General features: G+C 55.9%; 37 protein-coding genes, 1 tRNA gene and 1 other RNA gene. 13 read left to right on the top strand and 26 right to left on the bottom strand.

Annotated features, from left to right (window positions below):
* Nucleotides 1-140 (bottom strand): transposase (locus FLS37_RS15070; RefSeq protein ID WP_198314525.1); only part of this gene is annotated, 140 nt, incomplete at its 3' end.
* A 258-nt stretch (nt 141-398) separates the two neighbouring features.
* Nucleotides 399-2,720, bottom strand: coding sequence for an extracellular solute-binding protein (locus tag FLS37_RS15065; protein ID WP_157670795.1), 2,322 nt, complete (start codon nt 2,718-2,720; stop codon nt 399-401).
* A gap of 420 nt (nt 2,721-3,140) precedes the next feature.
* On the opposite strand from FLS37_RS15065, the gene FLS37_RS15060 reads away from it, so the two are divergent.
* Together FLS37_RS15060 and FLS37_RS15055 are read left to right on the top strand one after the other, a co-directional pair.
* Entirely contained in the window at nt 3,141-4,154 is a 1,014-nt protein-coding gene (locus tag FLS37_RS15060) for a cation diffusion facilitator family transporter (RefSeq protein ID WP_232522636.1), read from the top strand.
* 116 nt (nt 4,155-4,270) lie between these two features.
* On the top strand, nt 4,271-4,780 hold the full coding sequence (locus FLS37_RS15055) for a CNP1-like family protein (protein WP_157670793.1): 510 nt from the start codon (nt 4,271-4,273) through the stop codon (nt 4,778-4,780).
* Between the two features lie 19 nt (nt 4,781-4,799).
* On the opposite strand, the gene FLS37_RS15050 is transcribed toward FLS37_RS15055, so the two are convergent.
* Together FLS37_RS15050 and proB are read right to left on the bottom strand one after the other, a co-directional pair.
* Nucleotides 4,800-6,248, bottom strand: coding sequence for a tetratricopeptide repeat protein (locus FLS37_RS15050; protein WP_157670792.1), 1,449 nt, complete (start codon nt 6,246-6,248; stop codon nt 4,800-4,802).
* A gap of 58 nt (nt 6,249-6,306) precedes the next feature.
* The gene (proB, locus tag FLS37_RS15045; protein WP_157670791.1) at nt 6,307-7,428 is read right to left on the bottom strand and encodes a glutamate 5-kinase; all 1,122 of its coding nucleotides are present in this window, start codon (nt 7,426-7,428) and stop codon (nt 6,307-6,309) included.
* A 195-nt stretch (nt 7,429-7,623) separates the two neighbouring features.
* On the opposite strand from proB, the gene pnuC reads away from it, so the two are divergent.
* Together pnuC and FLS37_RS15035 are read left to right on the top strand one after the other, a co-directional pair.
* On the top strand, nt 7,624-8,181 hold the full coding sequence (gene pnuC, locus FLS37_RS15040; protein ID WP_157670790.1) for a nicotinamide riboside transporter PnuC: 558 nt from the start codon (nt 7,624-7,626) through the stop codon (nt 8,179-8,181).
* Complete coding sequence (locus FLS37_RS15035) at nt 8,178-8,696, top strand: AAA family ATPase (protein WP_157670789.1); 519 nt, start codon at nt 8,178-8,180, stop codon at nt 8,694-8,696. The genes pnuC and FLS37_RS15035 overlap by 4 nt, the downstream gene beginning before the upstream one ends.
* 55 nt (nt 8,697-8,751) lie before the next feature.
* On the opposite strand, the gene FLS37_RS15030 is transcribed toward FLS37_RS15035, so the two are convergent.
* Both FLS37_RS15030 and FLS37_RS15025 read right to left on the bottom strand, forming a co-directional pair.
* Nucleotides 8,752-10,023: an O-acetylhomoserine aminocarboxypropyltransferase/cysteine synthase family protein gene (locus FLS37_RS15030; protein ID WP_157670788.1), complete on the bottom strand. Its 1,272-nt coding sequence runs from the start codon at nt 10,021-10,023 to the stop codon at nt 8,752-8,754.
* 141 nt (nt 10,024-10,164) lie between these two features.
* On the bottom strand, nt 10,165-11,325 hold the full coding sequence (locus FLS37_RS15025; RefSeq protein ID WP_157670787.1) for a GGDEF domain-containing protein: 1,161 nt from the start codon (nt 11,323-11,325) through the stop codon (nt 10,165-10,167).
* Nucleotides 11,326-11,754: 429 nt separating this feature from the next.
* Between FLS37_RS15025 and FLS37_RS15020 the strand changes: the two genes are divergently transcribed.
* The 3 genes from FLS37_RS15020 to FLS37_RS15010 all read left to right on the top strand — a co-directional run bounded on the left by FLS37_RS15020 (nt 11,755) and on the right by FLS37_RS15010 (nt 13,982).
* Nucleotides 11,755-12,702: a carbohydrate kinase family protein gene (locus FLS37_RS15020; protein WP_157670786.1), complete on the top strand. Its 948-nt coding sequence runs from the start codon at nt 11,755-11,757 to the stop codon at nt 12,700-12,702.
* A 188-nt stretch (nt 12,703-12,890) separates the two neighbouring features.
* Nucleotides 12,891-13,316 carry a ProQ/FINO family protein gene (locus FLS37_RS15015; protein ID WP_157670785.1) on the top strand — a complete coding sequence of 142 codons (426 nt, stop codon included), beginning with the start codon at nt 12,891-12,893 and terminating at the stop codon, nt 13,314-13,316.
* Between the two features lie 90 nt (nt 13,317-13,406).
* A complete protein-coding gene (locus FLS37_RS15010; RefSeq protein ID WP_157670784.1) occupies nt 13,407-13,982 on the top strand; it encodes an SRPBCC family protein in 576 nt (191 codons plus the stop codon).
* Between the two features lie 46 nt (nt 13,983-14,028).
* On the opposite strand, the gene FLS37_RS15005 is transcribed toward FLS37_RS15010, so the two are convergent.
* Nucleotides 14,029-14,104, bottom strand: a tRNA-Phe gene (locus FLS37_RS15005).
* A 289-nt stretch (nt 14,105-14,393) separates the two neighbouring features.
* On the opposite strand from FLS37_RS15005, the gene rnk reads away from it, so the two are divergent.
* Both rnk and FLS37_RS14995 read left to right on the top strand, forming a co-directional pair.
* On the top strand, nt 14,394-14,804 hold the full coding sequence (rnk, locus tag FLS37_RS15000) for a nucleoside diphosphate kinase regulator (protein WP_157670783.1): 411 nt from the start codon (nt 14,394-14,396) through the stop codon (nt 14,802-14,804).
* Between the two features lie 66 nt (nt 14,805-14,870).
* Nucleotides 14,871-15,848 carry an SAM-dependent methyltransferase gene (locus FLS37_RS14995; RefSeq protein WP_157670782.1) on the top strand — a complete coding sequence of 326 codons (978 nt, stop codon included), beginning with the start codon at nt 14,871-14,873 and terminating at the stop codon, nt 15,846-15,848.
* A gap of 27 nt (nt 15,849-15,875) precedes the next feature.
* Here FLS37_RS14995 and FLS37_RS14990 read toward each other — a convergent pair whose 3' ends face one another.
* The 4 genes from FLS37_RS14990 to FLS37_RS14975 form a co-directional block, all read right to left on the bottom strand.
* Entirely contained in the window at nt 15,876-16,124 is a 249-nt protein-coding gene (locus FLS37_RS14990; RefSeq protein WP_157670781.1) for a DUF2502 domain-containing protein, read from the bottom strand.
* Between the two features lie 128 nt (nt 16,125-16,252).
* An RNA gene (gene rnpB, locus FLS37_RS14985) (RNase P RNA component class A) lies at nt 16,253-16,685 on the bottom strand.
* A 62-nt stretch (nt 16,686-16,747) separates the two neighbouring features.
* A complete protein-coding gene (locus tag FLS37_RS14980) occupies nt 16,748-17,179 on the bottom strand; it encodes a DUF3362 domain-containing protein (protein WP_157670780.1) in 432 nt (143 codons plus the stop codon).
* Between the two features lie 24 nt (nt 17,180-17,203).
* Nucleotides 17,204-17,542: a hypothetical protein gene (locus FLS37_RS14975; protein WP_157670779.1), complete on the bottom strand. Its 339-nt coding sequence runs from the start codon at nt 17,540-17,542 to the stop codon at nt 17,204-17,206.
* A 98-nt stretch (nt 17,543-17,640) separates the two neighbouring features.
* Here FLS37_RS14975 and FLS37_RS14970 point away from each other — a divergent pair, with 98 nt between their 5' ends.
* On the top strand, nt 17,641-17,859 hold the full coding sequence (locus tag FLS37_RS14970) for a helix-turn-helix domain-containing protein (protein ID WP_157670778.1): 219 nt from the start codon (nt 17,641-17,643) through the stop codon (nt 17,857-17,859).
* The gene (locus FLS37_RS14965; protein ID WP_157670777.1) at nt 17,859-19,838 is read left to right on the top strand and encodes a DUF2075 domain-containing protein; all 1,980 of its coding nucleotides are present in this window, start codon (nt 17,859-17,861) and stop codon (nt 19,836-19,838) included. Before FLS37_RS14970 ends, FLS37_RS14965 begins: the two co-directional genes overlap by 1 nt.
* A gap of 90 nt (nt 19,839-19,928) precedes the next feature.
* Here FLS37_RS14965 and FLS37_RS14960 read toward each other — a convergent pair whose 3' ends face one another.
* From FLS37_RS14960 to FLS37_RS14895, 14 genes are all read right to left on the bottom strand, one after another.
* Nucleotides 19,929-22,220, bottom strand: a complete 2,292-nt coding sequence (locus tag FLS37_RS14960; RefSeq protein WP_157670776.1) for a YgiQ family radical SAM protein — start codon at nt 22,218-22,220, stop codon at nt 19,929-19,931.
* Between the two features lie 126 nt (nt 22,221-22,346).
* The gene (locus FLS37_RS14955) at nt 22,347-24,755 is read right to left on the bottom strand and encodes an ATP-binding protein (protein ID WP_198314669.1); all 2,409 of its coding nucleotides are present in this window, start codon (nt 24,753-24,755) and stop codon (nt 22,347-22,349) included.
* A gap of 172 nt (nt 24,756-24,927) precedes the next feature.
* Entirely contained in the window at nt 24,928-25,593 is a 666-nt protein-coding gene (locus FLS37_RS14950; protein WP_157670774.1) for an O-methyltransferase, read from the bottom strand.
* 57 nt (nt 25,594-25,650) lie between these two features.
* Nucleotides 25,651-26,721: a tetratricopeptide repeat protein gene (locus FLS37_RS14945; RefSeq protein WP_157670773.1), complete on the bottom strand. Its 1,071-nt coding sequence runs from the start codon at nt 26,719-26,721 to the stop codon at nt 25,651-25,653.
* Nucleotides 26,718-28,385 carry a GGDEF domain-containing protein gene (locus FLS37_RS14940; protein ID WP_157670772.1) on the bottom strand — a complete coding sequence of 556 codons (1,668 nt, stop codon included), beginning with the start codon at nt 28,383-28,385 and terminating at the stop codon, nt 26,718-26,720. Before FLS37_RS14940 ends, FLS37_RS14945 begins: the two co-directional genes overlap by 4 nt.
* Before the next feature lie 15 nt (nt 28,386-28,400).
* Nucleotides 28,401-30,128 (bottom strand): phosphoenolpyruvate--protein phosphotransferase, encoded by a 1,728-nt coding sequence (gene ptsP / locus FLS37_RS14935; RefSeq protein ID WP_157670771.1) that lies wholly within the window; start codon nt 30,126-30,128, stop codon nt 28,401-28,403.
* Nucleotides 30,129-30,294: 166 nt separating this feature from the next.
* Entirely contained in the window at nt 30,295-30,567 is a 273-nt protein-coding gene (locus tag FLS37_RS14930) for an HPr family phosphocarrier protein (RefSeq protein ID WP_157670770.1), read from the bottom strand.
* A 15-nt stretch (nt 30,568-30,582) separates the two neighbouring features.
* Nucleotides 30,583-30,981 (bottom strand): PTS sugar transporter subunit IIA, encoded by a 399-nt coding sequence (locus FLS37_RS14925; RefSeq protein WP_157670769.1) that lies wholly within the window; start codon nt 30,979-30,981, stop codon nt 30,583-30,585.
* Nucleotides 30,982-31,148: 167 nt separating this feature from the next.
* The gene (locus tag FLS37_RS14920; protein WP_157670768.1) at nt 31,149-32,201 is read right to left on the bottom strand and encodes an FAD:protein FMN transferase; all 1,053 of its coding nucleotides are present in this window, start codon (nt 32,199-32,201) and stop codon (nt 31,149-31,151) included.
* A complete protein-coding gene (gshB, locus tag FLS37_RS14915) occupies nt 32,198-33,145 on the bottom strand; it encodes a glutathione synthase (protein WP_157670797.1) in 948 nt (315 codons plus the stop codon). Before gshB ends, FLS37_RS14920 begins: the two co-directional genes overlap by 4 nt.
* Before the next feature lie 8 nt (nt 33,146-33,153).
* The gene (gene gshA, locus FLS37_RS14910) at nt 33,154-34,452 is read right to left on the bottom strand and encodes a glutamate--cysteine ligase (protein ID WP_157670767.1); all 1,299 of its coding nucleotides are present in this window, start codon (nt 34,450-34,452) and stop codon (nt 33,154-33,156) included.
* Between the two features lie 142 nt (nt 34,453-34,594).
* Complete coding sequence (locus FLS37_RS14905) at nt 34,595-35,620, bottom strand: lipopolysaccharide assembly protein LapB (RefSeq protein WP_157670766.1); 1,026 nt, start codon at nt 35,618-35,620, stop codon at nt 34,595-34,597.
* 113 nt (nt 35,621-35,733) lie between these two features.
* The gene (gene corA, locus FLS37_RS14900; RefSeq protein ID WP_348943601.1) at nt 35,734-36,723 is read right to left on the bottom strand and encodes a magnesium/cobalt transporter CorA; all 990 of its coding nucleotides are present in this window, start codon (nt 36,721-36,723) and stop codon (nt 35,734-35,736) included.
* A 238-nt stretch (nt 36,724-36,961) separates the two neighbouring features.
* The gene (locus tag FLS37_RS14895) at nt 36,962-38,668 is read right to left on the bottom strand and encodes a choice-of-anchor I family protein (RefSeq protein ID WP_157670765.1); all 1,707 of its coding nucleotides are present in this window, start codon (nt 38,666-38,668) and stop codon (nt 36,962-36,964) included.
* 228 nt (nt 38,669-38,896) lie between these two features.
* Here FLS37_RS14895 and mgtE point away from each other — a divergent pair, with 228 nt between their 5' ends.
* Together mgtE and FLS37_RS14885 are read left to right on the top strand one after the other, a co-directional pair.
* On the top strand, nt 38,897-40,333 hold the full coding sequence (gene mgtE, locus FLS37_RS14890) for a magnesium transporter (protein ID WP_157670764.1): 1,437 nt from the start codon (nt 38,897-38,899) through the stop codon (nt 40,331-40,333).
* A 304-nt stretch (nt 40,334-40,637) separates the two neighbouring features.
* Complete coding sequence (locus tag FLS37_RS14885; RefSeq protein ID WP_157670763.1) at nt 40,638-40,928, top strand: hypothetical protein; 291 nt, start codon at nt 40,638-40,640, stop codon at nt 40,926-40,928.
* Nucleotides 40,929-40,932: 4 nt separating this feature from the next.
* Here FLS37_RS14885 and FLS37_RS14880 read toward each other — a convergent pair.
* Nucleotides 40,933-41,173: transposase (locus FLS37_RS14880; RefSeq protein WP_198314448.1), on the bottom strand; the 241-nt coding region annotated here is incomplete at its 5' end.

The following is a 41,173-nucleotide window of genomic DNA, read 5'->3' as shown; positions in this document are numbered from 1 at the left end:
TGCTGTGCCAGCTCATGGAAAATAACCCCAAGATTACGGCGCAATGCGCCGAATAATCGCTTCTTTCTCGCCTTGGGGATAAACACCACGTGATATTTACAATCCCAACGCGTATGGCTCAGACTTTGATACTCTTTCATTTGAAACTCCTTCTCTTGGTCGAGATCGGAGCTTCACAATGACCGTTGTATAGGTCAAACCTTGGTGAGTCCCCCGGCAAAGCCGGGGGTTTACCTCAGATTAATTAGAATATGTCCTCTATTAATATACCCATTGAATCTGGCTTGAGCGGGATTTCCTGATTGTTGGCGGCGCTGCCAGCTATTGATGTGATGCGCTTGAGGGGCGATCAGTAGAAATGCCGGATGCCGGTATTCAACCGGCATCCGGCATGTGGCCTAGCGGCGGGCGGTGGCGGCCAGTTTGCTGGCGGCGGCGGCGGCGGTGATGTTGGGGTTGTGCCAGAACTCGTACACCACTTCGATCAGTGCTTTTTTCATATCGTCCTGCACGGCCATATTGTGCGCCCACGATGGCACCAGTGTATTTCTCTGCGCGGCATCGGCAAAATCGGCGGCCGAGGCTTTGCCGTAGGAATCAAGCCGGTTGCGGTCGATGTCGGTGCGGGCAGGAATCGAGCCTTTGTGATGGTTGTAGGCAATCTGGCATTCCGGGCTCATCAGCAGGGAGGCAAAGTCACGCTGGGCGATGGCGCGTTTGGGATCGTCCTGCCGGAACATGGTCAGCGTATCGGCGGCAAAGCTGTATTCGCCATTCTGATTGGGCGCGGCCCAGAATAGATAATCGCTACCCGCCTGCTTGCCTGCGGTATCAAATTCGCCTTTAACCCAGTCACCCATCAGCTGCATGGCGGCGCGGCCATTGATGATGTCGGCAGAGACCAGATTCCAGTCGCGGCCAACCGGATCGGGGCTGCAGTAGGGTTTAAGGCGGCGGAACATCTCGAGCGCCCGGATGGTTTCCGGCCCGGACAACACACCCTGATCAAGCCTGCTAAAGGCATCGACATAATATTTAGCGCCACACAGGCCCAGCGAAACCGCTTCGAACAGCGTGGCGACCTGCCATTTCACCTCGGAATGCGCAAACGGCATGATGCCGGCGTTTTGCAATTTATCACACAGCGCGATCAGTTCATCCCATGTGCGGGGGGCCTGGCTCACATTCACCCGGCGCAACAGTGCCGCATTGGCCCAGATCACATTCACGCGGGCCACCCCCAGCGGTACGGCAGCATAGTGGCCATCGGCGTGCATTTGTTTATCAAGCACGGCGGGCAGTATTTGCGCCCAGTTTTGCTCCTGCGCCAGATCGTCCAGATTGGCCAGCACATTTTTGCCCGCCCAGGCCTGGATTTTGACGCCACCGATGGCGGCGGCAGTGGGCAGATTATTTTCCTCGACGGCTTTTTTCAGCATGCCGGGGACATCTTTACCGCTGTGATTATCCGACCAGTGATGGCCGATCTGATTCAGGCGGGCTTTTACATCGGCCACAGCCCGAAATCCGCTGGCAGCAAACCAGCCATGCAAGACCGTAATGTCTTCCAGTTTGAATTTACCCACGGCATTCATCAGTTCGCGGGCGCGGTTGTCGAGTGTTTCGAGCGCTTTTTTGGTTTGCTGCAGCGCCGAATCGCTCGATTGTGTCATTGAATTAATTTGCTCGGACGATTGCGCCATTGTGGTACTGGCGGCAGTTTGTTCGCGCGTCGCGTCGGCAATGCCGCGTACGACTTGCACGACGTTTTCCATGCGCTGGCCGATTTCATGCATCATCTGGCTGGCTTCCTGCGCCCGCTCGACGCTGGACGTAACGCCGCTTGCAGCTTCATTCATGTTTTTAAGTGCAATATCGGTATCTTTGCCCACCGAGTTGATACGGTCGGTAATTTCTACCGTGGCCTTGGCGCTGCGTTCGGCCAGCTTGCGCACTTCATCGGCGACCACGGCAAAACCGCGCCCCTGCTCGCCCGCCCGCGCCGCTTCAATCGCCGCATTAAGCGCCAGCAGATTGGTTTGCTCGGCAATATCCTTGATCACGCTAACAATGCCACCGATTTCCTTGGAACGCTGCCCCAGATCGGCCATGGCAAAGCTGAGCGATTTGATCGAATCCTGCATTTTGCCTACTTCATCCGACACGCTATGTACGGTTTGCGCGCCATCGACCGACAATTGTTGTGTCGAGGCGACTGCGTCATCCACTTCGTGCGCGCTATCGGCAATATGCGTAATGCTAACGGTGATTTCCTCGACCGCAGCAGCCGAGGCGGCGACAAAATCGGCCTGAGTGTGGCTGTCTTTAACCAGCTGCCCCGTCACGCTGGTGATTTCTTTCAATCCCAGCGACAAGCTTTCCATATCGCGCTGCACTTCGCGGAAGGTGTTTTGCAGCTGCGTGGCAAACTCGTTAAATCCGGCTGCAGCCTGCCCCAGCTCATCTTGCCCCTGCACCGAAATACGGAAATTCAGATCCCCGCCCCCAACCGGCAATTGCTGCATCGACTGCAACAACTTTTGCAAGGGTTTGAGCTGCCATTGCATAAGCAGCGCCTGCGCCACTGCAGCGACCAGCACAGCCAGCGGCAAGCTGACCCAGGCTGACCAGCCCAACCCCAAGCTAGCCCAGAAACCCAGTGCCAGCGCCAGCAGGCTAATCAAAATGGTGGATAAAATGATTCGGGTCTTGATGGGCATAATGACTCCGCAGTGGGAAAAAGCTGTTTTTATCTGATCCGGAAACCGCCAACAATTGCTTATGTCAGCATAGTCAGGATTGAAGTTGAAAGCCAAGCAGGCCAGATTGGGACATGATGGGGACGACGGCTTTGGCTTGTCTATTGCGAGTTTGCTTTATGTATTATGCACCGTTGATGCCCACCCGTTCTTGATCAGATCGAGCTCAATGGCCTTTTTGCAACGCAACAATAATAGTAGTAGTATGAAATACAAAAGTTATCCTTTGCCAGGCACGTATCCAAGCGATGGGACGCTACGTTATAGTAGCTGCATGACATTTATTGCATGACAGGGCTCAGGCCGCTCAGCCTGTGTGCAGCAACATCCGGCAGATTCGCCATCTACCGCTGCTACACCCTGAAAAGAAGGATAGGCATCGTGAAATACACCCCGCACACTCACAAGCATTTTCCAGAAGGTGCGCAGCACCAGCACCCGCATGATCGACCGGGTGGACACAATGCCTGCCATGATCATCGCCACGACGAAAGCCACCATCATCACGACCATGGCGCACCCAGCTCGCAAAAACGGCTGGTGATCGCACTTATCGTGACCTTCGGCTTTGCCTTTGTCGAGCTGGCGGGGGGACTCTGGGCCGGATCACTAGCGCTGATTTCCGATGCGGGCCATATGATGACCGATAGCGCCGCGCTGCTGCTGGCGCTGATTGCCAATCTGATCGGGCAACGCCCGGCCAATGCGGCCAAATCGTATGGCTACGCGCGGGCCGAATTGATCGGCGCGCTGGTCAACAGCCTGACCATGATTGCGCTGGTCGTGTGGATTGTGGTCGAAGCCGTGCAACGCCTGCTCAATCCCGAGCCGGTCAATGGTCTGGGCGTAATGGTGATTGCGGTAATCGGTCTCTTGGTCAATGTGATTTCCGCTTGGCAGCTCTCGCATGATCACGACAATCTCAATAGCCGTGCGGCGCTGATTCACGTACTGGGTGACTTGCTCGGCTCGGTGGCGGCCATTGCCGCCGGGGCCGTGATTTACTACACCGGCTGGCAACCAATTGACCCGATTTTGTCGATTGCGGTATCGCTGCTGATTTTGCGCTCGACCTGGGCCCTGCTGAAAAAGTCGACGCATTTATTAATGGATGGTGTACCGGACGGACTGGATTTGTCTGCCGTCGCCGATGCCATTACCGCCACGCCGGGCGTGAGCGAATTGCACGATCTGCACGTCTGGAATATCGGGGGCAAACGCAACGCCCTATCGGCCCACCTGATTATCGAAGACCCTGCAGCATGGCCACGCTTGATTTTGCAACTCAACGAGATGCTGGAGCAGCAATACCATATTGACCATGTCACCTTGCAACCCGCCTGGCTCAGCGAGCATCAGGGGGAGCCGGTGCCAATGATACGGATCGCGCATTGATCGATGCGGCGTGATAGCATCTGTTTCTTTGTCTCGGGGAAAGAGTGATGCGAGCACAATGCCTGATGCTCATGCTGTGTGCCAGTATGACTTCGTTTGCAGAAACCAATGTCAGAATGGAGCGTAATGGCCGCGGCTTACCGGGAGAAGTGGTGGATTGGTTCAATAATAATCAGAAGGCGGCCCCCGCAGAGGCGGCCTTTGAACGCCCAAATATCAAAAATTTGGTCGAATGGGCACCGCTCGAGTTTCCACAATTAAAAAATAATAACCGGAACAACTATTTTCTTGCCCTAGACAGCTTAAGCCTCACGAATGATGAAATTGTCCGTTATGTGGTCGCCATCAAACCCACCGGAGGCAATGTAACGACACTGGTTTTTGAAGGGCTCGATTGTGCTAGCCATCAATATCGTCGCTACGCCAGTGCCAGCAGCACGGGCGACTGGCGTGAGCTTAAAAACAGCGAGTGGAAAATCAATAGCAAAAATGGCCATCATGCCTGGCAAGGTTATCTGGCTGATGAGTTTTGTCGCCTAGACGCCCCTTGGCCGCTGGAAACCATCAAAAAAGAATTCGTCGCTAATAAATTACCTGCTGACTGTTCCGGCTGCCAAACCCGTTAAATCCACGGCAGGGGGACAGTCAACGAGACGGCACCATAGTTGCATGGCTCTGCTGTCGTTGCCCGATATACTGAGCGGCCTGCTGTACGGGCGCTGACCAGTCATCCAAACCCGGTTGGCGCAAAATGCGCAGCGATGAGTACCACGGGCTATCGCTGCGCTCGGTTTGCCAGCGCCAATCGGCGTCGACCCGGCTCAGCAATAAGGTTGGCACACCCAGCGCGCCTGCCAGATGCACAATCGACGTGCAGCTACTGACCACCAAATCCAAATTGGCAATATAAGCAGCCGTATCGGCAAAATTGCACCATTCGGCGCAGTCGTCGCGCAGCTGCGCCGGGTGAGCGCCGTATTGCAAATTGCACCAGTGAATGCCCGGCAGATCGAGCAAAGATTGCAACTGAGCCAGCGGAATACTGCGCCAGCGGTTATCCGCCTGCTGCGGATTGCCCTGCCAGGCCAGGCCGGCTTTGAAACCGGTGGGCAAGTGCTGACGCCAGTACGCCAGCGCCGCCGGATCGGGGTGCAAATAGGGGGCACCATCGAGCTTGGCTTCGTCAATCTGCAGCGCGGCGGCCAGACTCATCAAGGGGATATGATGCGTCAGCCCGCTGTGATCGCTCAGGCTAGTCACCACATTGATCTCTGGCGGCAGGCTTTGCTGCAGCAGCTGCTGCAAGGTATCCGGCACCAGCACGGTGACCTGGGCAAAGCGGTGCAGCAACTGGGGTAAAAACCGGACAAATTGCAGCATGTCGCCAAAGCCCTGCTCGCCAATCACCAATAGCCGGGCAGAACGGTTCACCACCTCACCAGACCAGCGGGGCAAAGGGGTATTGGGATAGGGCCTATACAAAGCCTGCCATCGCGACTCATACCCCTGCCATCCTTCCTGCCATTTTCCTTCGAGCAAGCTCAAAGTCCCCAGGCTGTAGCTGGCTAGATGGTGCTCGGGATTGAGCCTCAGTGCCGCCAGATAATGTGCTCTGGCCTGCGCCAATTCACCTTCGCGCCGGTACAGCCGCCCCAGATTATGCAGGGCATCGGGGTATTCGGGCTTGAGCCGCAGGGCGGCGGCAAAATGCTCGTGCGCCGGCGCAAAGCGCCCCAGATTGGTCAATAGCGTTGCCAGATTATAGTGCGCCTCGGCGTGCGCCGGATTGGCATCCAGCGTGGCGCGATAATGCTCGGTCGCGGCCAGCGCATTGTGCTGCAACAGCGCAAGATTGCCCAAATTATAGTGTGCGTCGGCCCAGTCGGGCTGCCAGTGCAACGCCTGCTCGTAGGCAATGCGCGCCTCGTCATAGCGCCCCAGCTGCTTGAGGATATTGCCGTAATTCAAATGCAGGGCGGGCGCTTCGGGCGCCAGCTGCAAGGCTTGCGCCATCAGGATTTGCGCTTGCGCCCAGTCTGCACGCTGCGCGGCACTACGGGCCAGTTGGGCCAGCTGAACGGGGTCTTTCACCATACCCTCCCATGTATTGGCCTGCAGCCTTTTTTAAATCTAAATCGCAGACCTATACCCATCAGGAAACAACCAGATTATCGCGGTGGATCAATTCGGCTTCATCGATATAACCCAAAATGGCTTCGATCTGTCCGGTAGGGTGGCGCAAAATCCGCGCGGTTTCTTGCGAACTGTAATTGATCAGGCCGCGCGCAATTTCAACGCCCTGATGATCGACACAGCTCACCACTTCACCGCGCAAAAACTCGCCTTCCACCGCGCTCACGCCAATGGGCAACAGGCTTGACCCACCTTGCTTGAGCGCCCGTACCGCACCCGCATCCAGCGTCACACGGCCTTTGAGCTGCAAATGATCGGCAATCCATTGTTTTTTCGCCGCCAGCGGCGAGGTGTGCGCGGTCAGTTGCGTACCGATGGCTTCCCCAGCGGCGAGCCGGGTTAGCACTTCGGGCTCGCGACCGCAGGCGATAATGGTCGCCGCCCCGCTGCGCGCCGCCCGTTTGGCGGCGATGATTTTGGTATACATCCCGCCTGTGCCGACGCTGGAGCCCGCACCACCGGCCATCGCCTCCAGCGCTTCATCACCAGCAGTGGCAAAACGCACCAGCGTGGCATCGGGGTTGCTGCGCGGATCGGCAGTGTAAAGGCCGGTCTGATCGGTCAGAATCACCAACGCATCACCCTCGATCAGATTGGTCACCAGCGCGCCCAGCGTGTCGTTATCACCAAACTTGATTTCGGCAGTGACGACCGTGTCGTTTTCATTAATGATCGGAATCACGCCCAGCTGCAACAAGGTCAACAATGTTGACCTGGCATTCAGATAGCGGGTGCGATCGGATAAATCTTCATGCGTCAGCAGCACTTGTGCACAAGTGAGGCCGTATTCCTGAAATGCGGCTTCATAAGCACGGCACAGCCCCATCTGGCCAACTGCAGCGGCGGCCTGCTTTTCATGCACTGCGGTAGGCTTGCTGCTCCAGCCCAGCCGCGCCACGCCTTCCGCTATGGCGCCACTCGATACCAGCACCACTTGCTTGCCCTGGCGCGCCAGCTCCGCGATTTCCTTGGCCCAGCGGCTGAGCGCCGCATGATCCAGCCCCTTGCCGTCGTTGGTGACAAGGCTGGAGCCGACTTTGATGACAAGACGTTGGGCGCTGGGTAATACGGTGCTGGTCATGATGAATGATTCCGACTTTGATGCAGGAGATTATACCGTGACAAACGGCGCTGAAACGGCACGATGCCGCCCTGATGTGAGGAAATTTGCACCAGCGCAAAGCCCCGCAGATTTTGCACTGGTGCAGCCAGAAGCGCCTTGCCAGTGCTGGGGGCTGCTAAACTAGCGTCCTTTTCACCGCTTTGATTGTGCCTTATGTCCCTGCTTGAAATCATTGGCTTTGTGCTAACGCTGACGGCCATTGCGCTGGCCGCGCGCGGCCATGTACTGACCTGGCCACTGCAGCTGGTAGCCAGCCTGCTGTATGTCTGGCTGTTTGCCAAATTCAACCTGTTTGGCGAAGCCGCGCTACAAGCGGTCTATGCCGTACTGGCCGTGTATGGCTGGCAGCAATGGCGGGGTAATGTGGGTCAAGCAACTTTACCTGTGCGGCATTTAAGTAAAAAAGAATGGCTGCTGATCAATACCGTGGGGCTGGCCTTAACGGCCTTGGTGTCTACGCTGCAAATTCAGTTTTTACCGACTGATGTACCCGTGCTCGATTCGTCGATCTTTGTGTTTGGCCTGTTGGCGCAGTGGATGCAGGCGAAGAAAAAAATCGAAAACTGGCCGTACTGGATTGTGCTCAATCTGCTCGCTAGCGGCGTGTACCTGTATAAAACGCTGTATATCACCAGTGTGCTGTACGTCTTGCTGGCCTTGCTGGCCGTGTGGGGCTGGCGCAACTGGCGGCGCGAGCTGGTGGCCGTATGACGCGCAAAATCGCGATCGTCGGGCCAGAATCCTGCGGTAAAACCAGTCTGGCGCGAGCGCTGGCCCGTGAGTTGCAGGCACCGTGGGTGCCCGAATTCTCCCGCCCGTGGTTTGCCGCCCAGCGCCGCACCACGTATAGCATGGACGATATTATTGCGATTGCGCATGGTCAGCTGGCACTCGAAAACCAGCTGGCCACCGGAGCGGATTGGTTGGTGTGCGATACCAGTGTGCTGGTCTGCATCATCTGGGCGCAGGTGTGCTTTGGCGAATGCCCGCCCGAGCTGGCGCAACTATGGCGGCCTCAGGATTATCAGCTGCATCTGCTCACCGCAGCCGATCTGCCGTGGCAGCCCGACCCACTGCGCGAAAATCCGCTGGATCGCGATGCATTGCTGCTGCGCTATCAAGCTGCGCTCGAGCAAGCACAAGTACCGTTTGCGCTGGTGGCTGGTTTGGGCGAGGCCCGCTGGCAAAATGCCAAGCAGGCAGTTCACCAGTTTTCATGGGTATAGCACTGCAATCTATATTGGGTAAGATCTACAGAGCAATACCCATGATATGCATCAATTACACTTGTGCCAGCGCCTGATCCAGATCGTCCAGAATATCGTCGATGTGCTCAATCCCGATCGACAGACGCACCATATCTTCCGAAACCCCGGCGCGTTTCAGCTCTTCCGGCGAGAGCTGGCGATGCGTGGTGCTGGCCGGATGGCAAGCCAGTGATTTGGCGTCGCCAATATTCACCAGTCGGGTGATCAATTGCAGCGCATCTTGGAAGCGCGCACCGGCTTCACGGCCGCCTTTCACGCCAAAGGTCAACAAGCCTGACGCTTTGCCGCCGAAGTATTGATCGACCAAGGTCTTGCTTGGATGGCCCGTTTGGCCAGCGTAATTCACCCATTCCACTTTCGGGTGCGCCGCGAGGAAATCGGCCACTTTCAGCGCATTTTCCACGTGTCTATCCATGCGCAGCGCCAGTGTTTCCAAGCCCTGCAGAATCAGGAAGGAATTAAATGGCGAAATCGCCGCGCCCATATTGCGCAGCGGTACGGTGCGCGCTCGGCCAATAAAGGCGGCAGGGCCGAGTGCCTCGGTATACACCACGCCGTGGTAACTGACTTCAGGCTCGTTCAGACGACGGAAACGCGCCTTGTGTTCTGCCCACGGGAATTTGCCACTATCAACAATAATGCCGCCAATGCTGGTGCCGTGACCGCCCATATACTTGGTCAGGCTGTGCACGACGATGTCGGCGCCGTGCTCGATAGGGCGGGTGAGATAGGGCGTGGGTACGGTGTTGTCGACAATCAACGGTACACCACCGGCATGGGCAACGGCAGCGAAGGCGGCAAAGTCAACCACATTGCCCAATGGGTTGCCGATGGATTCGCAGTAGATTGCTTTGGTTTTTTCATCGATCAGCGCGGCAGCGGCTTGCGGATCGTTGGCATCAACAAATCGAACGCTGATGCCATATTGCGGTAGCGTATGGGCAAATAGATTGTAGGTGCCGCCATACAGCGCGCTGGTGGCGATGATATTGTCGCCCGCTTCGGCAATGGTGAGGATCGCATAGGTAATCGCGGCTTGCCCTGAGGCCAGCGCCAGCGCGCCAATCCCACCTTCCAGTGCCGCCACCCGTTGTTCCAGCACATCGGTGGTTGGGTTCATAATGCGGGTGTAGATATTGCCTTTGATCTTCAGATCAAACAGATCGGCACCGTGCTGGGTGTCATCAAAGGCGTAGCTGGTGGTCTGGTAGATCGGCACGGCCACGGCTTTGGTCGTCGGGTCGGGGCTGTAGCCAGCATGAATGGCGAGCGTATCGAATTTCATTGCTAAGATCCTTGAGGTAAGAAAAGCCCAAGTAATGTAGCACTGCTGGTTTTGCCCGATAAGTGATTGATTGATCTAAACATGGCGCAGCTTGATCTAAGACAAGCGCCCGAAAATGGCCACGTAGGGCTGCCAACGGAATTAAGGCGCGACGGTGATGGCTCCCTCGGGGATGGCCTCGCCGCGCAAATGGCCTTTGCGCAGCTGCAGTTTTTCTTCGGCACGTTGCAATAGCGCTTCAAACTGATTGCCGTGGCGACCATATTTGACCAGCGACAGCGTCACCGAAAGATGAAAACTGAAGTCGCCATGCTCGATAGTCAATGCCTCCAGCGCCATTTCGATTTCCACGGCCAGCGAGCGCAGCTCGTGCGAATTTTTATCGCAGAAAATAATGCAGAACTCCTCGCCCGCAATGCGGCCGATTAGCGCTTCGTCACCGGCAATCTCGCGGATCTTCTTGGCACATTTTTTCAAGGCCGCATCGCCTGAGCCATAGCCGTAGCGCTGATTCACCACACGGAACTGGTCAATATCAAGCAGCATCAGGCCCAGCGATGAGTTGTGTTTGCGGGCGCGGTGCAATTCGCGCTCGGCGTGCTCTTCCATGCCTCGCCGATTGAGCAAGCCAGTTAGCGCATCGTAGCGCACCAGCTTGGTCAGGCGCGTATGCAGGCGATGGGCAATCATCAATTGATAACTGTAGGGCAAAACCACGCTGATTGCGCAAGCCAGCACAGCCCAGACCTGGACAAGCTGGTCATGGGGTATTGCGCCAAAGACGTTACACAGACTGGCGCAAAGCAATATACCCGCCAGGGCAAATACAGTCACCACCAGCAAGTAGCGCGGCAGGCTCCACTCTTCGTCATTGCCGGGCTGAAATGCTTCGCGGCCAATCTGAAAGGCCAGCGGCGCGAGCAGCAGTGCCTGGAGCAATCCGGCCTGTGCGGCCGAAATCGCCTGCACCAGGCTGGCGACCACAGCCAGCAGGCATAAGGGAATCAGCGCAGCCCACCAGCCCAGCACGGCTGGCCGCGCAAACGAGCGGCGCGTCCCAGCCAGTAAGCCCAGCTGCCCCAGCAATAACAACAAAATGGCCAGCCAGGCCAGCAAGTCGGCGCTGCCAAACAGGGCCAGCGCCCAGACAAACCAGCCGGACTGGTGCAATACCCCACCGACGGCCAGCGTAGTGATGCCGCGCTCGCTATCCTGACTGCGAGCCAGACCGAGATACATCAAGGCGCCCAGTGCCGAACAAATCATGGCCAAGACGGAGAGCGAGCTAAGCGATAACAACATAAGACAATACTAATATAAGTGATTTCCCTAACCTGGCTAATGTGCCTTCACATCTTGTCAGGGTAAAGTCAGAACTGACGGATGGCACTTCTGGCAGTACAGACGTGGTTGCAGTGCAACAGTATGGCAACAAGCGCGCAAAAAATTCATGCCTATGATGACTGCACGCAAACGTATAATGCGCAGACCCAAGGGTCTGTTGACGTTTGGTTTGCGAATTCCGTTTGGGCTGATTTTGGCCTGATACAAGGTGCAAGAACCGCCGCATAGTCGCTCTATGCAAGGTTTTTGCCACGCAGTAGCAGGCCAAAAGCAAGCATACCCGGAGGGCTGGGCGATTTTCGCGGCGACTTTACGTCATTTCGCCGCGAAAATCGCCCAGCGGGATCATAAACCAAACGTCAACAGACCCTCGCTTGGAGAAAATCAATGTCTGCCTTAATTTGCGGCTCTATGGCCTACGACACCATCATGGTGTTTCCTGATCATTTCAAAAAACACATCCTGCCGGAGCAGATTCATATTCTGTCGGTGTCATTTCTGGTGCCCGAAATGCGCCGCGAGCTGGGTGGCTGCGCCGGTAATATCGCCTACAGCCTGAAAATGCTGGGCTCGGAGCCGCTGATCATGGCAACGGTGGGCCAGGATTTTGACCTGTACGCCAAATGGCTGGAGCAAATGCAGATCCGCCAGGACTACATCAGTGTTCAGGAAGGCTTTACCGGGCAGTGCTTTATCACTACCGATCTGGATGATAACCAGATCAACGCCTTCCACCCCGGCGCAATGGGCATGTCGCACGTCAATCAGGTGGGCGACGTCAAAGAGAAAATCAGCATCGGCATTGTCTCACCCGATGGCAAGCAAGGCATGCAGGATCATGCCCGCCAGCTAGCGGCAGCCGGTATTCCGTTTATTTTCGACCCCGGTCAGGGCATGCCGATGTTTAGCGGCGAAGAGCTGCTTGAGCTGGTCGAGATCGCCACCTATCTGACGCTAAATGACTACGAAGCCGAAATGATGTGCAAAGCCACCGGCTTAAACCTTGAACAGCTGGCTGGCAAGGTGAAAGCGCTGATCGTGACGCTGGGTGCAGAAGGCTCATGTATTTATGCCGATGGCAAGCAGCATGTCATTCCTGCCGTTGCGCCAGCTGCCGTGCTTGACCCAACCGGTTGCGGTGATGCTTTCCGCGCCGGTTTGCTGCACGGGCTGATGCAGGGCTGGGATTGGCCCACGACTGGCCGGCTGGCTTCTTTGCTGGGCAGCATCAAAATTGCCCACCGTGGCGGCCAGAACCACAAATTCAGCCTGGCCGACCTGAAAGCACAATATCAGGACGCATTTGGCCAGACTTTGCCCGAAACAGTCGCTTAAGCACCAACCCAAGCGCCGCAGCATCTCACCACCGCAAGCTCAACAACTCTTCGGTGGTTTTGCTGCGGCGGGCAATAAAACAGCAATAGCCCGCGCCGAATTTGAACACCCGTAATCACATTCGCTTGGTTACGGTGGCGAATCTGATAAAATGCACAGGCAAAAAACCCTTTGACGAGCTTGATCGAATGAACACCCCAGAAAACAAACCGACTTCTACACCCACCACTTTTGGCATGTTGAAGGATTTGCAAAAGCAATTTGCGGTATTGCGTGACTGCCAGCCTCTCGCCATCGGGATCGACAAGCAAGTCATCGCCGCCCTGCCAGAAGTCAACCGCCGGGTACTGCGCAGCGCGCTGGCCATGCACACACGCTCTATCCGTTATCTGAAAGTGATGCAAAACGCGACCGAACGCGTCAATCTGGATGGCAGCAAGGCCGACGCCGTCACCGAAGAGCAGCGCACATTTGCCGCCACCAGCCTGCACGAACATTTCAAAAAAGCGGCCAATGAGCGCAAGGCACAGCAAGCGGCCGAAGCGGCTGCCGAGGCCGAACGCCAGCGCACCGAAAAACTCAATCAGCTGGCGCAGAAGTTCTCGCGCAACTAAATCCAGATCAACCCCGGGCTTGCGCCGGGGTTTATTGATTGTGCCGCCAGATTGCAGTGGCCAAGTACCACGCGAGTTAAAGGAAACATCATGCGCTGGTTTCTGATCCTGCTACTGCTGTACTCCGGAGCAAGCCACGCTCTGGATACCCCCATCCTGCCGCTAGTCTCCGTACAAGCCAGCGAACGTGACGGCCATGTGCTGTTTAACGCCCAGTTTCTTGCTCCAGTGACACAGGCCCAGGCCTTCGCCGTGCTGAGCGACTTTGACCACATGGCCGAATTCATGCCGAATATGAGCCAGAGCAAAGTGCTGTCTCGGCAGGGCAATCACTGGCATATCCGGCAGCAAGGCCAGCTGCAGCTGGGGCCGATCAGCATGACGCTGGATTCGGAACGCGATATCGAAATCCAGCCGATGGAGCAGATCACTGCCCGCTCGATCAATAGCAGCAATGGCGCATTTAGCAGCCGGATGCAGCTACAGGCCCAAGGGCGCTACACCCAGATGAATTATCAGGCCGACTGGATTCCCAATTCGGCGCTGATGCGCACTTTGGGCAAGCAGCATTTGCAAACGCATATTGCCCAGCAATTTGGTGCCATGCAAAAAGAAATGCTCAGACGAGGCAAACTGGCGCTGGCCTCGGCGCCGCAAGGCTTTTGAGCGCGCGCCAATGCAAAAAGCCACCCGAAGGTGGCTTTTTTAATTCTGGTGGCCAATCGCGGAATCGAACCACGGACACGCGGATTTTCAATCCGCTGCTCTACCAACTGAGCTAATTGGCCAGTGAATGATTGCTCAGTCACAAGGGTTGCCATTAAAGCCGATCCGGCGCGGCGCGTCAAGCGCTTTATCGCAAATAACCATCCTGTCGGCGTGATTGCGCCGCATCCGGCCCGATCACTCAATCAGCAAGGCGGTAATATTCACATTAAACCTATGGGGTATAGCTGGGTCTACCTGATTTGCTATTGCCCACATCAATATACCCTAGCGGCAGCGCATTTCACGATGTGCTGCCGCTTATTGTGCTCAATCATTTGGGACAAATGTTTTTTTAGAAGGATGCAGCTGATGAGTTTACCCCCGATTACTGTTTCTGCTCTGGATGCCGTGCGGCTGGAAAAACTGCTCGAGCGTCAGGCCGCACAAGGCCTAGCCGATATCAGCGGCCTAGAGAACGAGCTGGCGCGGGCTCATATTGTTGAGCCGGAAAACATGCCGCCCGATGTCGTGACGATGCGCTCGCAAGTGTGTTTTGAAATCCTGCCCGAAGGTAAAACATTTGAGCTCACATTGTGCTACCCCGACGAGATGAATGGCAGCCGCGAGCAGATTTCAATTCTGGCCCCCATCGGCTCGGCCATTCTGGGTCTGTCGGTCGGGCAGGAAATCAGCTGGCCCACGCCTGCCGGCACGCAGCTGCGCGTGCGGGTCAAAGCGCTCAGCTGGCAGCCGGAACGCGCTGGCATGCTGCTGATGTAATTGCCCCACGTGCGCCAGCCACGGGGAATCAACTATGATGGTTCTTTTCTCCACGCTGGCCGCACCATGGCGCTGTCCAACTCCCCTTTCCCCCATCCCGTAGCCGATCTTTCCAATCCATCCCACACCTGGGAATGGTTGCAAACCAATCCCAGCCTGACCGAGCTGGCGCAGCAGCACCCGGCGCTCTGGAGCGAAGTGCGGGCCGAGCTGGCCGAAGCATTTGCCAGACGGGATCCGGCTGAATTGAAAGCGTTGCTGGCGCAGGCCAGCCAGCGCAAAGCGCCGGGGCAGCGCTATTTAAGCGGTGAACGCGAAGGCCGGGCCTTTGCACTCTTTGTCCACGAACAGCTACGCCAGCGCCTCACCGAGCAGGCTTTGCGCCAGTACGCGCTATCCAGCGCCAGCGGCGTCAAAGCGGGCAAGGTGCGCTTTAATCTGTTCAATGGCCTGCTGGCGCAGCATTTGCTTTTCGAGCGAGATCTGATCCGCAAACCGGTTTCGATGACCCGTTTCAAGCTGATCTGGCCGCTACTCTGGCAAAAATGCCGACTCATGCCGCTGGTCGAAAAACGCGGCATCTGGTGTTTTTACAGCCGCGAGCTGATTACCGGGCTGGCAGCGCTGATCGGCGCGCGCCGCACGGTTGAAGTTGGCGCGGGCGATGGCACTTTAAGCCGTTTTCTGGCAGCACAAGGCATCGACATCACGCCGACCGACGATTACAGCTGGGGAAAAACCATTCAGTACCCCGATGCCGTGCAGCGCTACGATGCCATTGCGGCCATTTCGCGCTTTAAACCCAAAGTCGTGATTTGCAGCTGGCCACCGTCGAATAATCATTTCGAGCGGCAAATCTTCCGCCAGCGGGAGGTTGAAACCTATATCGTGATCGGCAGTCATTCGCGCTTTCTCACCGGCAGCTGGCGCGATTACGAAGAGCAAACACAATTTGACTGGCAGGAACACCCGGCGCTCAGCCAACTGGTTTTGCCGCCAGAACTCAAAGCAGGGGTGTGGGTATTTCAACGCAAGGCAGCTTAATCAAGCGTTACAACAAGATACCCACTATTAGCAACGGCCTTTTTTGCCCTGTCCTGGTGGGCATTTGGTGCCAATGCCTTTGCCATGGTTTTTCTTCCAGTACACCGGATCACGCCAGACTTTACCATCCCAGTAATAACCCCGCTTATCCTGATCGCCAAAGCGGATTGTCGTGTTGCCGCTTTTGATTGTGACACCATCGACAGTAATTTCGGCGCTGTGTGCGAGCACGGGCAGCATGGCAAACAGGAGGGCTAGTAATCCATTTTTCATCATTGTTCTCCGTAAGCAAGCCGAGATCGACCATAGCCTTAAAGTAGCGCAATGAGCCGCAAGTTAAAATAGCCGTGTTGCTAAGGGTGAAAAATGCCGACGAAGGGCAAAAGTGATTTTGATGGTGGGGAGTGCGAAGCGGGACTATAAGCCGGGTCCTGTCCGGCTGTTGCCAGCCGTGACCATCATTCCTCTAGGCGCGCCATTACTGACGCGCTCAAGCAACCTACCCGTAGACTCAGCGAGCAACCTCAACGCCTACTGCTTGGTCTTGCTCCGAATGGGGTTTACCCTGCCAGCGACTGTTACCAGCGCCGCGGTGCGCTCTTACCGACCCCTTGCGGGGCTCCCCGTGAGGCGGGGACACCTTTTCACCCTTACCTGAGCGCCGGTTCCCATGGTCTCAATCCACAGTTCAACCCGGCACACTGGCGGTTCAGCTCTCTGTTGCACTTTCCGTCGGCTCACGCCGCCTGGCCGTTAGCCAGCATTCTGCTCTATGGAGCCCGGACTTTCCTCCCCCGCCAGCATTACACTGGTAGCAGCGATGGTCTGTCCCGCTTCGCGGACGCGATTATCCGCGCAATACTGCGGCGGGGCAAGCAGACAGAGCCCGGCGGTAAGCTTTATCTTGAGCCCGGCTTCTTGCCAACTCCAGCGCCAAAGCCCGTTTTGGCCGCGGGCTTACCGCCCGTGCGCACCACTGGCTTGCCACGGGGTATAGCGCCAGCAGCATTTCTAGCATTGCCCTGTGGCGATTTACTCCGATTAGGTATCTTGCCCACCGAGCCCGGCCCGCCACCGCCACGAGCGTTGCCCTTCGGGGCTTGCATGGATTTTTCGGCGGCTGATTCGGGGGGAATCAGCTGTTTGGGGCCGGTGCCGATCAGATCGGCACGGCCCATATTGATCAGCGCTTCGCGCAGAATCGGCCAGTTTTTCGGGTCGTGATAGCGCAAAAATGCTTTGTGAACGCGGCGGCGTTTTTCGTCTTTGATGATGTCGACTTTTTCCGAGCTGCGATGAATTTTCTTCAGCGGGTTTTGCTTGGTGTGCACATCGTCGTTGCCAGTATGGCGAACCTAACAACGTAAATTTTTGGAGCTTGCCGCTATTCGCTGGAGTAACTCAACTGTACTCATTTCAGGTTGAAGATTTTGTTCCGCAGCAGTGCTACGACGGAATTCTAGCCACTCATGCCAATGATGATCATCATCACTTGTTCCAAATTGATGAATCAATTCATCCCGCAGTGGGCGTAGGCCGAGTGACTCGGGATTAAAGTACAAACCATCAATTAGTGCAGCTTGGAGATTTTTGTGCCCAATCTGACTCAATGCTCCACCAAAAAAGGCTGCACCATAAATTTTGTAATTCCCCGCATCACGGTAAAGATATTCCAGCACCCAATCGCACGTCATAACTGACCTTCAACATAAAAACATAATTGTGACACATAGTCCGTAGACGAATAAGTCACATCACCTGGAACATCCAAAACTCAATTAAGGATGCTCCTGTGAATCAAGAACTGATTAGCTTTGGTTTGAAAATACGGCAATTGCGCACAGCAAGAGGACTCAGCCAAGAACAGCTCGGTCAGCAGGCCGATTTGGATAGAACGTATATCAGTGGCATCGAACGTGGTGTTCGTAATCTCAGCCTATTAAACCTTTTTCGCTTAGCAAAAGCATTGGGGGTTAGCCCTTCAGTGTTTTTCGAAGAAGGAAGCGAGTGATGTTCGAAAATGCAGCTTTTTACGGTGCACCTGTCGATCAATTCTTGCATCACACGGCTGAGCATGTGATCGGGGTTTTAACTCAGCGGCATAGCCAAAATTTAGAGCACTTGCAAACCGGCGCTTGGCGTATGCAGGTCCTTATCTTGCAACAAGCCCTTGCCGAATATGCCGATGGTTATGTGTTGCTCGAAGCCAAAATACCTCGTATGGGGCGTCGTGCCGATGCCGTACTTATTCTGCGCAATCGCCTGTTTGTGATCGAGTTCAAGATCGGCTCAAGCCATTACTTGGCACCAGATCTGCGGCAAGTGCATGGTTATGCTTTGGATTTACACCATTTCCACAGCAGCAGTCATGAGCAAACGATAGTACCTATCCTTGTTGCCAGTGAAGGGCCAGCTACTGATTTTACTTTTCTCAGTTCTGAGCACGATAGCGTCTATCAACCCGTTTGTGCGAATTCAACCAATTTACCCGACTGCCTTGCACGCGCATTAGTAGAGACAAAAGCTAAGCAAGAGATTACTTGGGTTGATTGGCTGGCAGGCAGTTACAAGCCAACGCCAACGATTATTCAAGCAGCACAAGCGCTGTATGCGGATCACGAGGTGCTTGATATTGCACGGCATGACGCTGGCGCAAAAAACTTGTACGCAACTACACACGCCCTGCAAGACATCATTCATCAGAGCCGCGAACAGAAAAACAAAGCCATTTGTTTTGTAACCGGGGTTCCCGGTGCGGGAAAAACGCTGGTTGGTCTAAATATCGCAACAAACAATGCGAATCCAGCGGATGATGAACATGCCGTATTTTTGTCTGGTAATGGCCCATTAGTCGCGGTACTCACCGAAGCCTTGGCGCGTGATTCGATCTTACGTCAGCAAGATGGGAATAAGCGAGATGCTCTGCGAAAAGCCGAATCCCATATCCAAAATATCCACCGTTTTCGTGATCAATATTTAGAAGATCATTCCGCACCGGCTGAACGGGTGGTGATTTTTGACGAGGCACAGCGCGCATGGAATCTGGAGCATACGGCCAAATTCATGAATCAAAAGCGCGGTCAGCAAGGATTTAAGCAGTCAGAGCCAGAGTTCCTGATCAGTGTCATGGATCGCCATCAAGATTGGTGTGTCATCATCGCGCTAATCGGCGGTGGGCAAGAAATCAATCAAGGAGAGGCTGGGTTACAAGGCTGGTTGGATGCACTATGTAAGCATTTTTCTCATTGGAATGTTTATTACTCTCCTCAATTGGCACATGCTGAGTATGCCGGTGGTGGAATTAGCCTCGCAGGAGTTCACAAAATATCTGAATCTCCCGCGCTACATTTAGCGACGTCGATGCGCTCCTTTCGAGCAGAAACCTTGTCGCACTGGGTTCATCACCTGATTCATAACGACGTGGCCCGTGCCAACTGGCATGCTGAGCAGTTGCAACAACGTTTTCCAATTATGCTAACGCGTGAGCTTGAGCACGCTAAGCAATGGATACGTCAGCAGGCACGTGGCGAGGATAGTAAAGGATTAATTGCGTCATCTGGAGCCATCCGTCTAAAACCAGAAGGCATCTTTGTTAAAAATACGATTGATGCGACAGATTGGTTTCTAAATGATGTAGAAGACGTGCGCTCGTCCCATTACCTTGAAGACGTGGCGACTGAATTTGATATTCAAGGCTTGGAGCTAGATTGGTGTCTAGTGGCGTGGGATGCTGATTATCGTTATCAAGAAGGGCAATTTACGCACTGGAAATTTACCGGCACCAGCTGGAAACGCCGGCATAAGCCAGAGCAGCAGCGTTATTTGGAAAATGCTTATCGCGTACTGCTAACCCGAGCCCGGCAAGGCATGGTGATCTACATCCCCCATGGCGACTCCACCGATCCGACTCGACCGACCTCGTTTTATGAGCAAACAGCACAGTATTTAATCGATTGTGGTGTTGGACTTCTCGATGAAATTGCTATTTGATTGGTACACCAAGAAAGCCCCTAGAGAATGAAATGAAGAATCGCTAGCCGTCGGCAAACAGCAAAAAGCCTCGCATGCGAGGCTTTTTGCTTAACGGGCTTTCTTGCCAACCGATTTACTTGCAGGCTTGGCTGCTCCGGGTCTACTTGCCGGACGTTGCTGGCCAAACTTGGCTGCACCACCCACATGTCCACGGGGTATAGCGCCAGCAGCATTTCTAGCATTGTCCTGTGGCGATTTACTCCGGTTAGGTATCTTGCCCACCGAGCCCGGTCCGCCGCCGCCACGAGCGTTGCCCTTCGGGGCTTGCATGGATTTTTCGGCGGCTGATTCGGGGGGAATCAGCTGTTTGGGGCCGGTGCCGATCAGATCGGCGCGGCCCATATTGATCAGTGCTTCGCGCAAAATCGGCCAGTTTTTCGGGTCGTGGTAACGCAAAAACGCTTTGTGAACGCGGCGGCGTTTTTCGTCTTTGATGATGTCGACTTTTTCCGAGCTACGATGGATGCGTTTGAGCGGGTTGCGCTTGGTGTGCCACATCGTCGTTGCCATCGCCATTGGCGTGGGCGTGAACGCTTGCACCTGATCGGGGCGGAAATTATTTTTCTTCAGCCAAAGCGCGAGGTTCAGCATGTCTTCGTCGCTAGTGCCCGGATGGGCGGCGATAAAGTAGGGAATCAGATATTGTTTCTTGCCCGCGAGCTGGCTGTAATGCTCGAACATGTCTTTAAAACGCTCGAAAGCGCCAATGCCGGGCTTCATCATTTTCGATAGCGGCCCGTCTTCGGTGTGTTCCGGCGCGATTTTCAGATAGCCCGACACGTGATGCGTGACGAGCTCTTTCACATACTCGGGCGATTCAACCGCCAAGTCGTAGCGCAGGCCGGAGCCAATGGTGATTTTTTTCACGCCGTTGATTTTGCGCGCTTTGCGATACAGCTGAATCAAGCTGCTGTGGTCGGTATTCAGATTCTCACAAATGCCGGGATACACGCAGCTGAGGCGGCGACAGGATTGCTCGATTTTCGGGTCTTTACACGCGAGGCGATACATATTGGCGGTCGGGCCGCCCAAGTCGGAAATATGGCCGGTAAAGCCTTCGGTCTTGTCGCGGATTTCTTCGATCTCGCGCAGGATAGAGCCTTCCGAGCGGCTCTGGATAATCCGCCCTTCATGCTCGGTAATCGAGCAGAATGTACAGCCGCCAAAACAGCCGCGCATAATATTGATCGAAAAACGGATCATGTCCCACGCCGGAATGACTTGCTCGCCATAGCTTGGGTGCGGGTTACGCGCGAAGTACTGGTCAAACGCGTAATCCATCTCAGCGGTTTCCAGCGGGATCGGCGGCGGGTTCATCCATACATCGCGCTCGCCATGCTGCTGCACCAGCGCCCGCGCATTGCCGGGGTTAGACTCCAGATGCAGCGTGCGGCTGGCGTGTGCGTAGCTGACCGGATCGTAGGTCACGGTTTCAAACGATGGAATCCGAATCACGGTGCGGCCACGCACTTCGCGGCGGGCAGCCAGGCGTGCTTCACGTGAAACGATGCGGATAGGCTGCGGGGCATCACTGGGGGTATTGCTCTGGTTGGCTTGCTGGCGTTCGCTTTCATCAGCATACGGGTTGATATGTGGATCAATTTGGCCCGGAATATCGACGACAGAAGAATCGAGCTCCACCCAGCCTTCGGGCATCCAGCCATGCGGTGCGAGAAAAGCTGTGCCGCGCACATCGCGAATTTCGCTCATTTTCTCGCCAGCGGCGACGCGCTGCGTCACTTCCACCAGCGCGCGTTCGGCATTGCCGAACAGCAGCAGGTCGGCTTTGGAGTAAATCAGCGCCGACTGGCGGATTTTGTCACTCCAGTAGTCATACTGCGCGATGCGGCGCAAGCTGGCTTCAATGCCGCCAGCCATAATCTGCACGCCCGGATATGCTTCGCGGCAGCGCTGGCAATACACGTTCAGCGCCCGATCTGGGCGCTTACCTGCCATACCACCGGCGGTATAGGCGTCGTCCGAACGCGGCTTCTTATCGGCGGTGTAGCGGTTAATCATCGAATCCATATTGCCAGCGGTGACGCCAAAATACAGCCTAGGCTTGCCCAGCTGCTTGAAGTCGTCGGCCGAAGTCCAGTCTGGCTGGCTGATAATGCCGACGCGAAAACCCTGCGCTTCCAGCAGGCGGCCAAGCAGCGCCATGCCAAAACTCGGATGATCGATATAAGCGTCGCCCGTTACGATGATGATGTCGCACTCATCCCAGCCGAGCTGATCCATTTCCTTGCGGCTCATCGGCAGGAAAGGCGCAGGCTGGCGTGGCTTTACGCCTGCGGGTAGTTCGTAAATCGGTTTAAGCGGGGAATGAGTGGAATTCATGGCGACGACGAATAAGGCTAATCGCGCATTGTCGCAGATTTGGCGATTTATTGCAGCTAAATGCTTGTTTTTTATCAGATAAAATGGCCAAAGCCGCTTAAATAACCGGATAAAAACTAGGGCTTTCTAGCCTGCAGGCGCAAAAGTAGCGCTCGACAAGTTGGCGCTGGCGGGCAAAGTTAGTGTAATTTCAAGGCCTTGCCCCGGCTCGCTGCGCAAAGCAATTTCGCCGCCCAACTTGCCATGCACCAGCGAATACACCTGATACAGACCCAACCCGCTATGCCCCTGACCAAACTGCGTGGTGTAAAAAGGCTCGAACGCTTTTTGCTGCAGCTCGCTGGCGATGCCCACGCCGTTATCGCGATACAGCACTTGCAGCTGGCCAGCGCCGGTGTACTGGCTGGCAATCTCAATCTGCCCGCTCTGGCTGGGCATAAAGGCATGGCGCAATGAATTCTCGATCAGTTGCGCCACGATCAGCTCCAGTACCGCACGATAACTCAGGATATGTAGGCCTTCATCCAGCAGATTGTGAAAGCGGATCAGGCTGGCGTCGCTGCGCGCCGCATAGCGCGCAATAATATCGTCCATCAAGGATTTAAGGCCAAGCCGCGCGGCCAGCATGGCGTCATCATCGGCTGCCAGCTGGCGCAAATCACGGATCATATCGCTGGCGCGATGCGCATTGCGCTGGATAATTTCGGCAATGGTGTGGCCTTCGGCCAGAAATTGCTCCAGCTGCGATTTCTTCATGGCCCCAGCATCAAGCAAGCGGCTGATCTCGCTGCTTTTTTCACTGAAAGTACTGGCCGCCGTGAGCACGCTGCCCAGCGGGGTATTGAGTTTGTGCGCAAAGCCAGCGACCAGATAGCCCAGCGCAGCCAATTTTTCGGCCTGTACCAGTTTCTGGCTAGCTTGCTGCAAGGCCTGACCGCGCTCGGTCACGCGCTGCTCCAGCATTTCATTCTGGTTTTGCAGCTGCTCGTTCAAGCGGGCAATCTGCAACTGGTATTGCCGCTGCTGATGCTGGGCCAGCGCCCGGCTGGCCAGCAAGCCCAGCTGGGTGGCGTGCTGCAGCTCGTCGCGCTGCCAGTTGCGTTGCTGATGCAAATGCTCGAACGCCAACACGGCAACGCTGCTGTCATTGAGCCGCACCGGCACCAGAATCAGCGCACTGATGCCCTGCAGATGCAGGCTCAGCTCGCTCCATTGCCAGGTGTAAACATGCTGCGCAGCCGAATGCGCCACCACAATTTCGCCCGCATCCAGATAGCCAAACAGCAGCTCCAGCTTATTGCGCGGCACATCGGGGCCCGCTTGCAGCAATGCGCCATCCTGAGCCACGCGCAACAGGCAGTGCAAGGTTTGCCGGTCGGCCGACCATTGCCAGAAGCTCGCCTGCGCCAGCTGCAACACCTTGCAGGCGGTCTGGCACAAAATCTGGCTGAGCACAGGCAAATCGCCCTGCTCCAGCCGCGCATCGCTGGCCAGATCAAGCAGCATCTGGTCGGCATTGGGCGACAAACCGGCAATCTGGGCGATTTGTTGCAGCGGTTCGCGCTGCAAGGACTGATTGATTTGCCGCTCGAGCTGCTGCGCCTGCCGCTGCATTTGCAGCGCGGTGGCAAAATCATCCAGCGCCTCACACACTTCGGCCAGCAGATACAGCAGCTTCATTCTGACGTGCGAAGCGCCGGCCTGCTTGGCAACTTCAAGCCCCTGATGCACCTGTTGCAGCGCTTCTTTTGGCCGCGCCATGCGCAGCAAACACTCAGCGCGCAGCAATAGCGATTGCGCCCATGCCCAGCGATAGCCGGTGCGCTCGGCAATCACGCAGGCCGAATCGAGCGAGCGCAGCGCCAAGGGAAATGCCTGCTTGGCCACGTACAGCTCGCCAATCCGCATCAGCACTTCGGCTTCATCATCGGCATGCTTGAGCTCGCGGGCGGTATCGAGGGCAAAATTGAACGCCGCCAGCGCTTCTTCGCTGCGGCGCAGCTTGTGCAGATTCACGCCCAGATTGATATGCGCCTGCAACAGCAGCCAGCGATCATCCAGCTGTGCGCAACGCTCGATCGCTTCCTGATGCAGGTGCACTGCCGACGCCGAATCACCCAGTGCATCATAAATCTGCCCCAGCCCCATTTTGGCTTTAACCCAGCAAACGTATTGCTGCGACAGCTCGGCAGTTTCCAGGCAGCGCGCCCAGGTTTGCATCGCTTCCTGATAACGCGCGCTGGCATACAGGGCGCAGCCAATCAGATTGAGCAGGCGTGCTTCGGCAGCAAAGAGATGATGGCCCTGTGCCATTTGCAAGGCTTCGTACTGCAGATCTAGGCTGGTGTCGCCGTAGGTAATCTGCGAGAGCAGCTCGACCGCAGTGATAAAACCCACGGCATCGCGCCCCGCGCGCGTCTGCACCAGCAGTTGATCGAGCGACTGCTGCGCCAGTGTGCGCTCGTTGTGCAACAGGCCTTCAATCTGCGCCACCTGCTGGGCAAATTGCGGCGTCGAGCTAAAGGGTTGCGTCATCGCTAACATACTGGGGCTACACTCGGGTCAATGGCTTCCAGTGTAGCCGCTGACCGGTGTTTTGCCACTGCGGAGATAGGGATTTCTACAGAGCTTGCAGAGGGCAAGCAACATAAAAAAGCAAAGGTATATCTCTACACATCAATATATATGCCTTCTACAGCAATATACCCTAACGCTTAAACAGCAAAGTCATGCCATCGCCCGTGGGCAGGATGCAGTGTTCGACACGCTGATCGTCGCGCAGCTGGCGGTTGAATTCGTGCAAGATCGCGACGCTGCGCGGGTGGCTGGCTTGCGGCGTGGCGACCCGGCCATTCAGAAACATATTGTCCAGAATAATCAGCCCGCGCGGGCGCACCAGTTGCAGCGCGTATTCGTAATAATTGGGATAGTTGGGCTTGTCGGCGTCGATCAGCATGCAGTCAAAAGTCCCGGCGGCACCTTCTTCGAGCAGGCGCGGCAAGGTCTCGCTAGCGCGATCGAGATACAGCGTGGTGCGCTGCTCGATCCCGGCGCGTTTCCACCAGGCCTGCGCCTGCGCCGTGAATTCTTCGCAGACGTCGCAGGCAATCACTTCGCTGTCCTCGCCCATCGCCAGCGCGGCGGCAATCGAGCTATAGCCCAAGAAAGTGCCGACCTCGATATAGCGCTTGGCGCCAATCAAGCGCAGCAGAAAAATCAGCAATGCGCCCTGTTCGGGTGCCAGCGACATTTTGGCGACCCGGTGATCCACGGACGATTCGCGCAGCTCGCGCAAAATATCCGGCTCGCGCAAAGCCATCTGCAAAAAATAATCACGCAGCGAATCGGAAAGGGACAGGGTTTGAACGGTCATGGTCAGCGCAACAGCAGCAAAAAGCCGATTATAGCGTATTGCCCTGCCCGCCTGAGCTCAGTGCAATGCCAACAGGCGCAGGCGGATTTTGCGGGTTTCCAGCTCGCGCTCGATTTTGCGCAAACGCATGCGGGCATGGCTGGACATCTGCAAGGGAAATCCCTGCTCCTGATGCTGGCCGACTAGCAAGGCGTGCAGCAATTTGCGGTGCTGCAAGGCCGATTGATGCTGCCCCTGCTCCAGATAGAGCTGTGCCAGCGATGTGTGCGACTCCACACCGAGCGACAGCAACTGATGCTCTGTGCTGAGCCGCGCAGCTTCCAGCAAACATTCCTCGGCCAGATCAGCTTGCGCCAGCGCGGTAAAACAGCGCGCCAGTGCAATCATCACCTGCCCTTGTCCACCAATCAGGCGATGCTTGCGATACAGCTGATAAGCCTGACTTAACAATTCCTGCGCTACGCTATAGCGGGAAAAATGCAGATGGAGCAGGCCATTGTAGGTCAGCACATCGGCCTCCCAAGCCGGTTGGCTCAAGTCTTCCAGCAAATGCAGCGAAACCTGCCCCAGCGCCGCCTGCGCCTTGTTATACTCGCCCAGCCGATACGCGCTGGCCGCCAGATTAAGTGCCACTTCGCAATCGAGCCGGGCATCCTGCAAGGGCAGGCTCAGACTCTGCGCCATCTGGTAAAAATGGGTCGCTTTGCGATAGTCACCAAAGGCAAAATGAACTTTGCCCACCCCCAGATACGCGCGGATACAGCCGTGCGAGGTCTGCAAGACGGTCGCTATTTCCAGCGATTTAAGCCAAGCATCGAGCGCGGCGTAATAGTTCAGTTGTTCATACAGCAGGCTGCCCAGCTCATCGTAGGCCTGCATAATGGGCTGATTCAGCTTGTGCCGTTGCAGAAAACGGATCGCCGCCTGCAAAGTGCGAATGGCCTCGCCGGTTTTGCCCTGCAAATGCTGGCTGCGCGCCAGCAAGCGGTGGGCATGGGCAAGCAGCTCATGATCAGACTGCAATTTGGCCTGTTGCAGCAAAGCTTGCGCTGCGGACTCAGCCTGTGCGGGTTCATCCTGCAGCTGGCTGGCTATCGTTTCGGCCTGTGCCCAGAGCGCCTCAGTCATGGTGCAGCTCCTGCCGATCTGGCTGGCGCCAGGCACACCTGATTGCGCCCCGCATGTTTGGCCTGATAAAGCGCCTGGTCTGCGGCGGCCATCAGTTCATCAATCCCCATCCCGGAATGCCATTGGGCGCAGCCCAGACTGATGGTCACCGCCAGACCGGGGGCGAGCGCGCCCCAGTTAAACTGCTCGATTTCCTGGCGCATGCGCTCGGCCACCCGGCGCGCCAGCTGTGCATTTTTGCGCGGTAAAATCAGGACAAATTCCTCGCCGCCAAAACGCGCCAGCAAATCCGTTTCACGCGTCAGCGCGAGCAATAGCTTAATGCCGGTTTTCAGTACGTCATCACCCACCTGATGCGAATAACCATCGTTGACCTGCTTGAAATGATCAAAGTCAATCATGATCAGGCACAAGGTCGAGCCATCCTGCCGCGCCTGCTGCAGCAACACAGGCAATTGCTCGTCGAGCGCATGGCGATTAAATGCACCGGTCAGCGCATCGTGAAACGCCGCGTTTTCCAGCTGCTGCATTCTTTCGTGCTCGAGGCTACGCTGTTGCATCAGCTGTTTGACTTCCAGCTCGCTGCGCAGCAATTGCAGCTTGATCTCAGCCTGTTTCAAGCGCCGCGACGACAAGGCATCGAGCTGATCCGAGGCATTTTGCTTGAGCAGTTGCAAATAAAACTGATGAAATTCAATATGGTGCGTAGTGGCCCGCACATAGTCGCCCTGCGCTTCGTACAAGGCTGATAGCTCGGCATGGATCTGCTGACGTAGATGATCATCCGCCTGCTGCTCGGCCAGCAGCAAAGCAGCTTGCAGGCGGGCGATAGCGGCCTGCAAATCACCTTTGCGTGCACTCAGCTGCCCCAGACTGATCAGGCTTTGCGTTTGCCCCCAGCGCGAGGCGGTGGTGACATTCAGCGCATGCGCGGCCTGAAAGTAATGCTCTGCACGCGGCCAATCCTGCCGCGCCATCTGGATCAGCCCGAGATAGTGATTGATTTCAGCCTGCCAGGATAACCGAACCGGCAGCAGCAGGATGTTTTCGGTCTGCTGCAGTAATTGTTCGGCCAGACTGTAATCGTTCATCTTGATCAGCGTTGCAGCCAGATGCAATCTGGCCTTGGCCTGCAGATCGCGATCATCCTGCAGCTGAGACCATTCAACGGCCTGTGCTTGGTAATAACAAGCCTGTTCGTAATTTTCGTGCTGGAAATACAGGCTGCCAATCCCCAGATAGGCCTGGATATAGCGCACCGGCTCGCCCGATTGCAAACCCAACTCCAGTGCATTGAGCCAGGCCTGCAGTGCCTTGGGATTTTGCCGCAGATTCTGGTAGCACAGCGCCAGACCTTCGCAGGCGGCACTTTGAATTGCGCAAGACTCAAGCCGCTTGCCCAGCACCAGCGCACGCTGGAAGGACGCCAGCGCAGCATCGGTTTGCTGCAATACCTGCTGCGATTGCCCCAGCAGGATCAGCGCCTCGGCTTGCAAGGCCGAGTGCTCCAGCATACTGGCACTATCGAGCGCAGCTTGGGCCAGGATCAGCGATGATTCGCAATGCGAGGTAAATAAATACCGCCCTTGCTGCAGGCAACGGGAAATATCGTCGGGCACGCAGCACTGAGGCGGTAGAAACTGGCGTAAATCGGACGCAAGCATAGCCTTGGGCAGCGCTTATTGGTTCAACTGCTGCAATAGCGCCCGCAATTGATCTTCATCGTCAGCTTTGAGCATTTTGCTCACCAGTGGCTTGATCCGGCCAATATCGCCGGTGAGCAATTGCTGTTTTACTTTCAATAGCTGGATGGGCAGCATCGAGAAGCGGCGCAAGCCAAGGCCAAGCAGCAACCGGGTCAGGCTCGGGTCGCCAGCCATTTCACCGCACATCGACACCGGCTTACCCAGTTTGTCGGCGGTGCTGATGATGTGTTTGAGAAAATGCAGCACGCCGGGGTTGAGCGGATCATACAGATGGCTAACCGCATCATCATTGCGGTCAACGGCCAGCGAATACTGGATCAAGTCATTGGTACCAATCGAGATAAAATCCAGATGGTTCAGAAAAGCCCCAACCGCCATCGCCGCGGCAGGTACTTCAATCATGCCGCCCAGCTCGATATGCTCGTCAAAGGCAATGCCCTCTTCGCGCAATTGGGCCTTGATGTCTTCCAGATGCAGCCGGGTCTGCTTGACTTCACTCAGGGCCGACAACATTGGAATTAGCAGCTTGATTTTGCCAAATGCCGACGCCCGCAATAGCGCGCGCAGCTGGGTACGGAACATTTGCGGCTCGGCCATGCACAAGCGGATACCTGTAAGGCCCAGCGCCGGGTTGGGCGCTTCGCGCTCAATCTGCCAGGAAGGAATCTTGTCTTTACCCAGATCGATAGTCCGAATGACTACCGGTTTGCCCTGCATGGCCTGAGCCACTTCGCGATAGGCTTCAAACTGCTCTTCTTCGGTCGGCAGATCGTTTTCTTTCAGAAATAAAAATTCCGAACGGAACAGGCCAACGCCACTGGCGCTATTCTCCAGCGCCAGATCGCAATCGTCGGGCAATTCGATGTTGGCACTCAGCTCGATCGCCGTACCGTCGAGTGTGACGGCGGCCTGAGTACGAATATCCTGCAATTTGGCTTGCTTGAGCAGCCATTCATTTTGCCGGAACTGGTATTCGGCCAGAATCGCCGGGTCCGGGTCGACAATCACGCAACCCTTGATACCATCAACAATAATCAGCTCTTGCTCGCGGATAATCTCGCGCGCATTGCGCAGCGCCAGCACTGAGGGCAAATCCAGACTGCGCGCCAGAATGGCCGTATGCGAAGTAAGCCCGCCCACATCGGTGATAAAGGCTTTGTAGCTGGTGTCTTTAAACAGCACCATATCGGCTGGCGACAGATCATGCGCGACCAGAATGCAATCGTCGCCATCGCAAACTGGGGCGTGTGCACCATGTTCATGCCCGGCCAGCGCCTTGAAAATCCGCTCGGTCACCTGAATCACATCGGTGCGGCGCTCGCGCAGGTATTCCTCTTCAATTTCGTCAAACTGGGCCAGCAGCACATCCAGCTGCAGCTTCACCGCCCATTCGGCGTTGCAGCGCTGTGTTTCGATAATATGGCGCGGCTCTTTCGATAGCGTGTGGTCGTTGAGCAGCATGATATGCAGGCTCAAGAAAGCACCCAGCTCAGCTGGCGCATTGTCCGGAATGCTGCCCCAGAGCATTTCCAGCTCTTTACGGGTATTGCGGATGGCATCGTCAAAACGTTGCAGCTCGGCGGCTAGGCCTTCAGCGGGAACAGGATAATGAAGTATTTCAATATCGGCGTGCGATACCAAATGGGCGTGTCCGATGGCAATACCACCACCAACCCCTAAACCGTGCAGGCTAATACTCATCAATTCCCTCCTGAAACCTGTTCAGTCAATGCCAGTTAAGCCACTTTCACGCTACGCCGATGGCCATCTGAATGGCCAAAGGTTTGCAATGAAGCGTGTATGCGCTCACGACCAGCAAGCTGCCAAAGGTGTCGCAAGCTCTTGTGGCCGCGATCACCGGTTTTTTTTATTCGCCTTCGCCAAATTTGTCGGCCACCAGCGCCACCAGCGCATCAAGCGCAACCTGCTCGTCGGGCGCATTGCTGGTATCGATTACGATTTTGCTGCCCTTGCCTGCGGCCAGCATCATCACGCCCATGATCGATTTGGCGTTCACCCGCTTCTGATTGCGGCTGACCCACACTTCACACTGATACTGGCTGGCCAGCTGGGTAAATTTACTCGAAGCCCTGGCATGCAAGCCCAGTTTATTGACGATTTCAACTTCTTGTTGCGGCATGATTCTATTTCCTAATTACGACGGATTGCCGGGTAACATATACAAAACGCCTTCAAGCCCACCGGTAATCGCTTTGCTGACCGCGATTTCCAGCGATTGATGACTATACGACAGTGCGCGCACCAGCATGGGCAGATTGACCCCGGCGACCGCTTCGATGCGTCCGGCACAAATCAGGCGATTAGCCACATTCGATGGCGTACCGCCGTAAATATCGGTCAGCAGCAACACGCCCGAGCCATCATCCAGCTCCTTGATCAATGCTTGCGCCCGACTCAATACCTCATCGGGATCGTCGGCCTTGCTGACGGCCAGTTGCCCCAGATTGGGCAATGGACGCCCCATGATGTGCTGCGCACATGTCATCAAAGCCTCACCCATGGAATAGTGGGTGACTATGATTATGCCTACCATGCCCAAATACTTCCTTTTTCTGGCCTTACCACCTTGTGGGCAGAAAGATTAATCCTGATTGATGCATCATATAACTGTTTCTGGCGTTCAGGCAGCTTCCAAAATACCAAGCCACCTGCCTGCAACACTTCGCGATCACACAGACAGCAAAGCCTGACAACGCAGCTTTAGCGCAAACGGTAAACATGGGGCGGCTTTTTCAGCCATTTGATCCGTGCCTGCAGGCTCGATGAAATATATGCATCGCCCTTCTCGTCGATCACCAGCGCATCACGAATACCAAAGCGCTGCGCATACATCCAGCTCGTTCCCAGACCACCAATCAGCATGGGCTTGGTCGCCACATCGGAAATCGTACCTGCCGACTGACTGGGTGGTGCAATCACGCTCACGGCCTGAATGCCTTGAGCACTAAGCCCCGTACGCGGATCGATCAGATGGCTGTGGCGACGGCCACCCTGCATGAAATAACGCTGATAGTCGCCCGAAGTGCCAATGGCCTCACCACTTTTAAGCGCAATCGTTGCCATCGCCTCGGGTTGGCGCGGATGCTGCAAGCCCACGGTCCAGGGCTCCTGGTCTTTTTTGCCCAGCGCCAGCACATTGCCGCCAATATTGATCAGCGCATTGAGCACCCTTTGCTGGCGCAAATAGCTGGCCGCGTGATCAAGCGCCCAGCCTTTGGCAAAGCCACCCAGATCAATCTGCACCGCTGGATTATCCGAGCCGATGCTGGCCTGATCGATGCGCAGCTGCGCCATGCTCGGTTGTGCCGCCAGCAGTTTAGCGAGCGATTGTGCATCGGGTATGACAGGCGCAAATGTATCGCGATGAAAGCCCCATAGCTCGACCAGCCCCCCCACCGCCGGATTAAACAGCTGATCGCTTTGCTGCTCGTAGCCCTGGGCGGCCTTGAGCATCTCGATCAGCTCGATATCGGCCGTAGTCAGCTCGCCGCGTTTGATGGCCGCGTTCAGACGGGTAATTTCCGACGGCTGCCACGCGTGCAATTTGCGATGCAAGCGATCAAGCTCGGCGAGCACAGCACCAGCGTGCTTGGCCGCCACGGCTTCGTCCAGCCCATAAATACTGATCTGTACCCGCGTGCCAAAGACATAGCTTTCCTGCTGATACAGCTCGCTTTTTCCGCACGCCGTGAGCAAAAAAGCCGCGGCTAGAACAAGACCGCGGCTGATCTGAAGGGAAAAAAAGCGACTCAAGCCACTTTCCTTTCAATTGCGTCGATGAACAGCCCCGCCACATTAATCCCAGATTGGGCGGTAATTTCCTGAAAACACGTCGGGCTGGTCACGTTGACCTCGGTCAGATTGTCGCCAATCACGTCCAGCCCCACCAGTAGCAAGCCTTGCGTGGCCAGTTGCGGGCCTAGCGCCTCGGCAATTTCCCTGTCTCGCGCAGTCAGAGGCCGCGCAACACCCGAGCCACCAGCGGCCAGATTACCGCGGGTTTCACCATCAGCAGGAATGCGCGCCAGACACCAATTAACCGGAACACCGTCGATCAGCAAAATGCGCTTATCGCCGTCCTTGATGGCCGGCAGATACTTTTGCGCCATCACCAGACGTTCGCCATTGTGGCTCAACATCTCCAGTATGCTGCCCAAGTTAGCGTCGTTGCTGGTGATGCGGAAGATACCCGCCCCACCCATGCCATCGAGCGGCTTCACGATCACATCGCCGTGCTCGGCCACAAAGCCGCGAATATCGGCCATATTCTGGCTCACCATGGTCGGCGCAATAAATTGTGAAAACTGGAAAATCGCCAGCTTTTCATTGAAATCCCGCAGTGCCTGACCACGGTTGAATACTTTCGCGCCTTGCGCTTCGGCCAGGCTAAAAAGCTGCGTCGCATACAGATATTGCTGGTCAAACGGCGGATCTTTGCGCATCACCACCGCGCCCAAGTCGCGCAGCGCGATGACTTCTTCGCTGTCGATGCGATACCAGTCGTGACCATTTTGCTGCTCGGTAAAGCCGATCAACTGCGCTCGCGCTTCAACGATACCGTTTTTCAGCCGCAAATCATCGGCCAGACAAGCCCAGACCTGATGACCCCGGCTCGCCGCCTCGCGCATCATGGCGTAGGTCGAATCTTTGTAAATCTTGAATCCGGCCAGTGGGTCGGCCACAAACAGGATAGTCATCGTCGGCATTACAGGCTGCCCTCAAATGGATCGGATTCCAGCTCCAGCGAGCCGGCCAATAAAGCCAAGCGTGCCACAACGCCATATGCATAGAAACGATTTGCTTCACAGTCGGGCGAGCCATCGCAATCGGGCGTAGACAGCGGCGTGGCAAACGCCAGCGGTTTGAAGTGCATGCCCGGCGCGTTCAGATTTTCGTCAATGCCACGGTCGGTGTGCACACGGTAAAAGCCGCCAATCACAAAGCGATCGAGCATATACACCACCGGCTCGGCCACACCGTCGTCGATGGTTTCAAACGTCGGTACGCCTTCCTGCACAATGACATCGTGCACTGTCACACCTTCCTTGATGACCGACATTTTATTGCGCTGCTTGCGGTTCAGGCCGATGAGTTCTTCGCCCGATTTAACGCTCATAATACCCATGCCGTAGGTGCCAGCATTGGCTTTGACAATCACAAATGGCGTTTGGCTAATGCCATATTCGGCGTATTTGACGGCGATTTTCTTGATCATCGCGTCAATCGTCGCCGCGAGCTTTTCTTCGCCTTCGCGCGCGTGAAAATCCAGCCCGTCGACGTGCTCGAAGTAGGGATTGATTAGCCATGGGTCAATATCAATAATCTTGGCAAAATCGGCGACCACTCTATCGTAGGCGGCAAAATGCCCGGTTTTACGCCGCACAGCCCAACCCGCGTGCAGCGGCGGCAACAAGGTTTGCTCGATATTTTTCAGTAAGTCGGGAATGCCCGCAGACAGATCATTATTCAGCAGCACAACACAAGGGTCGAACTCGCTCAGATCAGCACCCAAGCCGACGCGATTGCCAGCGCGAACCACCGGCTCTTGCAGCATTTTGCTGCCATCGGGCAAATCCAGCTCGGTGGGCGCGGTGATCTCGGGATTCATGCTGCCGATGCGCACCACCATCCCGGCCTGACGCAGAATTTTGGCCAGCGCGGCGACGTTTTGCAGGTAAAACAGATTACGGGTGTGGTTTTCCGGAATCAGCAAAATGCGGCGCGCGTCCGGACAGTAGCCCTCAAGCGCCATCATCGCCGCCTGCACCGCCAGCGGGTGAAAATCCGGATTCAGATTATTAAATCCGCCCGGGAACAAATTCATATCGACCGGCGCCAGTTTGTATGCTGCATTGCGCAAATCGACCGAGCCATAAAACGGCGGCGTGTGTTCCTGCCACTGATTGCGGAACCAGTGTTCGATTTCCGGTTGCGCGGCGAGGATTTTGCGTTCCAGCTCCAGCAAGGGGCCGGTTAATGCAGTAGTGAGGTGTGGCACGCTCATGGGCGGCTCCAGCGTCAATTGATTATTCAGATAGATATGGCGGCAAGCCGGATGAATTCAAGACAAGCGTAAGACTTTAATCCGCAACCAAGGGTATATCGCTACAGAGCAACTCAGATAAAGCCTACATTAATATACCCAACTAGCCTGGCAAGTATTGACGGATATTGCTCAGATCAATCGCCGGGATGTGCCAGGACTGATCGTTCTCTTCGTGCAAATGCTCCAGCTGGCGGCCGTAATACTCGATGCCACTGCTGTCATTGAGCGCGGCGCAATAGCCCGCCGCCTGCGCATTAAGCTTGGCCTCGATATGCCGCATGCCATCCTGCTGCGCCAGATGGATGCCGCGCTCGATAATATCGCGCGCCATTTCGGGCGAGCCTTGCAGAAAGCGGATTTCGGCCAGCATGCCCATCAGATTGCATTCGGCCCAGTGCGACGGTGTTTCCTGCATCGACTCCAGACATTCTTCAAAGTACAGCTCGGCCTGCGCCAGATCGCGCGCTTTTAAATGGATGGTGCCCAGATGCAGCAGCGATTCGGACACATAATGGCCAAAATTGTGCTGGCGGCTAAGCTCGATTGTTTCGTGCAGAATCTGCACGGCTTCATCGCTTTGCCCGCCGTTATACAAATCCCAACCGAGGCTGAGCAAGGCGCGCACATGAATCAGCGGATCCGGATGCAGCTTGAGCAGCTGCAGCGCAGCACGGTGAAATTCAACGGCTTGCAGATGCTCGTTATACGCACTGCAGACGTGGCCCAGACCGATCAGCGCCTGCACATGCGCATGCCCGCAGTGGCGCAGCGCACGGCAAACCTCAATGCACTGCTTCCAGTAAGCCAGCGATTCGGCGTACAGCCCGCCGGTATAGCGATCCCGCCCCAGCCGCTCAAGCACTTGCGCCGACAGCAGGCGGTAATCATGGGTCTCGCAGATCTCCAGCGCCTGCAGCAGCAAGGTGCAGTCGTCAAAACGCATGCCCAGCTGATTGCGGATAATCGATAGATACAGGCAGGCATGCACCTGGGTGTGCAAATCGTGATAGGCGTAGCTATCGGCCAGCAAAGCCTCGGCCTGCAGCAGGATTTCCGAAGGCGCACGGTACATGCGTCGGGCAATGTCGGCAATTCGCTCAGCGGCGTTGGGAACGGTGGCGCTCATTGTGCTTACCTAGCGGTGTTTTCGGAGTGGGAGTACACGGCGCCCACGACAGACCTTAGCCTAGCCGATCACGCCGGAGAACTCTAGCAAAATCATGGCGTTAAGCCCCTAACTTACAGCCAGCCTTTGCGTTTGAAAAAGACATAAGGCGCAATGCCCGACAGCACCATCAAACCCAGCGCCACCGGATAAGCCCAGGCAAATTGCAGCTCGGGCATGTGCGCGAAATTCATGCCATAAATCGACGCCACCAGCGTTGGCGGCAGGAAAACTACGCTGGCAATCGAGAAAATCTTGATGATTTTATTCTGCGCCAGATTAATCAAACCCATCACCGCGTCCATCAAGAAGTTGATCTTGTCGAACAAAAACGCGCTGTGATTATTCAGCGACTCCAGATCGCGCAAAATTTCGCGCAGATCGTTTTCCTGCGCTGGCGCGAGTTGGCGCGAGCGCAGCAGGAAAGACAGCGCGCGGCGCGTATCCATCAGATCAAGCCGCACTTTACCGTTAATGTCTTCGTGCCCCGCCAGCTCGGCCAGCGCCTGCCCCATCAGCTCGTCGGTCATTTCGGCGCTATGGTCGAGCACACGGCGGCTTACGCCGTCGAGCTTGGCGTAGATTTCTTCCAACACATCGGCGTCGTATTCAACCGCCGCGTCGTAAATCGCTAGCAAAATCTCCTGCGCGCTACCGACAAAACCCGGTTGTACACGGGCGCGCAGGCGAAACAGCCGGAAAACGGCCAGCTCTTCCTGCCGGATCGTTAACAGGCGGCCTTCATTGAGCAAAAACGACACCGTGACGTTCTGGTGTTCATCTTCGGTATGCGTCAGAAAAAACGAGCTGATGTGCACGCCATTGTCATCCACATAGCAGCGTGCCGACTCTTCCAGATCTTTCAGCTCTTCGTCTTCGGGCAACTCCAGATGAAACACGCGCTGCACCAGCTCGCGCTCATCATCGGTCGGGTCGACCATATCCACCCATAATACTTCCGGTCGCGACAAGTCTTCCGGCACTAAGGCGGGAACCTGAATCAAACGGCCAGCGGAGAGGACAAAGGCATTGAGCATGGAAAAAGCGCCTTGCAGGTAAATCATGCGAATGGGCGCGATTATACGGCAGCCACGGCGGGCTGGGGTGATCACGGCGTGTGATCTGGCGGCAGATAAAGTGAGGCGCGCGCTCAAGCGCAGACGGGGTGGAGAGACAGGTGAAGCTGGTAGATTGCAGGGCGGGCTTCGCAGCCAGTACAGCCTGAACTGGCAGGAGATATCCGTAATCGAATTGACCCAGCCCGAGCCTCACAGGGCTCAGGCTGAATCATGACAGGGGGTATTACTGGATGATGGAGAAAATCGCCGTTGTACCGCTGACTTCATTGCCGACAATCAGCAAGGGCTCGCCGGTCGGTGAATCTTTTTCCGCGACAAAGGCCAGCCCTTCCGGCCCCAGATCACCCGCTGCGGCCAGCTCTTTGGCCTCAAAATTGCGTGTGCTGGTGTAGCCGGCAAAGGTCGGCGCGGCAGGATTGCTGATGTCGTACATCATAATGCCGCTCATGCGCTCCAGACCGATAAAGGCATAGGTGCGCTCGCCAATCTGGCCAATCGCCAAGCCTTCCGGCTCGGGGCCTTTATTATCGCTGCGATCATCAAACGCGGTTTTGCCGTGATTGGTATTGAAAAACTTCGGCTCGATCTTGGCCAGCTGCTGCTCGAACTGATCGCCCGAATCCCACACCAGCTTGCCGTTGGCATCGCGGATGGAGAATGAACGGCCGCCCTGGGCAAAGAGCTGATCGTACACCAGCTTGCCATCGGCATTGAGCTTGGGCAAGCCATCGTCACCCACCTGATAGCCCTGAGTCCAGCTCACGGTCAGCCGACCCAGCTGCTCATCGTCAATGCAAGCGCCTGCGCCGCAGTCAGCAAAGACCGCCGGATTGAGTACGGCCCCTTTGGCCAGCTTGGCCAATTGGGGCGGCAGCTCTTTCTGACCGGCAAAACCGTCTTTGTGCAGCAGATTCTTCACGCGGATTTCTTCAACAAAGCCTTTCGCGGCATCGCCCGCCCAGTAGGCTTTATCGTCTTCACCCCAGGCACGCGCATCGCCTTCATTGGCCAGCACCAGGTAGGTATTGCCCGCAACGCTATAACTAGCAATGCTGTCCGGCTGATACATGCCTTTTACACCAACCCAGGTGCGGATATTAATCTTCTTGTCCTTGTCACTCACGTCCAACCCATTACCTTGTGCGCCATGATCTTTAAAGCCCAAAGGCAGCACATCGCTCACCTTGGCCTGCTTGAGATCAACCTTGGCCAGGGCGTTATTTTCCTGCAGCGTCACCCACGCTGTTGTGCTGTCCGCAGAAATGGTGATGTATTCCGGCTCCAGATCCTGCGCCGCGCTGGCATAGGGCCCATAAATGCGCACACCAGCCTTGCGCAGCTGTTTTTCACGGCCATTGAAAGCGCGGAAATCCGCCGTGCGCACCGCTGGTTTTTTCAGATTCTGGATATGGATGATACTCACCGAGCCTTCGGGGTCGGTCTGGTAATCAGCACTTGGCTCGCCTTCGTTGGCCACCACGACACTTTTGCCATCCGGAGTAAAGGTCAGCATATCCGGTTGCGCACCAACGCCCACATGACTGATCAGGCTTAAATCAGTCGCGCGGAAAAACGCCACCTTGCCCGGATTGGTTTTCACCGGCGCTTCAATCGCAATCGCCACGATGCCGTTTTTCACCGCCACACTATTGACCACCGCCTGCGGCAAGACCGCCGTAGCCGACAATTCGCCCAGCGCAACAGGCTGGTTCGGGTCGCGCAAATCCAGCACATCAACCACGCCTTTTTGTGCGTTCACCACAAAAGCACGCTTGGACGCCGGATCAAATGCCGGAATCTCGGCTGCGCTTTTTTCATACACCCCGGTGCTGTAACGCCCGAGCAGATTAAGCACCAGCGGTGCTGGCTCGGCCGCAAACAGCGGATTCATGATCAAAGCGGTGCTACCTAGTGCCAGCCAGCGTTTCATTGCGCAATTCCTGTGTGTAAAACTCAATAAAGCCACGATGATAGGCGCTGAATATGACAGAAAAATGGCAAAGTCCAACCCAGCCACCAGTCAGCACACCTGAGCGCGACATGGCAAACTACCCAAGCCTCAATCACAAAGCTTTCACGCCCCCATGCTACACTGCAGCGCACCAATAGACCTGCGACGCCACCCACGCAAAATGGCGTCGCCAGCCGGATTTCGCCCATGACCGTGATTAGCCGCAAACCGCAAGAAAGCCTGCAAGAGAGCTTGCAACAAGTCATCCGCCTGCTCGAGCGCCACAAGCTGGTCGAGAATATGGTGCACAAGCAGGAAGGCCCGAAACACGATCTGGTCGAGCAGCTGGTTCACCGGCAAAACCTGACCGAATTGCAAATGAAACTGGCCGCGCTGCACCCGGCTGACATCGCGCACATTCTGGAAGCACTCCCGCCAGCGGATCGCCTGACGATCTGGGGCTTGGTCGACGCCGATGACGACGGCGAAATTCTGCTCGAAGTCTCTGACGTCGTGCGTGAATCGCTGCTGGCCGATATGGCACCGCATGAAATGGTCGCCGCCGCCGGGCAGCTCGATACCGATGAGCTGGCCGATCTGGTGCCCGATCTGCCACAAGCGGTGCAAAGCGAAGTCCTCGGCACGCTGGACGCGGAAGACCGCGCCGAGGTGCAATCGGCGATGTCGTACACCGACGATCAGGTCGGCGCGCTGATGGATTTCGAGATGGTCACCATCCGCGCCGATGTGCGCCTCGAAGTGGTCTTGCGCTATTTGCGCCGTTTTGATGAGTTGCCGACGCATACCGACAAGCTGTTTGTGGTTGATGACGAAGAAATTATCAAGGGGGTATTACCCCTGAATAAACTACTGGTGAGCGATCCAGAGCAATACGTGGGGGATGTAATGGCCGACGACGTGGTCATTTTCCAGCCCTTTGACGACGCAGGCGAAGCTGCGCAAGCCTTCGAGCGCTACGATCTGGTTTCCGCACCCGTGGTCGATTCCAACCACAAAGTCATCGGCCGCATCACGGTCGATCAGATGGTCGACGTCATCCGCGAGGAATCCGAAGCCGAAGTCCTGTCACTGGCCGGTTTGAAAGATGAAGACCTGTTTTCCAGCGTCGGCAAGGCGGTCAAAAACCGCTGGCCGTGGCTGGCGATCAATATCTGCACGGCCTTTATCGCCAGCCGCGTCATCGGCGTGTTTGAAGACACCATCGCCCATCTGGTCGCGCTCGCCGCGCTGATGCCGATTGTCTCGGGCATCGGCGGCAATACCGGCACGCAAACAACCACGCTGATTATTCGCGGCCTGGCGCTGGGGCAAATCACCACGTCAAACACGCGCATGCTGCTGCTCAAAGAGCTGGGCATCGCGCTGATTAACGGCGTAGTCTGGGGTGGCGTACTCGGCCTGATCGCGTGGGCGCTGTATGGCAAGTGGGATCTGGGGCTGGTGATGACCGCCGCAATGCTGCTCAATATGATGGTCGCCGCACTCGTTGGCCTGTTTGTTCCGCTCACCATGCAAAAATTCGGCCGCGACCCCGCCTACGGCTCATCCGTCATGATCACCGCACTCACCGACAGCCTGGGATTCTTCATTTTCCTCGGGCTAGCCACGGTGTTTTTGATGTAAGCAAGAAGCCCCTTTTCACCGCCAGAGCAGGATCTTGATGGTATTCATCCTACTGCGAAGCTATACCAAAACGTCCAGTTACTGCGTCAGCAGCATACCCACGTGTACCCAAGCTGACAGACACCCGAGTCAATCATAGGGAAGGATTTGGTGCCGCAAGGGATAACAGAGCGAAGATGACAAGGATACCCACCGCCTGCGGCGGCCTTGATAAGGTAAAAGTCACACCCCATTCTGGGCTATCAAACGGCGGACCTAAATTACCCCAGGGCACCGAAATAACACCGAATACGGAAATGTAGAAATGGATTACACAGCCAATATATTCGACAAGCTAAGCACAGAAAAACTAATAAAAGGCTATTACATTGATGACTGCGCAATATTTCGAGAAGCAGGCTTTGGGTTTCTATTAATAGAAGAAGACCCTGGCACTTACTATACAGATGACCATGGCGACATCATCGAATTCACTCCCAATATGCGCTGCGTAATTATTGCCGCAGACAAACCAATTAATTCTCGGTTTAACGGATATCAATTCGATTACTACAGCATCAATTATCTAGCTCGTGGCACTGCCCCAAGCGAATAAGTAATCACGCATAACTAATTTTAAATTTCGAACCGAAGCCGGATAAAAGGGTGTGGACTTCTTCGACCAATTTATCCTTGCTCCACGACTTGAAGCTACGCCAAAAATGCTTGGCGTGTTTCCACACGATCTCGATCAAATTGAGCTCAGGGCTATACGCTGGCAAGTACATCACCACAAAACGATGATCCACCAACCAACGATTGACCACCTCTTCATCAAAATGGTGATGCACTGTCGCGTTA

Source organism: Chitinibacter sp. GC72 (genome assembly GCF_009760905.1).
GTDB lineage: Bacteria > Pseudomonadota > Gammaproteobacteria > Burkholderiales > Chitinibacteraceae > Chitinibacter.
This window is presented reverse-complemented; position numbering and strand designations above follow the sequence as displayed.

What these genes read in the sequence shown, in the direction of transcription:
- FLS37_RS15065 (WP_157670795.1), bottom strand. Translation starts at nt 2,720, where the DNA reads ATGCCCATCAAGACCCGAATCATTTTATCCACCATTTTGATTAGCCTG.
- FLS37_RS15055 (WP_157670793.1), top strand. Translation starts at nt 4,271, where the DNA reads ATGGAGCGTAATGGCCGCGGCTTACCGGGAGAAGTGGTGGATTGGTTC.
- FLS37_RS15050 (WP_157670792.1), bottom strand. Translation starts at nt 6,248, where the DNA reads ATGGTGAAAGACCCCGTTCAGCTGGCCCAACTGGCCCGTAGTGCCGCG.
- proB (WP_157670791.1), bottom strand. Translation starts at nt 7,428, where the DNA reads ATGACCAGCACCGTATTACCCAGCGCCCAACGTCTTGTCATCAAAGTC.
- pnuC (WP_157670790.1), top strand. Translation starts at nt 7,624, where the DNA reads ATGTCCCTGCTTGAAATCATTGGCTTTGTGCTAACGCTGACGGCCATT.
- FLS37_RS15035 (WP_157670789.1), top strand. Translation starts at nt 8,178, where the DNA reads ATGACGCGCAAAATCGCGATCGTCGGGCCAGAATCCTGCGGTAAAACC.
- FLS37_RS15030 (WP_157670788.1), bottom strand. Translation starts at nt 10,023, where the DNA reads ATGAAATTCGATACGCTCGCCATTCATGCTGGCTACAGCCCCGACCCG.
- FLS37_RS15025 (WP_157670787.1), bottom strand. Translation starts at nt 11,325, where the DNA reads ATGTTGTTATCGCTTAGCTCGCTCTCCGTCTTGGCCATGATTTGTTCG.
- FLS37_RS15020 (WP_157670786.1), top strand. Translation starts at nt 11,755, where the DNA reads ATGTCTGCCTTAATTTGCGGCTCTATGGCCTACGACACCATCATGGTG.
- FLS37_RS15015 (WP_157670785.1), top strand. Translation starts at nt 12,891, where the DNA reads ATGAACACCCCAGAAAACAAACCGACTTCTACACCCACCACTTTTGGC.
- FLS37_RS15010 (WP_157670784.1), top strand. Translation starts at nt 13,407, where the DNA reads ATGCGCTGGTTTCTGATCCTGCTACTGCTGTACTCCGGAGCAAGCCAC.
- rnk (WP_157670783.1), top strand. Translation starts at nt 14,394, where the DNA reads ATGAGTTTACCCCCGATTACTGTTTCTGCTCTGGATGCCGTGCGGCTG.
- FLS37_RS14995 (WP_157670782.1), top strand. Translation starts at nt 14,871, where the DNA reads ATGGCGCTGTCCAACTCCCCTTTCCCCCATCCCGTAGCCGATCTTTCC.
- FLS37_RS14990 (WP_157670781.1), bottom strand. Translation starts at nt 16,124, where the DNA reads ATGATGAAAAATGGATTACTAGCCCTCCTGTTTGCCATGCTGCCCGTG.
- FLS37_RS14975 (WP_157670779.1), bottom strand. Translation starts at nt 17,542, where the DNA reads ATGACGTGCGATTGGGTGCTGGAATATCTTTACCGTGATGCGGGGAAT.
- FLS37_RS14965 (WP_157670777.1), top strand. Translation starts at nt 17,859, where the DNA reads ATGTTCGAAAATGCAGCTTTTTACGGTGCACCTGTCGATCAATTCTTG.
- FLS37_RS14960 (WP_157670776.1), bottom strand. Translation starts at nt 22,220, where the DNA reads ATGAATTCCACTCATTCCCCGCTTAAACCGATTTACGAACTACCCGCA.
- FLS37_RS14955 (WP_198314669.1), bottom strand. Translation starts at nt 24,755, where the DNA reads ATGACGCAACCCTTTAGCTCGACGCCGCAATTTGCCCAGCAGGTGGCG.
- FLS37_RS14950 (WP_157670774.1), bottom strand. Translation starts at nt 25,593, where the DNA reads ATGACCGTTCAAACCCTGTCCCTTTCCGATTCGCTGCGTGATTATTTT.
- FLS37_RS14945 (WP_157670773.1), bottom strand. Translation starts at nt 26,721, where the DNA reads ATGACTGAGGCGCTCTGGGCACAGGCCGAAACGATAGCCAGCCAGCTG.
- FLS37_RS14940 (WP_157670772.1), bottom strand. Translation starts at nt 28,385, where the DNA reads ATGCTTGCGTCCGATTTACGCCAGTTTCTACCGCCTCAGTGCTGCGTG.
- ptsP (WP_157670771.1), bottom strand. Translation starts at nt 30,128, where the DNA reads ATGAGTATTAGCCTGCACGGTTTAGGGGTTGGTGGTGGTATTGCCATC.
- FLS37_RS14930 (WP_157670770.1), bottom strand. Translation starts at nt 30,567, where the DNA reads ATGCCGCAACAAGAAGTTGAAATCGTCAATAAACTGGGCTTGCATGCC.
- FLS37_RS14925 (WP_157670769.1), bottom strand. Translation starts at nt 30,981, where the DNA reads ATGGTAGGCATAATCATAGTCACCCACTATTCCATGGGTGAGGCTTTG.
- gshB (WP_157670797.1), bottom strand. Translation starts at nt 33,145, where the DNA reads ATGACTATCCTGTTTGTGGCCGACCCACTGGCCGGATTCAAGATTTAC.
- gshA (WP_157670767.1), bottom strand. Translation starts at nt 34,452, where the DNA reads ATGAGCGTGCCACACCTCACTACTGCATTAACCGGCCCCTTGCTGGAG.
- FLS37_RS14905 (WP_157670766.1), bottom strand. Translation starts at nt 35,620, where the DNA reads ATGAGCGCCACCGTTCCCAACGCCGCTGAGCGAATTGCCGACATTGCC.
- corA (WP_348943601.1), bottom strand. Translation starts at nt 36,723, where the DNA reads ATGATTTACCTGCAAGGCGCTTTTTCCATGCTCAATGCCTTTGTCCTC.
- FLS37_RS14895 (WP_157670765.1), bottom strand. Translation starts at nt 38,668, where the DNA reads ATGAAACGCTGGCTGGCACTAGGTAGCACCGCTTTGATCATGAATCCG.
- mgtE (WP_157670764.1), top strand. Translation starts at nt 38,897, where the DNA reads ATGACCGTGATTAGCCGCAAACCGCAAGAAAGCCTGCAAGAGAGCTTG.
- FLS37_RS14885 (WP_157670763.1), top strand. Translation starts at nt 40,638, where the DNA reads ATGGATTACACAGCCAATATATTCGACAAGCTAAGCACAGAAAAACTA.